Origin of the sequence: Fusicatenibacter sp. (genome assembly GCF_050872605.1) — a bacterium.
Taxonomy (GTDB): Bacteria; Bacillota; Clostridia; order Lachnospirales; family Lachnospiraceae; genus Fusicatenibacter.
Genome location: NZ_JBNMHD010000011.1, coordinates 1 through 57671, shown reverse-complemented (window position 1 = coordinate 57671; position 57671 = coordinate 1). Strand labels below are relative to the sequence as shown.

At 50.9% G+C, this 57671-nt stretch carries 54 protein-coding genes and 1 tRNA gene (1 of these 55 running past the window's edge); 52 read left to right on the top strand and 3 right to left on the bottom strand.

All coding sequences use genetic code 11. The features are described 5' to 3' along the window. The 10 genes from pcp to ACY2VT_RS05415 all read left to right on the top strand — a co-directional run. Window positions 1-340, top strand: partial view of a pyroglutamyl-peptidase I gene (gene pcp / locus ACY2VT_RS05460; RefSeq protein WP_349142161.1) — the 3' portion only. It extends 305 nt beyond the left edge of the window; the window shows 340 of its 645 coding nt (coding positions 306-645); its start codon lies off the left edge, out of view; it ends in the stop codon at window positions 338-340. Window positions 341-474: 134 nt separating this feature from the next. After that, window positions 475-957: a LeuD/DmdB family oxidoreductase small subunit gene (locus tag ACY2VT_RS05455; RefSeq protein ID WP_227093347.1), complete on the top strand. Its 483-nt coding sequence runs from the start codon at window positions 475-477 to the stop codon at window positions 955-957. A gap of 4 nt (window positions 958-961) precedes the next feature. Next, the gene (locus tag ACY2VT_RS05450; RefSeq protein ID WP_461879175.1) at window positions 962-2212 is read left to right on the top strand and encodes a 3-isopropylmalate dehydratase large subunit; all 1251 of its coding nucleotides are present in this window, start codon (window positions 962-964) and stop codon (window positions 2210-2212) included. Window positions 2213-2257: 45 nt separating this feature from the next. Then, on the top strand, window positions 2258-2749 hold the full coding sequence (locus ACY2VT_RS05445; RefSeq protein ID WP_022462500.1) for a LeuD/DmdB family oxidoreductase small subunit: 492 nt from the start codon (window positions 2258-2260) through the stop codon (window positions 2747-2749). An 18-nt stretch (window positions 2750-2767) separates the two neighbouring features. Further along, a complete protein-coding gene (locus ACY2VT_RS05440) occupies window positions 2768-4015 on the top strand; it encodes a 3-isopropylmalate dehydratase large subunit (RefSeq protein WP_461879174.1) in 1248 nt (415 codons plus the stop codon). Window positions 4016-4049: 34 nt separating this feature from the next. Continuing rightward, window positions 4050-5576, top strand: coding sequence for a Na+/H+ antiporter NhaC family protein (locus ACY2VT_RS05435; protein WP_461879173.1), 1527 nt, complete (start codon window positions 4050-4052; stop codon window positions 5574-5576). A gap of 328 nt (window positions 5577-5904) precedes the next feature. Continuing rightward, window positions 5905-7677: an ABC transporter ATP-binding protein gene (locus tag ACY2VT_RS05430; RefSeq protein ID WP_461879172.1), complete on the top strand. Its 1773-nt coding sequence runs from the start codon at window positions 5905-5907 to the stop codon at window positions 7675-7677. A gap of 2 nt (window positions 7678-7679) precedes the next feature. Beyond that, window positions 7680-9578 (top strand): ABC transporter ATP-binding protein, encoded by a 1899-nt coding sequence (locus tag ACY2VT_RS05425; RefSeq protein WP_461879171.1) that lies wholly within the window; start codon window positions 7680-7682, stop codon window positions 9576-9578. Window positions 9579-9827: 249 nt separating this feature from the next. Beyond that, window positions 9828-10520, top strand: a complete 693-nt coding sequence (locus ACY2VT_RS05420; protein ID WP_461877797.1) for a YoaK family protein — start codon at window positions 9828-9830, stop codon at window positions 10518-10520. Window positions 10521-10555: 35 nt separating this feature from the next. Continuing rightward, window positions 10556-10837, top strand: coding sequence for a hypothetical protein (locus tag ACY2VT_RS05415; RefSeq protein WP_022462506.1), 282 nt, complete (start codon window positions 10556-10558; stop codon window positions 10835-10837). Window positions 10838-10938: 101 nt separating this feature from the next. On the opposite strand, the gene ACY2VT_RS05410 is transcribed toward ACY2VT_RS05415, so the two are convergent. Further along, window positions 10939-11826: a LysR family transcriptional regulator gene (locus ACY2VT_RS05410; RefSeq protein ID WP_117509122.1), complete on the bottom strand. Its 888-nt coding sequence runs from the start codon at window positions 11824-11826 to the stop codon at window positions 10939-10941. Window positions 11827-12077: 251 nt separating this feature from the next. Between ACY2VT_RS05410 and ACY2VT_RS05405 the strand changes: the two genes are divergently transcribed. The 3 genes from ACY2VT_RS05405 to ACY2VT_RS05395 all read left to right on the top strand — a co-directional run bounded on the left by ACY2VT_RS05405 (window position 12078) and on the right by ACY2VT_RS05395 (window position 16312). Next, entirely contained in the window at window positions 12078-14618 is a 2541-nt protein-coding gene (locus ACY2VT_RS05405; RefSeq protein ID WP_461879170.1) for a heavy metal translocating P-type ATPase, read from the top strand. A 194-nt stretch (window positions 14619-14812) separates the two neighbouring features. Then, window positions 14813-15979, top strand: a complete 1167-nt coding sequence (locus ACY2VT_RS05400) for a GNAT family N-acetyltransferase (RefSeq protein ID WP_461879169.1) — start codon at window positions 14813-14815, stop codon at window positions 15977-15979. 27 nt (window positions 15980-16006) lie between these two features. Further along, window positions 16007-16312 carry an acylphosphatase gene (locus ACY2VT_RS05395; RefSeq protein ID WP_055218278.1) on the top strand — a complete coding sequence of 102 codons (306 nt, stop codon included), beginning with the start codon at window positions 16007-16009 and terminating at the stop codon, window positions 16310-16312. Here the strand turns inward: ACY2VT_RS05395 and ACY2VT_RS05390 are convergent, their stop codons facing one another. Beyond that, window positions 16313-16564 (bottom strand): YlmC/YmxH family sporulation protein, encoded by a 252-nt coding sequence (locus ACY2VT_RS05390; RefSeq protein ID WP_117760417.1) that lies wholly within the window; start codon window positions 16562-16564, stop codon window positions 16313-16315. Window positions 16565-16705: 141 nt separating this feature from the next. Between ACY2VT_RS05390 and nrdR the strand changes: the two genes are divergently transcribed. From nrdR to metA, 12 genes are all read left to right on the top strand, one after another. After that, complete coding sequence (nrdR, locus tag ACY2VT_RS05385) at window positions 16706-17158, top strand: transcriptional regulator NrdR (RefSeq protein ID WP_022462512.1); 453 nt, start codon at window positions 16706-16708, stop codon at window positions 17156-17158. Between the two features lie 14 nt (window positions 17159-17172). Then, the gene (locus ACY2VT_RS05380) at window positions 17173-17808 is read left to right on the top strand and encodes a DUF3786 domain-containing protein (protein ID WP_461879167.1); all 636 of its coding nucleotides are present in this window, start codon (window positions 17173-17175) and stop codon (window positions 17806-17808) included. Between the two features lie 129 nt (window positions 17809-17937). After that, a complete protein-coding gene (locus tag ACY2VT_RS05375) occupies window positions 17938-19296 on the top strand; it encodes a citrate/2-methylcitrate synthase (RefSeq protein WP_461878026.1) in 1359 nt (452 codons plus the stop codon). A gap of 104 nt (window positions 19297-19400) precedes the next feature. Further along, window positions 19401-20288 (top strand): patatin-like phospholipase family protein, encoded by an 888-nt coding sequence (locus ACY2VT_RS05370; RefSeq protein WP_461879166.1) that lies wholly within the window; start codon window positions 19401-19403, stop codon window positions 20286-20288. Between the two features lie 38 nt (window positions 20289-20326). Further along, window positions 20327-20887 (top strand): YqeG family HAD IIIA-type phosphatase, encoded by a 561-nt coding sequence (locus ACY2VT_RS05365; protein ID WP_461879165.1) that lies wholly within the window; start codon window positions 20327-20329, stop codon window positions 20885-20887. An 84-nt stretch (window positions 20888-20971) separates the two neighbouring features. Beyond that, window positions 20972-21529 (top strand): elongation factor P, encoded by a 558-nt coding sequence (efp, locus tag ACY2VT_RS05360; protein ID WP_022462517.1) that lies wholly within the window; start codon window positions 20972-20974, stop codon window positions 21527-21529. Between the two features lie 269 nt (window positions 21530-21798). Continuing rightward, the gene (locus ACY2VT_RS05355; protein ID WP_173827880.1) at window positions 21799-22710 is read left to right on the top strand and encodes a DUF5688 family protein; all 912 of its coding nucleotides are present in this window, start codon (window positions 21799-21801) and stop codon (window positions 22708-22710) included. 127 nt (window positions 22711-22837) lie between these two features. Continuing rightward, a tRNA-Arg gene (locus ACY2VT_RS05350) sits at window positions 22838-22910 on the top strand. Between the two features lie 144 nt (window positions 22911-23054). Further along, complete coding sequence (locus ACY2VT_RS05345; RefSeq protein WP_461879164.1) at window positions 23055-23906, top strand: hypothetical protein; 852 nt, start codon at window positions 23055-23057, stop codon at window positions 23904-23906. Window positions 23907-23951: 45 nt separating this feature from the next. Continuing rightward, a complete protein-coding gene (locus ACY2VT_RS05340) occupies window positions 23952-24683 on the top strand; it encodes a pseudouridine synthase (protein ID WP_461879163.1) in 732 nt (243 codons plus the stop codon). Continuing rightward, window positions 24680-26635, top strand: coding sequence for an NAD-dependent DNA ligase LigA (gene ligA / locus ACY2VT_RS05335; protein WP_461879162.1), 1956 nt, complete (start codon window positions 24680-24682; stop codon window positions 26633-26635). The genes ACY2VT_RS05340 and ligA overlap by 4 nt, the downstream gene beginning before the upstream one ends. Window positions 26636-26786: 151 nt before the next feature. Further along, complete coding sequence (metA, locus tag ACY2VT_RS05330; protein WP_461879161.1) at window positions 26787-27719, top strand: homoserine O-acetyltransferase MetA; 933 nt, start codon at window positions 26787-26789, stop codon at window positions 27717-27719. Between the two features lie 88 nt (window positions 27720-27807). Here the strand turns inward: metA and ACY2VT_RS05325 are convergent, their stop codons facing one another. After that, window positions 27808-28041, bottom strand: coding sequence for a helix-turn-helix domain-containing protein (locus ACY2VT_RS05325; protein WP_461879160.1), 234 nt, complete (start codon window positions 28039-28041; stop codon window positions 27808-27810). A gap of 237 nt (window positions 28042-28278) precedes the next feature. On the opposite strand from ACY2VT_RS05325, the gene ACY2VT_RS05320 reads away from it, so the two are divergent. The 27 genes from ACY2VT_RS05320 to ACY2VT_RS05190 all read left to right on the top strand — a co-directional run bounded on the left by ACY2VT_RS05320 (window position 28279) and on the right by ACY2VT_RS05190 (window position 57668). Next, complete coding sequence (locus ACY2VT_RS05320; protein ID WP_461873997.1) at window positions 28279-29052, top strand: DUF6062 family protein; 774 nt, start codon at window positions 28279-28281, stop codon at window positions 29050-29052. A gap of 31 nt (window positions 29053-29083) precedes the next feature. Then, on the top strand, window positions 29084-31153 hold the full coding sequence (locus ACY2VT_RS05315) for an LTA synthase family protein (RefSeq protein WP_461879159.1): 2070 nt from the start codon (window positions 29084-29086) through the stop codon (window positions 31151-31153). A 121-nt stretch (window positions 31154-31274) separates the two neighbouring features. Beyond that, the gene (locus ACY2VT_RS05310; protein WP_022462526.1) at window positions 31275-32906 is read left to right on the top strand and encodes an ABC-F family ATP-binding cassette domain-containing protein; all 1632 of its coding nucleotides are present in this window, start codon (window positions 31275-31277) and stop codon (window positions 32904-32906) included. Window positions 32907-32908: 2 nt separating this feature from the next. Continuing rightward, window positions 32909-35272 carry a DUF2298 domain-containing protein gene (locus ACY2VT_RS05305; RefSeq protein ID WP_461879158.1) on the top strand — a complete coding sequence of 788 codons (2364 nt, stop codon included), beginning with the start codon at window positions 32909-32911 and terminating at the stop codon, window positions 35270-35272. 98 nt (window positions 35273-35370) lie between these two features. Continuing rightward, the gene (locus ACY2VT_RS05300) at window positions 35371-36063 is read left to right on the top strand and encodes a polysaccharide deacetylase family protein (protein ID WP_461879157.1); all 693 of its coding nucleotides are present in this window, start codon (window positions 35371-35373) and stop codon (window positions 36061-36063) included. A 113-nt stretch (window positions 36064-36176) separates the two neighbouring features. Beyond that, window positions 36177-37499 carry a replication-associated recombination protein A gene (locus ACY2VT_RS05295; protein ID WP_195531220.1) on the top strand — a complete coding sequence of 441 codons (1323 nt, stop codon included), beginning with the start codon at window positions 36177-36179 and terminating at the stop codon, window positions 37497-37499. Next, window positions 37480-38460 carry a tRNA modification radical SAM protein MnmL/YtqA gene (mnmL, locus tag ACY2VT_RS05290; protein WP_461879156.1) on the top strand — a complete coding sequence of 327 codons (981 nt, stop codon included), beginning with the start codon at window positions 37480-37482 and terminating at the stop codon, window positions 38458-38460. The genes ACY2VT_RS05295 and mnmL overlap by 20 nt, the downstream gene beginning before the upstream one ends. Continuing rightward, window positions 38457-38975 carry a DUF4364 family protein gene (locus tag ACY2VT_RS05285; RefSeq protein WP_022462531.1) on the top strand — a complete coding sequence of 173 codons (519 nt, stop codon included), beginning with the start codon at window positions 38457-38459 and terminating at the stop codon, window positions 38973-38975. The genes mnmL and ACY2VT_RS05285 overlap by 4 nt, the downstream gene beginning before the upstream one ends. A gap of 116 nt (window positions 38976-39091) precedes the next feature. Then, window positions 39092-40684 (top strand): peptide chain release factor 3, encoded by a 1593-nt coding sequence (locus ACY2VT_RS05280; protein WP_195531222.1) that lies wholly within the window; start codon window positions 39092-39094, stop codon window positions 40682-40684. Window positions 40685-40722: 38 nt separating this feature from the next. Then, window positions 40723-41406 (top strand): L-serine ammonia-lyase, iron-sulfur-dependent subunit beta, encoded by a 684-nt coding sequence (gene sdaAB, locus ACY2VT_RS05275; protein ID WP_461874004.1) that lies wholly within the window; start codon window positions 40723-40725, stop codon window positions 41404-41406. Further along, window positions 41396-42268 (top strand): L-serine ammonia-lyase, iron-sulfur-dependent, subunit alpha, encoded by an 873-nt coding sequence (gene sdaAA, locus ACY2VT_RS05270; RefSeq protein ID WP_461874005.1) that lies wholly within the window; start codon window positions 41396-41398, stop codon window positions 42266-42268. Before sdaAB ends, sdaAA begins: the two co-directional genes overlap by 11 nt. A 70-nt stretch (window positions 42269-42338) precedes the next feature. Next, entirely contained in the window at window positions 42339-42731 is a 393-nt protein-coding gene (locus tag ACY2VT_RS05265) for an Asp23/Gls24 family envelope stress response protein (protein WP_022463352.1), read from the top strand. 84 nt (window positions 42732-42815) lie between these two features. Further along, window positions 42816-43253 carry a transcription antitermination factor NusB gene (gene nusB, locus ACY2VT_RS05260; RefSeq protein ID WP_022463351.1) on the top strand — a complete coding sequence of 146 codons (438 nt, stop codon included), beginning with the start codon at window positions 42816-42818 and terminating at the stop codon, window positions 43251-43253. Next, a complete protein-coding gene (gene xseA, locus ACY2VT_RS05255) occupies window positions 43243-44469 on the top strand; it encodes an exodeoxyribonuclease VII large subunit (protein WP_022463350.1) in 1227 nt (408 codons plus the stop codon). The genes nusB and xseA overlap by 11 nt, the downstream gene beginning before the upstream one ends. A gap of 24 nt (window positions 44470-44493) precedes the next feature. Continuing rightward, window positions 44494-44739: an exodeoxyribonuclease VII small subunit gene (gene xseB / locus ACY2VT_RS05250; protein ID WP_243277201.1), complete on the top strand. Its 246-nt coding sequence runs from the start codon at window positions 44494-44496 to the stop codon at window positions 44737-44739. Next, window positions 44717-45631 carry a polyprenyl synthetase family protein gene (locus ACY2VT_RS05245; RefSeq protein ID WP_330611354.1) on the top strand — a complete coding sequence of 305 codons (915 nt, stop codon included), beginning with the start codon at window positions 44717-44719 and terminating at the stop codon, window positions 45629-45631. The genes xseB and ACY2VT_RS05245 overlap by 23 nt, the downstream gene beginning before the upstream one ends. Window positions 45632-45642: 11 nt before the next feature. Then, window positions 45643-47520 (top strand): 1-deoxy-D-xylulose-5-phosphate synthase, encoded by a 1878-nt coding sequence (gene dxs / locus ACY2VT_RS05240; protein ID WP_461879155.1) that lies wholly within the window; start codon window positions 45643-45645, stop codon window positions 47518-47520. After that, window positions 47517-48326 carry a TlyA family RNA methyltransferase gene (locus ACY2VT_RS05235; protein WP_117804021.1) on the top strand — a complete coding sequence of 270 codons (810 nt, stop codon included), beginning with the start codon at window positions 47517-47519 and terminating at the stop codon, window positions 48324-48326. The genes dxs and ACY2VT_RS05235 overlap by 4 nt, the downstream gene beginning before the upstream one ends. Before the next feature lie 19 nt (window positions 48327-48345). Beyond that, window positions 48346-49203 (top strand): NAD(+)/NADH kinase, encoded by an 858-nt coding sequence (locus ACY2VT_RS05230; protein WP_022463345.1) that lies wholly within the window; start codon window positions 48346-48348, stop codon window positions 49201-49203. A gap of 29 nt (window positions 49204-49232) precedes the next feature. Beyond that, window positions 49233-49709: an arginine repressor gene (gene argR / locus ACY2VT_RS05225; protein ID WP_022463344.1), complete on the top strand. Its 477-nt coding sequence runs from the start codon at window positions 49233-49235 to the stop codon at window positions 49707-49709. A gap of 65 nt (window positions 49710-49774) precedes the next feature. Continuing rightward, window positions 49775-51466, top strand: a complete 1692-nt coding sequence (recN, locus tag ACY2VT_RS05220) for a DNA repair protein RecN (protein WP_461879154.1) — start codon at window positions 49775-49777, stop codon at window positions 51464-51466. A 166-nt stretch (window positions 51467-51632) separates the two neighbouring features. Next, on the top strand, window positions 51633-52853 hold the full coding sequence (gene spoIVB, locus ACY2VT_RS05215; RefSeq protein WP_461879153.1) for a SpoIVB peptidase: 1221 nt from the start codon (window positions 51633-51635) through the stop codon (window positions 52851-52853). 205 nt (window positions 52854-53058) lie between these two features. Then, window positions 53059-53859, top strand: coding sequence for a sporulation transcription factor Spo0A (gene spo0A, locus ACY2VT_RS05210; RefSeq protein WP_461874012.1), 801 nt, complete (start codon window positions 53059-53061; stop codon window positions 53857-53859). A 192-nt stretch (window positions 53860-54051) separates the two neighbouring features. After that, window positions 54052-55494: a glycogen synthase GlgA gene (glgA, locus tag ACY2VT_RS05205; protein WP_195531232.1), complete on the top strand. Its 1443-nt coding sequence runs from the start codon at window positions 54052-54054 to the stop codon at window positions 55492-55494. Window positions 55495-55775: 281 nt separating this feature from the next. Continuing rightward, window positions 55776-56843 (top strand): recombinase RecA, encoded by a 1068-nt coding sequence (gene recA / locus ACY2VT_RS05200; protein WP_022463338.1) that lies wholly within the window; start codon window positions 55776-55778, stop codon window positions 56841-56843. Next, window positions 56844-57470 carry a regulatory protein RecX gene (locus tag ACY2VT_RS05195; protein ID WP_461879152.1) on the top strand — a complete coding sequence of 209 codons (627 nt, stop codon included), beginning with the start codon at window positions 56844-56846 and terminating at the stop codon, window positions 57468-57470. Window positions 57471-57521: 51 nt separating this feature from the next. Continuing rightward, window positions 57522-57668 carry a hypothetical protein gene (locus ACY2VT_RS05190; RefSeq protein ID WP_461879151.1) on the top strand — a complete coding sequence of 49 codons (147 nt, stop codon included), beginning with the start codon at window positions 57522-57524 and terminating at the stop codon, window positions 57666-57668. Window positions 57669-57671 lie beyond the last annotated feature (3 nt).

Below are 57671 nucleotides of genomic sequence, written 5' to 3'. Positions count from 1 at the left end.
CCAGGCAGACGGACCGACGGCATACTTTGCAACCATTCCAGTCAATGCCATGGTTCAGAACGTCCGTGAACACGGTCTTCCGTGCCATGTATCCTTCACCGCAGGCACCTACGTATGCAACTGCGTAATGTACAACGTGCTTCACCTTTGCGCAACAAAATATCCGAATATCCGCGCAGGTTTTATCCATGTACCATTTGCATGTGAGCAGGTAGTGGGAAAAGCAAGTACGATGGCAAGCATGCCGCTGGAAACCATCGCAAAATCTCTGGAGTACTGCATTGAGGCGGTTGTAACCAACAAAGAAGAAGTAAAAGAGGCAATGGGAACGACCCACTAAAGAAGCATTTCAGGCCGTCTTACCGGAAAAAGGTGAGGCGGCCTATATTTTTTGCTTTTTTCCCTTTTGCAAACCATATCTTTTGTGTTACAATAGATTTTGTCAGAATTTTTATGCGAAAGGAACGAAAGAAAATGGAAGAGGGTAAAATTTTTAAATTTCATAATGACCTTGATACAGACCAGATCATCGCGTCCCAGTATCTGCTTCTGCCGAATCTGGATGAGATGAAAGGCCATGCGTTTGAATCGTTAGATCCGGACTTTGCAAAGAAAGTAAAACCGGGAGATTTTGTCGTAGGAGGAGAAAACTTTGGCTGTGGTTCCTCAAGAGAGCAGGCGCCGGGTGTTTTAAAAGCATTGGGTGTGCAGGCAGTTATCGCAAAATCCTTCGCCAGAATCTTTTTCCGCAACGCCATCAACATCGGTCTGCCGGCGATTGTCTGTAAAGACCTGCCGGATGCCGTAGAAGACGGGGACACCATGGTCCTCCATATGTCCGAGGGAACTGCAGAAGTGAACGGAAAAACGTACACCTGCACGAAGCTGCCGGAATATATGCAGAACATACTGAATCAGGGAGGCCTGATTGCCTCTTTGAACCGCGAGGAGGAGTAAGACCATGGGAATGACAATTGCAGAGAAAATTATCGCCGCTGCAGCCGGCGTTCCGGAAGTAAAACCGGGAGATATCCACACTGTAACACTGGATCGTCTGATGAGCAACGATGGAACCACCCATCTGACGGTTGATATGTACCGCAACAAATTAAATCACCCGCATATTGCGGACCCGAAAAAACTGGTTTTCATTGTAGACCACAACGTACCGTCCGACAGCCCGAAAACAGCGGCATCTCAGAAAAAGATGCGTGATTTCGCAAGAGAGAACAACATTGATTTCTGGGAAGGAAAAGGTGTATGCCACCAGGTGATGATCGAGAACTATGTCCGCCCGGGCGAGCTGATCTTCGGCGCTGACAGCCATACCTGCTCTTACGGAGCACTCGGCGCATTCGGCACCGGCGTCGGCTGTACCGATTTCCTGTACGGCATGGTAACGGGAACTTCCTGGGTACTCGTACCGGAGAGCGTAAAATTCAATCTTGTAGGAAAACTGCCGGAGGGCGTTTATGCGAGAGACCTGATCCTGACGATCATCGGTGAGGTCGGCGCAAACGGATGCAACTACCAGGTGATGGAGTTCACCGGTGAGGGAGCAAAGACGTTAAGCATCAGCGACCGTATGGCACTTTGCAACATGGCAGTTGAGGCCGGCGCCAAGACCGGTATCTTCGAGGCAGATGAGAAAGCCATCGAGTACCTGAAAGAGCACGGAAGAGAGCCAAAAGAAATCTTCCACAGCGATCCGGACGCAAAATACGTCAGAGAGTACACCTTTGACCTCTCCAAAGTCCGCCCGGTTGTTGCAAAACCGGATTTCGTAGACCGCGTTGTTCCGGCAGAAGAGACCTGCGGAATGCCGATCAATGAAGCATTCCTTGGATCCTGCAACAACGGAAGAATCGAAGATCTCCGCGTCGGCGCAGAGATCATCCGCGGAAAGAAAGTCGCAGAGGGCGTCCGTTTCCTCGTTGTTCCGGCAAGCCAGACGATCTACCGCCAGGCATTAAAAGAAGGCATCATTGACACCTTCATGGAGGCCGGAGCCATTGTGATGAACCCGAACTGCAGCGTCTGCTGGGGAAGCTGCCAGGGCGTCATCGGCGAGAATGAAGTGCTGATCAGCACCGGAACCCGTAACTTCAAGGGCCGTGCCGGTCATCCAAGCTCCAAAGTATACCTGGGATCCGCTGCTACGGTAACCGCATCCGCGATTGCCGGAAAGATTGCGACGGCAGATCAGATCTGACCATTTTCTTTGAGGGATACATAATATTTTTGGGAGAATAAACATATGGAAGCATTTACAGGAAAAGTATGGGTGCTTGGAGACGATATTGATACCGATATCATTATCCCGACCGAGTATCTTGCTTTAAAGACAATTGACGATATGAAACAGTACGGCTTTTCCCCGCTTCGCCCGGAACTGGCCGGACAGATTGAAAAAGGCGATATCATCGTGGCAGGAAAGAACTTCGGCTGCGGCTCCTCGAGAGAGCAGGCACCGGAGATCATCAAGGCGCTCGGCATTTCCTGCGTTATCGCGAAATCCTTTGCCCGGATCTTTTTCCGCAACTCCATCAATAACGGTCTTCTTCTGATCGAGCAGCCGGATCTGCACGACGATATCAAAGAGGGAGACACCATCACCGTCAAGATGAATGAGCATGTCGATTACAACGGAAAAACATACCCGATCGCAGCTCTGCCGGAGAACCTGATGGATATCATTCAGGCAGGCGGCCTGGTAAAGGCAATGCGCAAGCGCAACGGACTGGACTAAGAGCGGGAGGAAGAAACGATGGGCAATACAGTAATTGAAAAAATCATCCGCCACAACACCGGAAAAGACGTAAAGCCGGGCGACATTGTGACGGTTAACGTGGACAGAGTCATGATTCATGATATCTTCATCCCGTTTGTCGGCGATAAATTTGAGGAGATGGGCTTCACCAGACTGTGGGATCCGGATAAGGTTGTTCTGATCTACGACCACCTCGTTCCGGCAAGCCAGGTGGACGATACGAGACATTTCCACAAAGGCGATGAATTTGCAAAGAAATACGGCATGAAAAACGTACACAGAAGCGACGGAATCTGCCATCAGTTAATGACAGAGGCAGGTTACGTAAAACCGGGCGATGTTGTTTTCGGAACCGACAGCCACACGACGACATACGGCTGTGTCGGCGCATTCTCTTCCGGAATCGGCTACACCGAGATGGCGAGCATCCTCGGAACCGGTACGATGTGGATCAAAGTGCCAGAGACGATCAAAGTTGTCATCGAAGGCGAGCTGCCGAAAAATGTCATGTCAAAAGACATTATCCTGCGTCTGATCGGTGACCTCGGTGCAGACGGCGCAACATACCGCGCACTGGAGTTCTCAGGAAGCACCGTGGAAAATATGACTGTGGCAAGCCGTATGACGATTGCCAACATGGCGATCGAGGCAGGTGCCAAATGTGCACTCTTTACCCCGGATGAGAAGACTGCAGAATACTGTGAGATCGAACTCAACGACTATCAGAAGAGCTTAAAAGGCGATGAGGATGCGAAATATCTGCGCACCATCACCTACCGCGCTGAGGATTTTGTGCCGGTAATGGCATGCCCGTCCCAGGTAGACAAGATCCGGGATACCAGCGTTCTCGAGGGAACCCCGATTGATCAGGTCTTCATCGGTTCCTGTACGAACGGCCGTCTCGAGGATCTGCAGGCGGCAGCCGAGGTTTTAAAAGGCAAAAAAGTAGCCGACTACGTAAAACTGATCGTAACACCGGCAAGCCGCAAGATTTATCTGCAGGCAAGCAAAATGGGCATTCTCGATACACTGGCAGAGGCAGGCGCTATGATTACACATCCGGGCTGCGGTCTGTGCTGCGGAAGAGCGGGCGGAATCCTCTCTGACGGCGAGCGTGTCGTAGCAACAAACAACCGAAATTTCCTTGGAAGAATGGGTACTTCCAAAGTTGAGATTTATCTGGCATCTCCAAAGACAGCAGCAGCATGTGCAGTGGCTGGAAAAATTGTGACGCCGGAAGCGTAAACGAACTTAACAGCAGAAAGGGAAAACAGACGACATGAATGGTTCAATGTTTATCGGAACCTGGTGGGCACTCGTACCGCCGCTGCTTGCAATTCTGCTTGCATTTGTTACAAAAGAAGTTTACAGTTCCCTGTTCATCGGATCGGCGGTCGGTGTCCTTCTGTACACCGGCTTCCATCCGTGGGATGCGTTTACAAGCTTCTTTGAAATTCTACGGAACAGTATGAACATCAATATTCTGATCTTCGATATCCTGCTTGGCATGGTTGTCGTGCTGATGGCGAAATCCGGCGGCTCGGCGGCGTATGGAAAATGGGCGGGGACGAAGATCAAAACGAAGCGGAGCGCGCTTCTGGCGACGATGGGGCTCGGTGTTCTGATTTTTGTGGATGACTATTTCAACTGTCTGACGGTTGGCTCTGTCATGCGCCCGGTCACGGACAGCCACAAGGTTTCCCGCGCGAAACTCGCATATATCATCGACTCCACCGCAGCGCCGGTCTGCATTATCGCGCCGATCTCAAGCTGGGCGGCAGCCGTCAACTCGTATGTGCCGGCGGATGCGGGAATCAGTGGATTCCAGCTGTTTCTGCGGACAATTCCGTATAACCTGTATGCGATCCTTACAATTGTGATGGTCTTTTATATCTGCTACACCGGCTTTGATTTCGGCCAGATGAAGCTCCATGAAGACAACGCTGCCAAAGGTGATCTTTTCACGACCGGAGGCGAGGAGTTTGAGCAGGTTTCCGAGCAGGAGGTCAATCCGAACGGAAAAGTCATCGACCTGGTGCTCCCGGTTGCCGTGCTGATTGTATCAGCGATCGGAGCGATGGTGTACACTGGCTTCCTCGGCGGCGCGGACAATGTGATTTCCGCGTTCGCAGGATGTGATGCAGAGACGAGTCTGATTTTTGCCTCCGTCGTGACGATCCTGTTTATGATGGCGCTGTATCTGCCGCGGAAGGTCATCACCTTCAAGAGCTTTATGGACAGCCTGTCCGAGGGCTTCAAGCTGATGGTTCCGGCGGTTACGATTCTCGTCTTTGCGTGGACTTTAAAAGGCGTCGGTGATGCGATGGGCCTGGCCCAGTTTGTCGGAAGCGTCGTGGGAGACCATGCATCCGCAAGTATTTTTATCCCGGTGGTGCTGTTCGCCGTGGCGGTGTTCCTTTCCTTTTCGACGGGAACCTCCTGGGGAACGTTCGCGATTCTTGTGCCGATTGCAACGGGCATGTTCGCAGCCGGAACAAATCTGGAGATGATGATTATCTCGGTATCCGCCGTCCTGGCAGGGGCGGTCTGCGGTGACCATATTTCGCCGATCTCGGATACGACGGTTATGTCAAGTGCGGGTGCGCAGAGCAACCATCTGAACCACGTATCGACCCAGATGCAGTATGCGGCCGTTACGGCGTGCGTCTGCCTGGTGGGATATCTGATCGCAGCCGTGGCCAGAACGTGGTGGATCACGCTTGGCGTGAGCCTTCTTCTTCTTTTGGCTGTTTTAGCCGGAATGCGCAGATTTTGCGCAAAAAAAGCGGAAAACGGCAAAAAATAAAAAAGAAAACAGAAAAACGCGTGAAATGCTTGACGGGAGAGAAAAAGAACCGTATACTAAAAAATAGAACAAACATTCACAGGACAACGGTGTCCTGCAAAGAAGAAGCGGAACGCTTTTGGAGCAGGAATGTGAATTGGAACAGAAGGAATTGGATTTTTCAAAGTCCAGTTCCTTCTGTTTATCTCTGTTAAAATTGCATCGGAGCTGTGAAATGCAGGAGAAGAAAGGAGGCATTCCGGGGCGAAAACGCTTTGGAAAAGGGAAAGACTGTTATGGTCAGAAAGATCATAGCAGACAATGGCAAAAACAAAAAGGGAGAAAATATATGATATTTGGAAAGTACATTAACAAATACTACCTGAAGAATGCGCCCATTCTGATTCTCGGTCTTGCAGCGCTGATTCTCGTAGATTATTTCCAGCTTTTCATACCGGAACTGTACCGCATGGTCATCAACGGCATGAACGGCGATCCCGTTCTGGTCAACGGCCAGGCGGCGGTGTTTGATATGGAATTTCTGCTGGATCAGGTCTGCCGGCCCATGATTATTACCATTATCGTCATGGTAGTCGGCCGTTTCCTGTGGCGTGTCTGCTTTTTCGGCTCCGCGATCCGCGTGGTAACCGATCTTCGTACCCGCATGTTCGCGCACAGCAAGGAATTGTCCCAGGAATACTACCAGGTCAATAAAGTCGGAAACCTGATGAGTCTTTACACGAACGATCTCGATACCGTGCAGGAGTGCTTCGGCGACGGTATTCTGATGTTCTGCGATGCACTGTTCTTAGGCCTGCTTGCCGTGATCAAAATGTGGCGCATGAACCACTTCCTGACCGGTCTTTCGATGATCCCGATGGCATTTCTGATGGCCGCCGGCACAACGCTCGGCAAATACCTGATGAAAAAGTGGGAGGAGCGTCAGGCGGCCTTTTCCGAACTGTCCGATTTTGCGCAGGAAAACTATTCCGGTCTCGCCGTCATCAAAGCGTTCGTCAAAGAGACAAAAGAGCTGATGATGTTCCGAAAACTGAACCGCGAGAACGAGGACATCAACGTAGAGTACACAAAAATTTCCACACTGCTGAACATTATGGTAACGCTGTTCGTCGAGTCCGTCATCTGCGTAATCTTAGGCTACGGCGGCTATCTCGTTTACTGCGGAAGCTTCGATGCCGGCCAGCTTGTCGAGTATATCGGCTATTTCTCGGCTGTTGTATGGCCGATCATGGCGGTCTCCATGCTGATCGAGAAAACATCCCGTGGAAAAGCGTCCTTAAACCGTATCACCGAGCTGCTTGACGCAAAAGTCGATGTGCAGGACCGCGGCGGTGTGCAGGATCTGCCGTCCATTCACGGAAAAATCGAGTTCCGCAATCTGACCTTCCGCTATCCGGACGGGGAGTACGATGTGCTGAAAAACGTATCGTTTACCATTGAGCCGGGCGAGAGTGTCGGCATCGTCGGAAAAACCGGTTCCGGAAAGACGACCATTGTCGATCTGCTGCTCCGCACCTACAATGTGCCGGACGGAACGCTGTTCATCGATGACCACGATGTCAACACCGTTTCCATCCACTCCGTGCGTGAGGGCTGTGCCTACGTGCCGCAGGACAACTTCCTGTTCTCCGACACGATTTCCGGCAATATTTCCTTCGCCTTTGATGACGAAAACCAGGAGGCGGTCGAGGATGCGGCGATGATGTCCGATGTCCATGACAATATCGCAGAGTTCAAAGAGGGCTACCGCACCGTTCTTGGCGAGCGCGGTGTGACGGTTTCCGGCGGACAGAAGCAGCGAATCTCGATTGCGCGTGCGCTGATGAAACACGCACCGATTCTGATTCTCGACGATTCCGTCTCTGCGGTTGACACCAAAACGGAGCGCACGATTCTCGACAATCTGAAAAAACGTGAGGGACTGACCACGATTCTGATCGCACACCGGATTTCAACGGTGGAGCAGATGGACAAGATCGTGTTTGTCGAGGACGGAGAAGTCCATGCAGTCGGAAAACATGAGGATCTGTACCGGACCTGTGCGGCGTACCGCAAAATGGTCGATCTGCAGAAACTTGAAGAGGAAGCGGGGGAGGAGTAGAAATGCACAATTATTATCCGATTCTCTGGGTCGGCGCGATCATCGGCGTGATTTCCACCCTGCTGATTGTGGCCGCGTTTGTAGTGAAAGATGGAGAAAAAGAAACCGGCTTTGAGCGGAACATGAAAGACAGTGAAATCATGCAGCGTCTGATGGATTACGCAAAGCCGTTTTACCGCCAGTTTATCGTTGTTGGTTTTCTGATGCTGTTTTCGATCGCGTACGATATCATTTCGCCGCTGATCGTCGGCAAAATTGAGGAGCTCGTCGTTGGAAAATTCGCGCTGAATACCCTGTTTCTGTGGGTAGCGGGCTATGCGGCAATCCTTCTTGTCTCTATGGCGTGCACGTATTTCCAGGCCGTGATTCTGCAGAAGACGGGCCAGAAAATCATTTCCAATATGAGGGAGGATCTGTTCGTCCACATCGAGCGCCTTGCCCACGAGCAGTTAAATGAGATTCCGGTCGGAAAGCTTGTCACAAGAACGACAAACGATACGAACGCGATTTCGCTGATGTTTACCAACCTTCTGGTTAACCTTTTGAAGAACTTCTTTGTGATCATCGGTATTCTGATTGCGATGCTGTTTCTGAACTATGAGCTGACGCTGATGGTGCTCTGTTTCGTGCCGTTTATCGTGCTGTTCTCGATTATTTTCCGTAAGTTTTCGCGAAGAGCACACCGGAAAGTAAAAGACTGTACTACGGACATCAATACGTATCTGTCGGAGAACCTCTCCGGTATGAAAATTACACAGATCTTCAACCGCGAGGATGCCAAGATGCGCGAGTTTACCGACAAGAGCAACGCACTCGGCCGCGCACAGCAGGAGCAGATTTTCGTGTTCGGTATTTTCCGTCCGCTCGTCTACATGCTGTATATCAGCTCCGTGCTCTGCCTTTTGTATTTAGGCGGCAAGGGCTATCTGGAGGGAACGTCGTTCCTCGGCCAGACACTGACCAGTGGTATGATCGTCAGCTTTTACATGTATATCTCAAAATTCTTCAACCCGATCCAGAACCTGGCGGAGCAGTTCAACTGGCTGCAGTCCGCATTTGCATCCGCCGAGAAAGTTTTCTCGATTCTGGATCTCGAGCCGAAAATGCAGGATGCGCCGGATGCGATTGAGCTTACCGACATCAAGGGCGAGATCGAGTTCCGCGACGTATGGTTTTCCTATATCCCGGGCGAGTGGGTGTTAAAAGGCGTTTCGTTCCACGTCAATCCGAAAGAGACGATCGCGTTTGTGGGTTCCACCGGTTCCGGAAAATCGACGATTCTTTCCCTGATCTGCCGGAACTACGAGTTCCAGAAGGGTGAGATTCTGATCGACGGCATCGACATCCGAAAGATCAAGATCGATTCCCTGCGGAAGAAATTCGGCCAGATGCTGCAGGATGTCTTCCTGTTCTCGGGAACGATCCGAAGCAACATCATTCTCCGCGAGGAGGGGATTTCCGATGAGGAGATCATGGACGTCTGCCATTACGTGAATGCCGACCAGTTCATCAATAAGCTGGATCACGGCCTCGACGAGCCGGTGCGGGAGAGAGGAAACAACTTCTCTGCCGGACAGCGTCAGCTTCTCTCGTTTGCGCGTACCATCATCCATAAGCCTTCGGTCATGATTCTTGACGAGGCGACAGCGAACATCGACACCGAAACCGAGCTTCTGATCCAGGATTCCATGGAAAAGATGAAGAACATCGGAACGATGCTGATCGTAGCGCACCGTCTTTCGACGATTCAGCATGCGGATGAGATTATCGTGTTGTCCCATGGAAAAATCGTGGAGCATGGCACGCATCAGGAGCTTTTAGCAGCGCAGGGAAGATATTACCAGCTCTACACGCTGCAGTACCATCGCGAGCAGAGTGAGAAACAGAGCGGAAGAAAGTAAGAAAATTTTAGAACAATAAAGACAATTCACAAAAAAGGAGAAATTTTGTTTGTGCAAAGTGACAAAATTTCTCCTTTTTTTACAGTACATCATATCAAAATGATTTTATATTAATATAGTCATATGAAAAACATATGAGCATAATACGATATCCGTTTTTCCATCTCAAAAAGCGGGCGGTTATAATAAGGGAAGCAAAACGGCAGGCACCAAAAAGCCGGGCCGTCTGTTGAAAGAAAGGGAAAATGTATGGAAAAGAAAGCAAGCCTTGCAGGACACCTGCTCTCGGAAAACCAGATGTCGGAAGCATTTATCAACAGCATGTTTCTGGCGCTGTCCGGCGGTTTTCAGGATGCCTACACGTACAATTGCAGAGATGAAGTATTCTCAAATGCCCAGACGGGAAACGTTGTGCTGATGAGCCAGAATTTTCTGGAAGGAAACTTTACGGCAGGCCTTAGGTATCTCTTCCCGATCCTCTTTTTTGCGATGGGTGTATTTCTGGCAGAAAATTTCCAGGAGCATTACCGGTATGCAAAGAGGCTGCACTGGCGGCAGGTACTTCTCGCGGCGGAAATTGTGATCCTTGCGATCGTCGGATTTATTCCGTCCTCTTACAATATGCTCGCGGCGATGCTCGTATCGTTTGCGTGCGCGATTCAGGTACAGACCTTCCGCAAGGTCGGCGGTTATTCGTATGCAAGCACCATGTGCATCGGAAACTTGAGAAGCGGAACCGCAGCGCTGTCCATGTATCTGCGGGATAAGAAAAAAGAACAGCTCCGTCAGGCCGGATACTATTTCGGCGTGATTCTGGCATTCGCTATCGGCGCCGGAATCGGAGGCGTGTTCTCCATGCTGTATGGAATCCATGTAATCTGGATTTCCTGCGGACTTCTTCTGGTGAGCTTCCTTCTGATGTCACTGGAAAAGTACCGCTGAGAAATAAGAGAGAGTGAAGAAAGAAGGCTGAAAAAATGGAAGTATTTCTGGAGTGCTGTATGACATTATTCTTTTCAGCGGCCATGCTGCTGCTGATCGTCCGCCTGGCAAAGGGTGAGGAGAAAAACATGATGTTTGCGCGTGTGTTCTCCCTGGCATCCAACGTCGGTTTCTGGATCGGAATTGTCCGCATCGCTGTGCTGAACCGAAGCGGATTTCTGATGTTCTTCTACATCACAGGCGCAATGCTTTCCTACACGGCGATGGTATTTGCCATGCCGCATAAAAAAGAGCAGATTGCCGGACAGCAGGCATAAATAAAAAAAGAAGACCCTGTATACGGGAAGGATGGAGCAGCGATGTTCCGTCCGCCGGTACACAGGGTCTTTTTCTGTTTCAAACAAAAGTTCATAAAATCTTATACGCGTTCCAGAAGCTCCTCGATCAGCTCTTTTGCCGCCGCGTTCTGGTGCTGCCGCGGGTTGATGATCAGACAGATTTCACGTTTGGGGGCCTCCTCGATGAGCGGAATCCGACAGACGGTACGGCTCTTTAAGGCATCGCGTGCCAGCTCCTCCGGATAAAATCCGATGCCGAGGTTATACTCGACCATAGGAAGAATCTGATCCGTTGTCGCTGCCTCCATATCGGGATGGAAGGCGAGGTTGTGATTCAGAAAGTATTCGGCGTACAGCTCCCGCGTGCCGGTGTCTTTGGCAAGCGAGATAAAAGGATATTCTGACAATTCGCCGAGATGATGCGGCTCTGCGGAAAGGGATGCATATTTCGATCCGCCGATCAGAATTTCCTGGAATGGGAAAATCGGGATCTTGTGCAGCGGTTTGCGGATTTCCACCGGGCTTGTGACGACTGCGAAGTCGACCAGACCGTTTTCGAGCGCCTGGATGGCCTGCGGCGTCGAGTGGTTGGAGATGCGCAGGCGGACGTGCGGATAGCGGGTGTGGAAGTGCTCCAGGCGGGAGAGCAGCATCAGACGAAGTGCCGTCTCGCTCGCACCGATTGTGATAAGGCCGCTCTCAAGAGACCGCTCAAGAGCCAGCTCCTCCTCAACCGTGCGGAGCTGTTCGTAGGCAACGGCCACACGCTCATACACCTTTTCGCCCTCCGCTGTCAGTGTGACACCCTGGTGGGAGCGGATAAACAGTTTGCAGCCAAGCTCACTTTCCAGATTGTTCATGCACCGTGTGATGTTGGGCTGGTTGTTTTTCAGAATTTCCGCGGCTTTTGTAAAGCTGTGATATTGTGCTACGAAGTAAAAAATGCGATAATAATCATATGTAATCATAAAAACCTCCGAGGGATGAAGAAAGAAATTTCATCCATGATTGCTTCAATATAAAATACATGCGCCGGGTTGTCAAGGGATTTCTGAGGATGGCCGGCCGGATTGTGCGGGGATGGCAGAAGAGAAGTGGAAATTTTTTGAAAAAACACTTGCAAAATACCCGGACAGGGTATATAGTGTAGAAGAAGACAAGATACCCCATTGGGGTATATGAAAAAGAAAATCCAGAACTACAGAAAGGAAGACATACGATGGAACAGTACAATGTAACCGGCATGAGCTGCGCCGCCTGCCAGACCCGTGTCGAAAAAGCCGTGTCAAAGGTACCCGGTGTCACATCCTGTGCAGTCAGCCTTCTGACAAATTCCATGGGCGTGGAGGGAACGGCCTCCCCGGCAGAGATTATTGCCGCCGTGGAAAATGCAGGCTACGGTGCGTCGAAAAAAGGCGAGAAGGGAAGCACATCACAGCCGGCTTCCGCAGCAGAATACGAAGAGATGCTGAAAGACAAGGAAACACCGGTTATGAAACGCCGTCTGGTGAGTTCCGTTCTTCTTTTGATTCCGCTCATGTATTTCTCCATGGGCCATATGATGTGGGGATGGCCGCTGCCGAAATTCTTTGAAGGAAACCACATCGCAATGGGACTGGTACAGCTCCTGCTTACGATTGCGGTCATGATCATCAACCAGAAATTCTTTATCAGCGGTTTCAAGAGCCTCTGGCATAAAGCACCGAACATGGACACGCTGGTAGCGCTTGGTTCTACCGCATCGTTTGTATACAGCGTCTACGCCCTGTTTGCCATGACGGGAGCGCAGGTACAGGGGGACATGGATGCAGTCATGAGCTATATGCATGAATTTTACTTCGAGTCCGCAGCCATGATTCTGACCCTGATTACCGTCGGAAAAATGCTGGAGTCGATTTCCAAAGGAAAAACGACCGATGCGTTAAAGAGTCTGATGAAGCTGGCTCCGAAGACCGCCGTTCTCTTAAGAGACGGAAAAGAAGTGGAAGTCGGCATTGATCAGGTGAAAAAGGGCGATCATTTCATCGTCCGCCCGGGCGAAAATATTCCGGTGGACGGCGTTGTCCTGGAGGGAACGAGTGCCGTCAACGAATCCGCGCTGACTGGCGAGAGTATTCCGGTGGATAAAGAGGCCGGCGACCGCGTATCGGCGGCGACCTTAAACCAGTCCGGTTTCCTGACCTGTGAGGCGACGAGAGTCGGAGAAGACACAACGCTCTCCCAGATCATTCAGATGGTCAGCGATGCGGCAGCGACAAAAGCGCCGATCGCCAAGGTGGCCGATAAGGTTTCCGGTATTTTTGTGCCGGCCGTTATCTGCATTGCACTTGCTACGATTGTGATCTGGCTGCTCGCAGGAGAGAGCGTCGGCTTTGCGCTTGCAAGAGGTATTTCCGTTCTCGTTATCAGCTGCCCGTGTGCGCTCGGCCTTGCAACACCGGTTGCGATCATGGTCGGAAACGGAATGGGAGCAAAACACGGAACGATGTTCAAAACCGCAGTTTCTCTCGAGGAGACAGGAAAAACACAGATCGTTGCACTCGATAAGACCGGAACCATCACAAGCGGCGAGCCGCAGGTAACCGATCTTGTCCCGGCGGACGGTGTAAGTGAGGAGGAGCTTTTAAAAGGTGCCTTTGCACTGGAGCAGAAAAGTGAGCATCCGCTGGCCCGTGCGATTCTTGCACTTGCAGAGGAAAAAGGCCTGGTCCGCGAAGAAGTCAGTGATTTCTCTGCGCTTCCTGGAAACGGCCTTGTGGCAAAACGGAACGGAAAAGAGCTCTGCGGAGGCAACCGCGCACTGATTACGAAAAAAGCGGTTCTCTCGAAACAGATGGAAGAGCAGGCAGCAAAACTTTCCGAAGAAGGAAAGACACCTCTGTTCTTCCGTGAAGAAGGAAAGATGCTCGGTATGATTGCGGTTGCGGATGTCATCAAAGAGGACAGCCCGCGTGCGGTGAAAGAGCTGCAGAATATGGGAATCCGTGTCGTGATGCTGACCGGAGACAATGAGCGCACCGCGCGTGCCATCGGCGCACAGGCAGGTGTGGACGAAGTCATCGCAGGCGTTCTGCCGGATGGAAAAGAAGCGGTCATCAGCCGCCTGAAAGAAAAAGGAAAAGTAGCGATGGTCGGAGACGGCATCAACGATGCACCGGCTCTGACCAGTGCGGATATCGGTATTGCCATCGGAGCAGGAACCGATATCGCGATCGATGCGGCAGACGTTGTTCTGATGAAGAGCCGCCTCTCCGATGTACCGGCAGCGATCCGCTTAAGCCGTGCGACCCTCAGGAACATTCACGAGAATTTGTTCTGGGCCTTCATTTACAATATCATCGGTATTCCGCTGGCTGCGGGCGTATGGATCCCGCTGTTCGGCTGGAAGCTGAACCCGATGTTCGGTGCGGCGGCGATGAGCCTTTCGAGCTTCTGCGTTGTGACAAACGCCCTGCGTCTGAATCTGTTTCGGATGCACGACGCGTCAAAAGATAAAAGAATCAAAAACGAAATTCCAAAGGAGGATCTGAACATGACAACAGAACAGGGAATGGTAAAAACCATGACAATCGAGGGCATGATGTGCGGCCACTGCGAGGCGAGAGTGAAAAAGACACTCGAGGCAATCGAGGGTGTTGCATCCGCAGAAGTCAGCCATGAAAAAGGAACTGCCGTTGTAACACTGACAGCTCCGGTATCAGACGATGTGCTGAAAACAGCCGTAGAGGCACAGGATTATACCGTAAAAGGAATCCAGTAAAACAGGAAACATTGAGAAAAGGAAAACGCGTCTGGAATGAAAATTTCCGGGCGCGTTTCCTTTTTCTTACCAGATATAGCAAAAATATTGCAATTTGTTCGGAATTTTCGTGACAAAAGGACAAAAATCCGTTAGGATAGAGAAAAAGAAGAGCAAAAACAAAAAGGGTTTTTATTTTAGGAGGTTTTTACACCATGACAGAGTACAGACTTGCAAAGCCGGAGGAGTGGGAGGACTGTATTGAACTTGCCAATTATGTGTTCAGCACAGCACACCGTCCGCACGACTTTGAGCAGTTAATTCCGAGGGTTTATCAGGCAGGACCGGAAATGGCACGGATCCACCGCGTCGCCGTTGCGGAAAACGGCAGACTCCGGGCCGAGATTGCGGTGCTTCCGCAGCAAATGGCAGCAGGGGGTAAACTGCTCCGCGTAGGATATGTGGGAAGCGTTTCCGTGCATCCAAAGGCAAGGGGCGAAGGCCACATGAAGCGTCTTCTTGGCGAATGGATTACGGATCTGGAAGGAACGTGTGATCTTCTGGCACTGGACGGCCAGAGACAGCGGTATGCCTACTTTGGCTTTACGCCGGGAAGTGAAAAATACACGTTTTACCTGGATGTGGCAAATGTTCGCCATACCTGGAAAAACGGGGAACTCTCCGCTTACACCTTTGCGCCGCTGTTTCCGGAAAACGGCGAAGCGGACGAAGAGGCGGCAGCCTTTGCAAAGAAGCTGAATGAGGCAAAACCGCTTTACGTGGTAAGAGAGGATGTGAAAGCCTGCCTGAAAACGTTCGGCGAGCAGGCAATTGCAATCTGGAAAAACGGTGAGCGGATCGGATATCTGGCACTTTGCGGCGGAAACCAGGTTGTGGAAGCAGAAGTGTTGGAGGAACAGGATTTCGTTCCTGCACTTGCCGCTTATTTAAAAGAAAATGCGCTTGACTCTCTTTTCATTTCCATTCCGGTGTATGAGACCGGAAAAGCAGCAGCGTTATCGGAAGTCTGCGAGAATTTCACAAAAGAGCGCTGCGGTTCCGCGATGTACCGCATTTTTGAGTTTGCAGACGTTATCGAGGCAATGCTGACCATGAAAGCAGAGACGATGGGCATCAGCGATGGAACGTGGTCTGCTGTACTGGAGGGACAGCCGGTGACCGTGACGGTAAAAGATGGAACTGTGACCGTGACACGGGAAGCCCATCCGGGGGCAGATGTACTCAACCGGGAGCAGGCGCAGGAACTGCTTCTTTCACCGCTGGCAAGTAAGGGAAGCAAGGTTCCATCTGAAATCTGGAAGAACATTCCATCCGACTGGTTCCCGCTTCCGCTGTACTGTGCGACGGCAGACGAATTTTAGGCAATGACTGTTGGGAGGCAGAGAAATATGAACGAGACAGAGAAACGAGACAGAAGAGACGAAAAAGAAGAAATCCGGTACCATGTGATTTTCTACGGCCAGGTGCAGGGTGTGGGGTTCCGTTACCGGGCGTATTATGCTGCCTATCAGCTCGGACTGACCGGATGGGTGAGAAACTGCTGGGATGAGACGGTGGAGATGGAGGTGCAGGGTGATGAGGAGACGATCACGGAGATGATCAAAAGGATCCGCACCTCCAGCTACATCGAAATCACGGATGCAAAATGGACGAAGATTCCGCTGGAATCGGAATTCGGTTTCCATATCCGGTGATCAGGGCTGCCTTTTCTCTTTTTCCGGAATTTCTACGAGGATGATATCATTGCCGATCTGGCAGATGCGGTCCCATGGGATCACAAAATCCTCGCCGTGGCAGAAAAAGCCGCAGAATTTCACAGGCCCCGGAAGAACGAGTCCGGTAAGATGTCCCGTTTTTGGATTGAATTCCACATCAATCGGACAGCCGAGCGTTTTGCAGGTGCAGATATTGATAACTTCCTTCTGGCGGAGATCTACAACGCGCATACGGTGCTCCTTTTTACAGATTCCTATGGAAAAACATATGCGAAAATGTTGCTGCAGTTGACTTGAATTTCACGGAAAAATGCGTATACTGTAAAAGTAGAAAACTTTCCGAAATACTTATTAGAAACGAGGACGAAAGATATGAGATGTCCATTTTGTAATCAGGATAATACCCGGGTTGTGGATTCACGCCCGATTGAAGACAGCAATGCGATCCGCCGCCGCCGGATGTGCGATGTCTGCGGCAGACGCTTTACGACATACGAAAAAGTGGAGACGATCCCTTTGATCGTCATCAAAAAAGATATGAACCGCGAGCAGTATGACCGCTCAAAAATCGAGACCGGCATCCTGCGCGCCTGCCACAAACGGCCGGTGTCCGCCGAGAAGATCAACGAGATGGTCAACAAGGTGGAGACGGAGCTTTTCAACGGCGAGGAACGCGAGATTCCAAGCTCTGTGATCGGAGAGAAGGTCATGCATTACTTAAAAGACCTGGATCAGGTGGCGTATGTCCGTTTTGCGTCGATTTACCGCGAGTTCAAGGACGTCAACACGTTCATGGACGAGCTGAAAAAGATGCTCGACAAATAGCGGGGGACAGAAAAATGGAAGTATCGAACTATATTAAAATGCGCGATCAGATGCAGGAGCGCTTTCTGACGTACGATCAGAAGGAGATCGAAGGGAAGTATGGCTTTGCCTTTGATGACGATTATTTCTATGTGCCGTACCTTTTTGAGGAGTGGAGAGTGAACCGCCATACCGGCGTTGTGGAAGGATCCCGCGATCATTTCCTTCATGTCCATCAGGGCAGTTTCAACGAGACGCTGACGATTTTCGACCTGCTCTGCTGTGGAAAGAAGGAGATTGCGCTCGCCGGCACGTATGCGCGCACCAATTCCCTGAAAGGAACCATCAAAGGCCGCACGATTGCGTCCGGCATCCACGACAGCCGCGCGGCACGGTACGACGGCCGCGTGGACCAGCTGAAAAAAGCATGCGTTTCCCTTGGCGGAAAACCGTATTCCCCAGGAGACGCTGCTTTTGTTTTTGACGTTTTTCCGTTTGTGCCGCTCGTCTTTCAGTTCTGGGAATCCGATGAGGAATTCCCGCCGGTGCTGAAGTTCATGTGGGATGAAAATGTGCTCGATTACCTGCGGTTTGAGACACTGTATTACGTGATGGGCGACTTTCTGGACGCATTGGATAAAGCCTTCGATGCATGTAAAACGGAAGCCTGACATCGTATGGGAGACAAAATCTTACGAAAAATTTCCGAATGTTTATAAAAATTTCAGTATACGAATCCCCTGATTTAATGCTATAATGAGCGAAAGCGAAAAAAGAGAGAGAAAGAAAGGGGAATGCATATGGCTTTTAGCATGAAAGTAACACCGGAAATAGAGGATCTGACAAACATCTGTCTGGACAATTCCAAAATGGATGTTTCTCTGTATGGAAAATACGATGTAAAACGCGGACTGCGCGATGTCAACGGCGTTGGCGTCCTTGCGGGACTGACACAGATTTCAAACGTTGTGTCTTCTGACATCATCAACGGCGTCAAGACACCGTGTGACGGACGTCTGTACTACCGCGGCATCAACGTGGAAAAACTGACCCAGGGCTTTTTAAGTGAAAACCGTATGGGATTCGAAGAAGTTGCGTATCTGCTCTTATTTGGAAATCTGCCGAATGAAGAGCAGCTCAATCATTTTAAGACGATCTTAAAACAGCAGCAGTCCCTGCCGAAGAACTTTGTGCGTGACGTTGTTATGAAAGCGCCGACCAAGGACATGATGAACACCCTGTCCCGAAGCGTTCTGACCCTGTACGCGTACGACAACCACGCAGATGATACCTCCCTTCCGAATGTACTTCGCCAGTGCATTAACCTGATTTCTGTGTTCCCGATGCTGTCCGTCTATGGCTATCAGGCGTACAACCATTATATCAAGGGAAAAAGTTTATATATCCACAATCCGTCGAAGAAGCTTTCCACCGCAGAAAACATTCTGCTGATGCTCCGCCCGGATCAGAAATACACCCCGCTGGAGGCGAAGATCCTCGATCTTGCCCTCGTCCTCCACATGGAGCACGGCGGCGGTAACAACTCGACCTTTACAACACATGTTGTTTCTTCTTCCGGAACCGATACGTACTCCGCAATTGCAGCGGCGCTCGGCTCCTTAAAGGGACCGAAGCACGGCGGTGCAAACATCAAGGTTGTGCGGATGTTCGACGATATGAAGTCACACGTCAAAGACTGGACGGATGAGGAAGAAGTATCGAATTACTTAAGAAAGCTGCTGCACAAAGAGGCGTTCGACCAGAAAGGCCTGATTTACGGTATGGGCCATGCGGTTTACTCCATTTCCGACCCGCGTGCGCGCATCTTCAAGACCTTCGTTGAGCAGCTGGCAAAAGAAAAACACAGAGAGAAAGATTACCGGCTGTACGCTATGGTCGAGGAGCTGGCTCCGAAGATCATCGGCGAGGAGCGCCATATTTACAAAGGTGTATCCGCAAACGTCGACTTCTACAGCGGCTTCGTTTACAGCATGCTGGATCTTCCGCTGGAGCTCTACACCCCGATGTTCGCCTGCGCGCGTATCGTCGGCTGGAGTGCACACCGGATGGAGGAGCTGATCAACACCGACAAGATCATCCGCCCGGCGTACAAGAGTGTCAAAGATGAAGTGGACTATGTTCCGCTGGAAAACAGATAAAACAGGCAGAAGGGCCGGAGCGTGTCGGGATTTTCCGATCTGCTCCGGCATTGCTCTGTGCAGGAAGTAATGTGTCATTGTGAAAAATAGGAGAGTGCAGGAGAATGAATGAGACAAAAAATTACAGCATAACAAAATCCGGAGCAGTCATACTGGAAGGAGGGGCCAACCGCGGCGTCTTTACAGCAGGAGTGCTGGACTTTCTGATGGAGCAGGAGTATTATATCCCTCATGTGATCGGCGTTTCCGCCGGAGCCTGCAATGCGCTGGATTATGTATCGCGCCAGATTGGCAGAACGCGGGACTGTATGATTGTCACGGATGAGAAAAACCGCTATGTCAACAAGAATATCAAGACAATCGTTGAGAAAAAAGCACTGCTCGACATGGATATGGTGTTCGAACGGTATCCGTATGAGGTTTTCCCATTTGATTTTGATACGTATTTTGCATCGCCGCAGACGTGTGAGCTGGTTGTGACAAACTGTGAGACGGGACGCGCGGAATATCTGGATGACCGCGAAAATAAAGAACGTCTGCTTGCAATCGGCCGTGCATCATCGAGCATGCCGATCGCCTGCCCGATGGTGGAGATCGACGGAAACGAGTACGTCGACGGCGGTGTTGCCGATTCGATCCCGATTATCCGTTCCTTAAAGACGGGGCACCGAAAAAATGTCATTATTCTGACACGGAATTTCGGTTACCGCAAAAAAGAGGGAACGAGAGGCTGGGAGCTGTATGTGGCGGCATTCCGCAAATATCCGAATCTCGTGCGTGCGCTCGTAAACCGCGCGAAACATTATAACCAGGTGCTCGAATGCATCGAAAAATGGGAAGAAGAAGGCTCCGTCTTTGTGATCCGCCCGGAGATACCGGCGGTATCGCGTCTCGAAAAGGACGAGGAGAAGCTGCGGGAATTTTACCAGCACGGCTATGACCAGATGAAAGCAGATTTTGAGGCTCTGCAGGAGTTTCTGAAAGAAGAATAAAGTTACTGTATAAACGAAAAGAGGATTGGAGAAAGAAGATGAGTGGAAAAAACCAGAAGAACCGGGGAACTATACTAATGCGGATGTTTTACCCGGACCGGAGAGAAAAAAGTGCCTATACGATCGATTACGCGGATCTGTACCGGAAAGGATACCGGGGCGTGATTTTTGATATCGATAATACGCTTGTTCCGCACGGTGCGCCGGCGACGAAGGAGGCGGCTGCGTTCTTTGCGTCTCTTCGGGAGACTGGTTTTTCCACCTGTCTGCTTTCCAACAATCAGAAACCGCGTGTGGCTCCGTTTGCCGATGCGGTCGGTTCTATCTATATCGAAAATGCGCACAAGCCTTCGGTGAAAAACTACCAGGAGGCATGCCGGAGAATGGGGATCAAAGAGGAGCAGGCGGTCTTTGTCGGGGATCAGCTTTTCACCGATGTGTACGGTGCAAAACGGACCGGACTTTACAATATTCTGACCGAGCCGATCAATCCGAAAGAGGAAATTCAGATCGTTCTGAAACGGTATCTGGAGCACATGGTACTGTTCTTTTATGAGCGTGATCTGGCCCGCGGCAGGATTACGAAAAAAAACAGTTGAAAAATCGGGAAAAATATTATATTATAAGATAAGCCTATGGTGCGCATCTGGCGCATCGTACTATGTTAAGGAGGAAAAATCAGAATGATTTCAGCAGGAGATTTTAGAAACGGCGTTACCCTCGAGATCGATGGTCAGGTCGTTCAGATTCTTGAATTTCAGCATGTAAAACCTGGTAAAGGAGCTGCATTCGTAAGAACAAAATTAAAAAATGTCATCAACGGTGGTGTGGTAGAGCGTACCTTCCGTCCGACTGAGAAATTCCCGCAGGCTCGTATCGAGCGTGTAGACATGCAGTATCTGTACAGCGATGGTGATTTATTCTACTTCATGAACGTAGAAAACTATGAGCAGATCGCTCTGAACGAAGAGACCATCGGAGATGCTCTGAAATTCGTAAAAGAAAACGAAATGGTTAAAGTATGTTCCTACAACGGAAATGTATTCGCAATCGAACCGCCTCTGTTTGTAGAGCTTGAGATCACCGAGACTGAGCCAGGCTTCAAGGGAGATACCGCACAGGGTGCTTCCAAACCGGCTACCGTTGAGACTGGTGCTACCGTAAGCGTTCCGCTGTTCGTAAACCAGGGAGACAAAATCAAAATTGATACCAGAACAGGTGAATATCTGTCCCGTGTATAAGTAAGACTGTTCCCGCCGTTGTCCGTCACAACTTTCTTTGTGGCGGACACGGTTTTCTAAATAAATAGAATATTCGTCTGAAAAATGGCTGATAAAGGCTGTCGGAAGCAGCCCGGGCCCGTTTTTCTCATCGTTCGAAGTTCCGCGAACCAACGAATCTCTGGCATATACAGATCTGTACAGAGGTTTTTGAGTTGTGTTTTCCGGAGCTTTTTTTGTTCCGTAAAGCAAAAATACAAAAGGCAATCAATCAGGAAAGGTGGGAAAAAATGGACTATCAGATGTTCAAAGAGCAGCTTGCCGCGCTGCTGAAAAGAAAAGCCGGCGATGATTTTGAGGTGAAGGTAGAATCGGTGCAGAAGCTGAACGGTATCGAAAAAGAGGCGTTTGTCATCAGCAGAAAGAAGGACTGGATTGCACCGACGATCTACGTGGAGCTTCTGTATGAATGCTGTCTGCAGGGCGTGCCGCTTTCTCAGATTGCAGAAAAGGTACTGGAGCAGTACCGGAAAGTGGAAGCGGAGGCGAGAAGACCGGAGAAAGCTGCCTTTTTTACCAACTGGAAAAATGCTGCGCCGCAGATCTACTGCGAGCTCATTCATGCGGAGAAAAACCGTACGCTGCTCTCCGAAGTTCCGCACAGAAAATTTCTCGATCTCGCGGTCGTGTACTATTACCAGATGCGGGGAAACCGCGTGCCGGATGCGACAATTCTGATCCACGAGACGCACCGGGAGCTGTGGGGAATTTCGGCGGAGGAGCTGGATGCCCGTGCCTGGGAGAACACCCTGCGGGATCTGCCGGTGCGCACAGACAGCCTTATGGTGTATTTGAAAGAGGAGTACGGAGTAACGTTTCCCCTGTTCGAGCTTGGTCCGCTGGCGGAACAGTTTTACCTGGTCAGCAACCGCAGAGGAAAGCTGGGTGCAATCTGCATGTGCTATCCCGGCGTGCTGGAGAGTCTTTCGCAGCGCTTTGAGGCAAGTCTTTATGTGATTCCGAGCAGTATCCACGAGTGCATGGTGATTCCGGATTATGATGTGTTCCCGGAGGAGTGTCTTTCCGATATGGTACGGGACGTGAATGAAAAGACGGTCAAGCCGCAGGAGATTCTGTCGGATCACGTTTATTATTACCACCGGGAAAGCGGGGAACTGACGCTGTGTGAGGAAGAAACGTAAGCTGCGTGGCAGAATAGTCTGCGAATAATTTAAGAAAAAAATGGGCGGCTGGGTGGGAAAAACACTTTACAATTGCAGGAGTCTGTGGTAAACTGTCATAGTGTGGTTGAGAAAACAGATCACATCAGCGTCTGTAGCTCAGGGGATAGAGCAACGGTTTCCGGTACCGTGTGTCGGGGGTTCGAATCCCTCCAGACGCGTTTTTGCTACATGGCATGCTGCGGCGGACAGGACCGGCGCAAGACAAGGAAAGCCCCTGCTTCGGTGTGAAGTAGAGGTTTTTTTGCTTACTGAGCATATCAATAACTGATCCGGCGGATCAGTTTTGATGAAGGAGGAAAAATATGGCAAAACCAATGACAACAAAAGATAAAATCCGGGAATGGATTTCCGATAATCTGCGCTACATGCTTCTGATCGGAGCAATTCTCCTGATTGTGGCAGCGGTTCTTCTCATCGTTCATCTGGTATCACCAAAAAACGATGGAAAATCGAGCGGCGGAACCGTAACAAGCAGCAGCACCGGAAACAATGTGCCGGATAAAAAGACACAGGTAAAAGCAGATTCTGAGGACAGCACAGGCACTTCATCGGACGTTTCGGATTCTGCGAATGCTTCCAGTACCGATACCGCCAGCGCGCCGGATGCAGAGGCTGAGCCGACAAGTGCGCCGGAAGCGGCAGACGATACCAATAATACAGAGAATACCGATAATACGGCTGTCTCCTTTGCCGCGGACAATGTCCCGGAAGTAAGCACAGTGATGGAGCAGTATTACACCGCGCTCGGTGCAAGGGATATCAACGGTCTTTTTGCAGTAACAGACAATCTGACCGCGGAGGAGCAGGCGCAGATTGAGGCAGAAAGCGACGTGGAGTCATACGGAGATGTAAAGGCCTACACGATCAGCGGTCCAAGCGACGGAACGTACATCGCGTTTGTCAGCAGCAGATGCAAATATCTGGGAATCAACCAGACCCTGCCGATGCTTTCGGAGTATTATCTCTACACGACAGAAGACGGCATCCTGAAAATCATGGATGATACCGACAGCGATGCGGCCGTAACGGAGGCTATGAAAGCAGCGCTCGAAAAAGAAGAAGTCAAAAATCTGATCGAACAGGTTCAGAACGATTATCAGAATGCACTCGATGCAGATGCTTCCCTGAGAGCATATGTAGAAAGCATTCAGTAGGAACAATAGAATAATACAAAATGAAAAAAGCAGTTTCTGGTTTTTATGAAACTGCTTTTTTGGAAGGATAAAATCATGCGCTTAAACAAATACTTAAGTGATGCGGGCGTCTGCTCGCGGCGGGAGGCGGACCGTCTGACAGAAGCGGGCGAGATTACTGTAAACGGAAAATGCGCGGAAACCGGCATGCAGGTAGAGCCTGGCGACGTTGTTGTTGTGAAAGGCAAAACCGTTGTCCCGGAGGAGAAAAAAGTCTATCTCGCCTTCAACAAACCGCGCGGCATCGTCTGTACTGCGGAAAAACGGGAGAAAAACAACGTCATCGATTATCTGTCCTACCCGGTGCGGATTTACCCGGTGGGAAGACTCGATAAAGATTCTGAAGGCCTCCTTCTGATGACGAACGACGGTGCGATTGTAAATGGTATCATGCGTGCCAGAAACCGCCACGAAAAAGAATACCAGGTCGAGGTAAACAAAGAGATTACACCGGAATTTCTGAAAAAAATGGCATCCGGCGTGCCGATTCTCGATACCATGACGCGCCCGTGCCGGATCCAGAAAACGGGAGAGCGCAGCTTTACGATTATTCTGACACAAGGGCTGAACCGTCAGATCCGGCGGATGTGCGAAGCATTGGGATATCGTGTCACAAAGCTGAAACGTGTGCGGATCATGAATATTCACTTGAAAGACCTGAAAACAGGGGAGTACCGCCCTTTAACGGAAAAAGAATTAGCAGAACTGAAAAAGCAGATCGGGGAGGAAAAGCGATGAACGAAACAGAACGGATGAAGGAACTGGTCAAAAAGCTGAACGAAGCGGCAAAAGCCTATTACCAGGAAGACCGGGAGATCATGAGCAACCTGGAGTACGACACGCTGTATGACGAACTGCAGGCATTAGAGGAAAAAACAGGTGTAACACTCGCCGGAAGCCCGACCACAAAAGTCGGCTACGAGGCGATGGACGAACTGCCGAAAGAAGCGCACGAGTCGCCGATGCTTTCCCTTGATAAAACGAAAGATGTGGAAGTGCTCCGCAGCTTCATCGGGGATCACAAAACGCTGCTGTCCTGGAAGATGGACGGTCTGACCGTCGTTCTGACGTACCGCGGCGGTACCCTCGCAAAGGCCGTCACCCGTGGAAACGGCGTGATCGGAGAGGTTGTCACGAACAATGCAAAAGTGTTTGAAAATATTCCCTTAAAAATCCCGTACCAGGGAGAGCTGGTTCTGCGCGGCGAGGCGATCATCCGCTATTCCGATTTTGAGAAGATCAATGAGGAGATCGAGGATGTCGATGCGAAATACAAGAATCCGAGGAACCTCTGCAGCGGTTCTGTGCGCCAGCTGAACAATGAGATTACGGCAAAACGCCACGTTCATTTTATGGCATTTGCGCTTGTGAGCGCTCCGGAACAGGATTTCGAAAATTCCAGAATCCGTCAGATGGAGTGGCTGAAAGAGCAGGGCTTCGAGGTGGTGGAATACAAGGTTGTCACCAAAGATAACCTCGACGAGGCGATGCAATATTTCTCCACGAAAATAGAGACAAACGATTTCCCGTCCGATGGCCTTGTCGCGTTGTATGACGATATCGCCTACGGAGAATCACTCGGCACAACCGCGAAATTCCCGCGGAACGCTTTCGCCTTCAAATGGGCGGATGAACAGAAGGAGACCACTCTGCTTGAAATTGAGTGGAGCCCGTCGAGAACCGGTCTCATCAATCCGGTTGCGGTTTTTGAGCCGGTCGAGCTGGAAGGAACTTCGGTTTCCCGTGCAAGCGTCCACAACATCAGTATCATGCGTTCGCTGGATCTCGGTGTGGGTGATAAAATCCTTGTCTACAAAGCAAACATGATCATTCCACAGATCGCAGAGAATCTGACGAGAAGCGGCGTGCGCGATATTCCGGAAACGTGTCCTGCCTGCGGCGGTGCCACCCGGATTCAGATGATGAACGATGTCGAGACCCTCTACTGTACGAATCCGGAGTGCCCGGCAAAATTCATGAAGGCATTCACCCTGTTTGTAAGCCGCGACGCGATGAACATCGACGGCATGTCGGAGGCAACGCTCGAAAAATTCGTGGGCCACGGCTTCATCCGTGAGTTTGCCGATATTTTCCGTCTCGACCGCTACCGCGACGAGATTGTGGAGATGGACGGTTTCGGTGAAAAATCATACCAGAATCTGATTGACAGCATCGAGCGCGCGAAAAACACAACGCTGCCCCGCCTGATTTTCGGGCTTGGCATCTTAAATATCGGTCTTGCAAACGCGAGAATGATCTGCAAAGCCTTCGATTTCGATCTCGACCGGATCCGGAATGCATCGGCGGAGGAGTTCGCACAGATCGACGGTGTCGGAGAAGTGATTGCAAAAAGCATCGTGGATTACTTTGCGGATGAGGAAAACAAGGAACGCCTTGAGCGCCTTCTGTCGTATCTGACGATTGAGAAGCCGCAGGCAAGCCAGGAAGAGCAGAAATTAGCCGGTCTTACCTTCGTCATCACCGGAAGTGTGGAACATTTCCCGAACCGGAATGCATTAAAGGCAAGAATCGAGGAGCTCGGCGGAAAAGCCACCGGAAGTGTAACGGGAAAGACGAGCTATCTGATCAACAACGACACGACATCCAGTTCCTCCAAAAACCGCAAAGCGCGCGAACTCGGCGTGCCGGTGATCTCAGAAGAGGAATTTCTGAAGATGACAGAAGAATAACGAAATATCTGCAAAGGCGGTTTGCATCCCGCGCGGGAATCTGCTATAATCGGAAACAGACGGCAGAAATTCCTGCCGGAAAAAGCAAACCGCCTTTCTACGCAGAGAAAAGCGCGGCAGATCAAGAAGAATAGAAACGAGGAAAAAGAATATGCCGGTTAAAGTTCAGGCAGATTTACCTGTAAAAGAAATACTCGAAAGTGAAAATATATTTGTCATGGACGAGACAAGAGCGGTTCATCAGGACATCCGTCCGCTGAAGATTATGATCCTGAATCTGATGCCGCTGAAAGAGGATACCGAGCTGCAGCTTCTGCGCTCCCTTTCCAATACCTCCCTGCAGGTCGATGTCACCTTTCTGATGGTGGCAAGCCACGAGGCAAAAAATACATCGACCAGCCATCTGAACACGTTCTATGTGAAATTTGAGGATGTGCGGAAAAATTATTACGACGGTATGATCATCACCGGTGCACCGGTCGAGCAGATGGAATTTGAAGAAGTTGACTACTGGGATGAACTGACAAAGATCATGGACTGGACGAACACACACGTTACCTCCACGATATTCCTCTGCTGGGGAGCCCAGGCGAGTCTGTATCATTTCTACGGACTGAAGAAACGGATGCTTCCGGAGAAGAAATTCGGGCTGTTCTGGCACAAAGTCAACAACCGCAAGATCCCGCTTGTGCGCGGCTTCGATGACGAGTTTCTGGCACCGCATTCCCGCCACACAGAAGTACCGATCGACGATATCCGTGCCTGCAAAGATGTCACGATTCTCGCAGAGTCCGACGAAGCCGGATTCTATCTTGGCATGGCGGAAGAGGGAAGAAAGATTTTCGTGATGGGTCATCCGGAGTACGACCGTATGACGCTCGACGGCGAGTACCACCGCGATAAAGACAAAGGACTCCCGATTGAGATTCCGAAGAACTATTATAAAAACGACGATCCAAATACAAAACCAGTGCTTTTATGGCGGTCACATGCGAACAATCTGTACACGAACTGGCTGAACTACTATGTATACCAGGTGACCCCGTATAATCTTGACGGAACTCCGGATTTTTCGGGAAAATAAGAGAGAAAAAGACCCCCCGCACCGGGCGCACACCGGCTGTGGGGGTTTGCTGTAAAAATCTGCTATAAAAAACGGAAAGCTTTCCGGCTTACCGTTTGAAATCAAATAATGTTTTCAGCGGAATTTCGAGTGCTTCCGCAATATCCATCAGCTTGTTTAGAGACAGAGAGGTATGACTGTTTGGCGCTTCGATGTTGCTCATATGTGTACGGCTGATCTGGACAGCTTCGGCAAGCTCACTTTGCGTTAATCCGCGTGCTCTGCGATAAAAAGCGATGGTAAGACCGAGGAGGCGCATCTCCTCCGTATGATGTTCTCCCATTGCTACGGCTCCTTTCTGAACAGAGTGATACAAAGACTTATATAATATTTATCTTAAACGATTAAATACCAAAAAGAAACAACTTTAAATTTTTATAATGCACATGTAAATTGTGCAAGATATAGAAATTATCCATCAGAATAATAGGAAAACAGGAAAAAGAGTTCTTTTGACAAATGAGAGGTTTTTGTGTATGCTGTAGAAAGCACCAACAAATAAAATCGGAGGTTTTTGCATATGAAAGAGTCGATCCATACCATTCCGCTGATGGATGCATTCAAGGCGGAAGATGAGTGCCCGTTCTGCTATCTGGAGCGGGAAGCAGAGCAGCATGCGATTTCGTTTGCGCTCGGTTCCGGCGCATCCTACATGGAGGATGATGTGCGTGCGGAAACAGACGCGATGGGATTCTGCCGCCACCACTATAAAATGATGTACGATTACGGAAACCGTCTCGGAAGCGGTCTGATTTTATCCACCCATCTGAAAAAACTGAACCAGGAGCTTGCCGCACAGATGGATCAGTTTGCACCGGGAAAATCCTCGGTGTTCAAGCGGATGCAGAAGACATCCCTCGACAAACAGGGCCGTGAGACTGCGATCGGCCAGTGGATTGATGAGAAGACGCATTCGTGCTACGTCTGCGATCACTTCAAGGCAAACTATAACCGCTATCTTGATACGTTCTTTGATCTCTACAAAAAAGACGAGGAGTTTGCAAGACTGTTCCGCGAGGGAAAAGGCTTCTGTCTGCCGCACTTTGCGGATCTGGTGGAGACGGCGGAGAAAAAGCTGAATGATAAACAGAAAGCGGAATTTTACCCGATTCTGTTCAAAATCATGAAAGAAAATTACCAGCGGCTGCAGGAAGAGGTAACATGGTTTACTGACAAATTCGATTACCGCAACAAGGATAAGGACTGGGGAAATTCAAAAGATTCCATCCAGCGCTGTATGCAAAAATTAGGCGGCGGCTATCCGGCGGATGAGCCGTTTACGGAAGGATTATAATTCTTGTTTATAAAAGGAGCATAAAGTTTCGATGCAGAAGTTTTATCAGAGATTAAAAGAGAATCAAAAGGAGCGCGCCCGGTGCGCGTTTCTTGTTTTGTATTTCGGCGTGCTGGCGGTGCTGCTGTTTCTGGCGCGCCCGCTGCTGGATACAACGGCGGCAGACCGGGAGTGGAGCATTCACTTTCTGTTCCCGTGCCTGCTGGCGTGTATCATACTGACGACAGTCGTCAGTTTCTGCCGGTTTGCTGCAAAGCCGGACCAGAAACCAAAACCGCGCTATGTGGGATGGAAACAGCCGATTCTGATGCTGGCAAACGCAGCATACCTGTTTGCCACGCTGGAATTTGTCACAAACAGCCAGTTCCGGGAGATGAAATGGTATTATGCGCTGTTGAATATCGGTGTCATTTTCGTACTTTCCATTCTCATTTCCCTCTTTCTGAACTCCATCCGCCGCGCGATGATTTTCATGAACATCTTTTATTTCTGCATGAGTCTGGTATTCTACTATGTTTATCTGTTCCGCGGAGAAGCGTTCCAGCTCATCGACCTGTACAGCATTGCGACGGCGGCGGACGTAGTCGGCGGCTACAAATTCGAGATCACAGGTGAAATCGTGACTTCGTTTATCACGATGATGCTCGTTGTGCGTCTCTGGCTGCAGAGCCGGGAATACCGTTTTGCACGGAAAACGAGGAATAAAATTCTGCTCCGCGTGGCTGCTGCTGCGCTGACGCTCGGAACATACCTGGCGTACATGAATCTGAACTGGAACGCCGAGTTCGGTGTCATCAGCGATCTCTGGAATCCGGCGAAGACGTACCGTCAGTACGGAACGACGGTCGGTTTTACCGCGGTCGCCAAATATATGCGCCTGACACCGCCGGACGGCTATTCGAAAGACGAAGTGACAGTGATTGCCGATACGAGCGAGAAAGAGACAAAAACAGAAGATCTTCGAAAAGATAATGCCGACGGCGTGACACCGGTCAATATCATTGCGATCATGAACGAGTCGTGGTTTGACTACCGTTCCGTCGGCGATCCGCAGACGAGCGGGAGCTACATGCCGTTCCTCGACTCGCTGACCGAAAATATCATCAAAGGGCACACGCTGACGTGTACCAAGGGCGGCGGAACAGCAAAAACGGAGTATGAGTTCCTGACCGGAAACTCCTGCAAGCGGTTCCCGGGTATGGTGCCGTACGTCAGCTACTTTACACACAGCCAGTATTCCCTCGTCACGACATTAAAAGACCAGGGCTATCAGGCGATCGCGATGCATCCAAACAAGGCGACGAACTGGAAGCGGAGCACCGCGTACCGTTTCCTTGATTTTGATGATTTTATCTCGATTGATCAGTTCTCCGACACGGCCAAGCGGTACCGCGGTATGATCAGCGATCAGGCGAACTATGAGAAGATCGTGGAAACCTACGAGAACAAGGAGCCGGGCAGCCCGTTCTTCCTCTTTGATGTGACGATGCAGAACCACAGCGGCTACACGAACCGTTATTTCCAGGCAGATATCAACTGCAACGGCTACGACAGTGATGAGGCCGATCAGTATTTCTCCCTGTTAAAGCTTTCCGATGAGGCAATTTCCTATCTGATCCGGTATTTCCAGCAGGTGGACGAGCCGACGATGATCATTATGTTCGGCGATCATTCCCCGAAGCTGCCGGATGCGTTTGAAACATGGATTGCCGGAGACGCCTATCAGAATCTTTCGGTCGAGGATCAGGAGAAGTTCTATGGAACGCCGTTCTTCATCTGGACCAACTACAGCATGAAATCCGAGAGCAATGTCTGGATCAGCACAAACTATCTCTCAAGCTATGCATTAAGCCTTACCGGCCTGGAACTGACACCGTACAACGAGTATCTGCTCGACCTGCGCGGGAAGATGCCGGCGCTCAACCACCTCGGCTTTTTAGCAAGTGACGGAACGTGGTACCGCTGGAACGACAGCGATGCGCCGGAGGAGGATCTCGAGTACGAACGGCAGTATGAATGCCTGCAGTACAATGAACTGATCGACAAAAAAGACCGGGATGACAGCTTTTTTACAATTTCCGGTGAAAAAGACGAAGAATAAGGGCTTTCCCTACTTGCCAGAAAACGGAAACCTATGGTAGACTATACTCCGTATGACCGGGAAACCCCGGCGGTAACTTCACGTTTACAATTAAGAATAAGAAAATGAGGTTTTAAAAAGTATGATTGCAGCAAATAATGTGACACTTCGTGTCGGAAAAAAAGCGTTGTTTGAAGATGTCAATATCAAATTCACCGAGGGAAACTGCTACGGCATGATCGGTGCCAACGGAGCGGGAAAATCAACCTTCCTGAAAATCCTGTCCGGCCAGCTTGAGCCGACAAACGGAGACGTAACCATCACACCGGGCCAGCGTCTTTCCTTCCTCGAGCAGGACCACTTCAAATACGACAGCTATCCGGTACTCGACACCGTTATCATGGGAAATGCCCGTCTCTATGAGATCATGAAAGAGAAAGAGGCGCTGTACGCAAAAGAAGACTTCACCGATGAGGACGGTATCAAAGCGAGCGAGCTCGAGGGCGAGTTTGCAGAGATGAACGGCTGGGAGGCCGAGACCGATGCAGAGCAGCTCTTAAACGGCCTTGGCATTGAGCCGGAACTGCATTACGCACAGATGGCAGACCTGACCGGCAGCCAGAAGGTCAAAGTTCTTCTTGCAAGAGCCCTGTTCGGAAACCCGGACATCCTTCTTCTCGACGAGCCGACCAACCACCTGGACCTCGATGCGATCGAGTGGCTTGAGGAGTTCCTGATCAACTTCGAGAATACCGTTATCGTCGTATCCCACGACCGTTACTTCCTGAATAAAGTCTGCACCCAGATCGCCGATATCGACTACGGAAAAATCCAGCTCTATGCCGGAAACTACGACTTCTGGTTTGAGTCCAGCCAGCTGCTGGTAAAACAGATGAAAGAGGCGAACAAGAAGAAAGAGGAGAAGATCAAAGAGTTACAGGACTTTATCTCCCGGTTCAGCGCCAACGCATCGAAGAGTAAACAGGCTACTTCCCGTAAGAAAGCCCTGGAGAAAATCCAGCTCGACGATATCAAACCGTCCAGCCGGAAATATCCTTACATCGATTTCCGTCCGAACCGTGAGATCGGAAACGACGTTCTGCAGGTAGAGGGCTTGACCAAAACCGTAGACGGCGTGAAAATTCTGGATAACTTAAGCTTCACCCTCGGAAGAGAAGATAAAGTTGCTTTCGTCGGAAGCAACGAGCAGGCGATCACTATGCTGTTCAAGATTCTGACCGGAGAAGAAGAGCCGGATTCCGGTTACTACAAATGGGGCGTAACCACCACACAGGCTTACTTCCCGAAGGACAACACCGCAGAATTCGACTGCGACCTGACCATCGCAGACTGGCTGACCCAGTATTCCGAGATCAAGGACGTAACGTATGTCCGCGGATTCCTCGGAAGAATGCTTTTTGCCGGTGAGGACGGCGTGAAACGTGTCAGAGTCCTTTCCGGAGGAGAGAAAGTGCGCTGCCTGCTCTCCAAAATGATGATTTCCGGTGCAAACGTTCTCGTTCTTGACGAGCCGACCAACCATCTGGATATGGAGTCCATCACTGCACTGAACAACGGTCTGATCAAATTCCCGGGCGTGCTGCTGTTCACCTGCCACGACCATCAGTTTGTACAGACCACAGCAAACCGTATCATGGAGATCCTTCCGAACGGCGCGCTGATCGATAAGATGACCACCTACGACGAGTATCTTGCAAGCGATGAGATGGCAAGAAAACGTCATGTCTACACAATGACAGAGGAAGATAATTAAAGATGAGCAAAAAGACGACAGTTTCCGGCATTCTGCTGGTGTTGCTTGTGCTGGCCACAACGCCGCTTCTTGGAACGGACAACGTTTCGTTCCTGAAGTGGTGGCTTATGACCCTGGTGCTCGGTATCGGATTTTATCCGGCTGCCGCAGCGCTGTTTCCGCGGTTTCATGACCGGGGATGGATGTTTTCCAAAGTGCTTGGCATCGTTGTTTCCGGTTTTGCTGTATTTGCTCTTGGAAGCTTCGGACTGGTTCCGTTTACCGCACCGGTCTGCCTGATCACGGTCGGTGTACTGATTCTGGCTTCCTGGATTTTCGGCTGTTTTAAGGTACGCGTCCATGCGCCGGAAATCGATTTCCTGATGATGGAAGAAGTGTTGTTTTTCGCCTTTTTCCTTCTCTGGACCTACCTTGCGGGCTTTCACCCGGAAGCACACGGAACCGAAAAATTCATGGATTATGGTTTTATGAAGGCCATGATGCGCAGCACCGCCGTTCCGGCAGAGGATCTCTGGTACAGCGGAAGCGGTCTTAACTACTATTACGGCGGCCAGTTCTATGCCGTATTTCTGACGAAGATTACCTTCACGGATGTAAAGCAGACGTACCATCTGATGCGTACGATGGTGGCATCGTTCGCGTTTGTTCTGCCGTTTTCGATCACCTACCATCTGGCAGAGTCGCGTGCGTGCCACCGCATCCGGAAAGAGGGCGGCAATAAAAGCCAGATTGCACCGGTGCTTGGCGGTCTTCTTTCGGGAGGCGCCGTTTCCCTTGCCGGAAATATGCACTATGTGATTTACGGCTGTATCCGCCAGTGGCTGGGGCTGAACGAATCGGCCTACTGGTTCCCGAGTTCGACCCGCTATATCGGGTATGACCCGTTCGTGGAAAATGACCGCACGATCCATGAGTTTCCGTCGTATTCCTTTGTGCTCGGCGACCTGCATGCCCATGTGGTGAATGTCATGTTCGTCCTGCTGGTGCTGTGCCTTTTGTATTCCTACGTGAAAAATACCTGCCGTGATCCGGAAAAAGAGTGGAAATGGTCGTTAAAAGACGTTCTGCTCCAGCCGCAGATCATCGCGGCGGGCTTTCTGACCGGTGTGTTCCACTGGTCCAACTACTGGGATTTTGTTATCTATTTCGTCGTGATTACAGGCTTCTCTCTGTACGGTGCGCTGTACCGGTATCATGCGCGGGCGAAAGAGACGATCGGAACGGTTCTCCTGCAGGCTGCAGAAGTTTTTGCAATTGGAACGATTGTCGCCCTTCCGTTTACAATGAAGTTTGAGACGATGGTTTCCGGTGTCGGCATTGCCAAGCACCATTCGATGCTGTATCAGCTGGCGATTCTCTGGGGCCTTCCGACGGTGCTCGTTGTGCTGTTTATCGCAGCCGTCCTGCTGGCATGGCGGAAAAACCGTCATCTTCCGGGCATGGAGCGGCAGGGACAGATTGTACTTGCCGATGGAAAGACGCAGGAAGAGGTGGAAGAGCAGGCCGTTGCCCTGATTCTGGGAGAGAAAAAACCGGAGCCGGGCGAAAAAGAAACGGCAGAAAAGCCAAAAAAAGTTTCTGCCTTCTGTGATTTCTGGAGAGAGATTGCGGTGAGCGATATGGTGATCGGTATTTTAGGCCTCTGTGCCATCGGCCTTATCATCATTCCGGAGCTCGTCTATGTGCGCGATATCTACGAAGAATCGTATGCGCGCTCCAACACGATGTTCAAGCTGACGTATCAGGCATTTATCCTGTTCGGTATCTGCATGAGCTACATCATCACGCGGTTCCTGCTCTGGAAAAAAGAGCGGATTCTGCAGGTGTTCGGCGGAATCGGGCTGGTACTGCTTTTATGGACCTTCGGCTATTTTGGAACGAGCGTGTACTCCTGGTTCGGAAATGTTTTCGATCTGTCCGAGTACCGCGGACTCGATGCGACAGCGTATCTGGAAAATGTCTTTTCCGAGGACGCAGGTGCCATCCGCTGGCTGGATGAAACAATAGAAGGACAGCCGGTTGTGCTTGAGGCGAACGGCGACAGCTACAGCGATTACGAGCGCGTTTCCGCAATGACCGGTCTTCCGACCGTGCTTGGATGGTATGTCCATGAATGGCTCTGGAGAGGGGATCCCGCATACTTAAATGTCCGCGCTGGGGACGTGAAACAGATGTACACCTCGACCGATACGAATGAGGTGCTGCGCCTGCTGGAGCAGTATCATGTGACCTACATTTTTGTGGGAAGCAAAGAAAAGGAGAAATACGGCGATGCGCTGAACGAATCGCTGCTGCAGTCCATCGGAGATATCGTTTACCAGGATACTGCGTCCGGTACGTATATTCTTCAGGTGCAGGATACATAAAGAACAAAAACAGGAGAAAAGAACCGCCTGGTGCGGCATCTTTTCTCCTGTTTTTCATATAATACAGGGAATGCAGAAGAAAGTGCGAAGGGCAGACCATGCGGAGATTCCGAAAAGTGCGGTACGTTCCTCTGCCGCTTCTGGCTGTGATAATGGCGGCTATTCTGTTTGCAGAGCTGGCACGGTGTGAAAGAGAAGGCGCGAAAGAGACAGCGGCGGAAGCAGAAAAAAGTGTGCCCCGCCGTGCGGCGCTGACATTTGATGATGGGCCGAATGCGTGCTATACGCCGGAGGTGCTTGAAATTTTAAAAGAAAATGAAATTCCGGCAACGTTTTTTCTGCAGGGGCAGTGTCTTGCCGGAAACGAAGAAATCGTCCGCCGGATGCATGCGGAAGGCCATCTGATCGGAAATCATACGTTTCATCATGTTCAGCTTACGAAAGTATCAGAAGAGGAAGCGAGGGAGGAGGTCGTGAAAACAAGCAATGCAATCTACGAGATCACAGGGGAATATCCCGTCTATATCCGTCCGCCGTTCGGGGAATGGAGAGAGGGGCTGGACCTTGCAGTGACGATGATCCCGGTACTCTGGGATGTGGATTCCCGCGACTGGGAGAGCCAGAACACCGAGGCGGTCTGCAGCGCGGTGCTTCCGAATGTGAAGGATGGCAGTATTATTCTCATGCATGACGGCTACCGCGCGACGGTAGAAGCGCTGCGGCGGATCGTAAAAGAATTAAAAGAAGAGGGATACACGTTTGTGACGGTGCGTGAGCTGATTGAAGAATAGCTTCCGCGGATTCCATCGAACATAGTTGCGGAGAATCCGAGATTAAGGGGTTGAGGATACCCGCCAAAATGTGATAAGATAAAAGGCAGGAAGAAAAATGGGGTGAAAAATACATGGATTTGTTTGATTATATGAAAGAAACCACAATGGAAAAAGAGTCCCCCCTCGCATCGCGCATGCGCCCGGCAACGCTGGACGAGGTGGTTGGACAGGAGCATATCATCGGCCCTGGAAAGCTGTTGTACCGTGCGATCAAGGCGGATAAACTCGGCTCCGTCATTTTCTACGGCCCTCCGGGAACGGGAAAAACGACGCTTGCCCGCGTCATCGCCAACACGACAAGCGCAGAGTTTACCCAGCTGAATGCCACGACAGCCGGCAAAAAGGATATGGAAGAAGTCGTAAAAGAAGCGCAGCAGCGGATCGGCATGTACGGCAAAAAGACGATTCTCTTTGTCGACGAGATCCACCGCTTCAACAAGGGCCAGCAGGACTATCTGCTTCCGTTTGTGGAGGACGGCACACTCGTTCTGATCGGTGCGACGACGGAAAATCCGTATTTCGAGGTCAACGGGGCGCTGATTTCGCGTTCCATTATCTTTGAATTAAAGCCGCTCGAAAAAGAGGACATCGAAAAACTGCTGGAGCGCGCGGTGACGGACCCGGTAAAGGGGCTCGGGACGTACAACGTTGTGCTCGATGCGGATGCAAAAGAGTTCCTCGCCGACATCGCAGGCGGTGACGCGAGAGCGGCCTTAAATGCAATCGAGCTGGGCGTCCTCTCGACGGAACGTCAGGCGGACGGAAAAATCCATATCGATCTCGAAACGGCATCGGAGTGCATCCAGAAGCGCGTCGTGCGGTACGACAAGACGGGCGATCAGCATTACGATACGATCTCTGCATTTATCAAGAGCATGCGCGGTTCTGACCCGGATGCGGCGGTCTTTTATCTGGCCAAAATGCTGTATGCCGGGGAGGATATCAAGTTTATCGCCCGCCGCATCATGATCTGCGCGGCGGAGGATGTCGGCCTTGCCGATCCGAATGCCTTAAATGTAGCAGTTTCCGCGTCCCTTGCCGTGGAACGCGTCGGCATGCCGGAGGCGCAGATTATTCTGGCGGAGGCAGCCACGTACGTTGCCTGTGCACCGAAGAGTAATTCTTCGTGCGAGGCAGTCTTTGCGGCGATGAAGACGGTCGGAAGTGTGCGGACGTCGGTTCCGCCGCATCTGCAGGACGCCCATTACAAAGGTTCTGCCAAACTTGGCCACGGTGAAGGCTATCAGTATGCACATGATTACCCGAATCACTACGTCGAGCAGCAGTATCTGCCGGACGAGATCTTAGGAAGCCGTTTCCTTCATCTTGGAACGAACGGCTATGAGCAGAAGATCCGGGAAAACTTCAAAAAAATTGGAAAAGACATCGAATAAAAGGGGAAGAAACCATGACAGACTGGCTTGGAAGCCGTATTATTCGCTGGACGCCTATCTGAAAAAGACGTTCGGGGAAAAAGTGTACAAGCTCTCGCTCGACGGCGGGATGACGTGTCCGAACCGGGACGGCACCTGCGGGGAACGGGGCTGCATTTTCTGCAGTGCGGGCGGCTCCGGTGATTTTGCCGGAGACAGAAACAAATCCATCCCGGAACAGATCCGGGAGCAGAAATCCCTCCTGCAGCAAAAGCGGCCGGTGCATAAGTTCATCGCCTATTTCCAGGCGTATACGAACACGTATGCGCCGGTGGAATATCTGGAAAAAATTTTCCGGGAGGCAATTTCGGACGAGGAGGTCGTGGTCCTTTCGATCGGAACGAGACCGGACTGCTTAGGGGAAGAGGTTCTTTCTCTGTTAGAAGAGCTGAACCGGATCAAACCGGTCTGGGTGGAGCTGGGACTGCAGACGATGCATGAAAAAACGGCACAGTATATCCGAAGAGGATATCCGCTTTCCTGTTTTGAACAGGCAGTAAACGAGCTGCACAGGCGGGGGATTCCCGTGATTGTCCACACGATCCTCGGTCTGCCGGGGGAGGGACAGGAGGAAGTCTTTGCAACAATGGATTACCTGAATGGACTTTCCATTTCCGGCATCAAGCTTCAGCTGCTTCATGTGCTGAAAAACACGGATCTTGCGGCGGACTACGCGGCCGGAAAATTTGAGGTGTTGGAGCAGGATGCGTATCTTACCCTTGTCATCGACTGCCTGCGGCGCCTCCGTCCCGATCTTGTGATCCACCGTATGACGGGAGACGGCCCCGGGGATCTTCTGATTGCACCAACATGGAGCCAGGCAAAACGCACCGTCTTAAATGAGCTGCATCACCGCATGAAAGAAGAACATGCGTATCAGGGACAGCTTCTGGACGAAGAAAAAGGAGGAAACACACCGTGATTGAATCATCCTTTACGTTATACAAACTGATTATTCTCTACATGCTGCAGAATGTGAATTTTCCGCTGTCAAATACACAGATTTCGGATTTTATCCTGGAAAAAGAGTACACGAACTACTTTCATCTCCAGGAGGCGTTAAGCGAGCTGCAGGATACAAAGCTGATCGAGATCGAGAAGGTGCGCAACACCTCGTACTACCACATGACTGAGGAGGGCAGCAAGACGCTTTCCTTCTTCGAAAACGAGATCTCTCCGGAAATCCGGGAGGAAATCGACCGCTATATGAAGGAACACTCCTATGAACTGCGGAAAAAAGCGTCCGTTGTGGCCGATTACTACAAGACCGCGGGAGATGACTACGAGGTCCGCTGTCAGGCAAGAGAGCGGAAGACGACTATTTTTGAGATTGTCGTGACGGTTCCGTCCGAGGAGGCGGCCAAAAAGATCTGCAGCAACTGGGAAAACCGGAGTCAGAAGATTTATGCTTCGATTATGAATGAACTGTCAAGATAACGATTGACAGGAATGGTGGCATATAATAGAATAAATTAGTATGTCTAAAAAGCATAAACATGAAAAACATGGAAAACATAGTAAATAAGATTTTAGATTCCAAAGGAGATAAAACCGTGCCTGATTATACAAAAGAAATTGAAAGACGGCGTACCTTCGCCATCATTTCCCACCCGGATGCCGGTAAAACCACACTGACCGAGAAATTCCTGCTGTACGGAGGAGCCATCAACCTCGCCGGTTCCGTAAAAGGAAAAGCGACTGCGCGCCATGCCGTATCCGACTGGATGGAGATCGAGAAAGAGCGTGGTATTTCCGTTACCTCTTCCGTTCTGCAGTTCAATTACGACGGCTACTGCATCAACATTCTGGATACCCCGGGACACCAGGACTTCTCGGAGGATACGTACCGTACCCTGATGGCAGCCGATTCCGCCGTCATGGTTATCGATGCATCGAAGGGTGTCGAAGCACAGACCAGAAAGCTGTTTAAAGTCTGTGTCATGCGCCACATCCCGATCTTTACCTTCATCAACAAGATGGACCGCGATGCGAACGATACCTTCGAGCTGCTCGACGAGATCGAAAAAGAGCTCGGCATTGCAACCTGCCCGATCAACTGGCCGATCGGTTCCGGAAAAAAATTCCGCGGTGTTTACGACCGTGACAAAAAGAAAGTCCTCACCTTCTCCGATACAATGAAGGGAACGAAGGAAGGTATCGAGGAAGAAATCGATATCGACGATCCGCATCTTCTCGATGTGGTCGATGAGGACCAGAAAGAACAGCTCATGGATGAGATCGAGCTGCTCGACGGCGCAAGTGCAGAGTTTGACCAGGAGCTTGTCAGCAAGGGAGAGCTCTCCCCGGTATTCTTCGGATCTGCGCTCACCAACTTTGGTGTGGAGACTTTCCTGCAGCACTTCCTCACGATGACGATGCCGCCGCTTCCGCGTACGGCAGACTGCGGCGTGATCGATCCGGTCAAAGAGGATTTCTCTGCATTTGTCTTTAAAATCCAGGCAAACATGAACAAAGCACACCGTGACCGTATCGCATTCATGCGCATCTGCTCCGGCAAATTCGACGCCGGAATGGAAGTCTTCCATGTGCAGGGAGAAAAGAAAATGCGTCTTTCCCAGCCGCAGCAGATGATGGCGAGTGACCGTCATATTGTTGATGAAGCATACGCCGGCGATATCATCGGTGTATTTGACCCGGGCATCTTCTCCATCGGAGATACGATCTGTATGCCGGGCAAAAAATTCGCATATGAGGGAATCCCGACCTTCGCGCCGGAGCATTTTGCAAGAGTGCGCCAGCTCGATACGATGAAGAGAAAACAGTTCGTCAAGGGAATTTCCCAGATTGCACAGGAAGGTGCGATCCAGATTTTCCAGGAGTACAAAGGCGGCATGGAGGAGATCATCGTCGGCGTTGTCGGCGTCCTGCAGTTTGACGTTTTAAAATACCGTCTGGAGAACGAGTACAACGTGGATATCCGTCTGGAGAACCTGCCGTATGAGCACATCCGCTGGATCGCAAACAAAGAGGAGATCAACCTGGACCGTATTCAGGGTACATCCGATATGAAGAAGGTCATGGACCTCAAGGGAAATCCGCTGCTTCTCTTTGTCAATCCGTGGAGTGTCGGCATGGTACAGGATCGAAACAAAGACCTTGTGCTGACCGAATTCAGCAAAAACTAAGAACAAAAGAGCGGGATGCCGCTTAAAAAGGAGAAGGAATGAACTTATTCGATATTCTGGGCCCTGTGATGGTCGGTCCGTCGAGTTCGCATACAGCGGGTGCAGTGCGGATTGGATGGATGACACAGAAGCTTCTCGGAGAACAGCCGGTGGAAGCAAAAATCCTGATGTACGGTTCCTTTGCCGCAACGGGAAAGGGCCATGGAACGGACCGCGGTCTCGTCGCGGGTCTTCTCGGCATGCGTGCAGACGACGAGCGGATTCCGCACAGCTTTGAGATTGCCGATGCGGCGGGCCTTTCCTATTCGTTCGGCATTGCCAATCTGACGAGTGCCCATCCGAACAGCGTTGTTCTGGAGGTGAAGGGAAAGAGCGGCAGGACACTTGAAGTGCAGGCGTGCTCCCTTGGCGGCGGCCGCATCATGATCAACCGTCTCGACGGGCTGGATGTCAACTGTACCTGCGAGATCCCGACGCTCATTGTCCACAATCTCGACCAGCCGGGCCATGTAGCGGAGGTTACGTCGATGCTGGCACACAAATCGGTCAACATCGCCAACATGTCCCTCTACCGCGACAAAAGAGGCGGGTCGGCTGTCATGGTTGTGGAGATGGATCAGCCGCTCACGAAAGAGTCCCTGCAGTGGCTGGAACATCTCGAGGGCATCGTAAAGGTAACCTACATTAACGTGACGGAAGGAGAAGAGGACAATGTCTTATAATTCACTGGAAGAAATTGTCCGGGAGTGCGAAGAAAAAGCTCTGCCGTTTGATGAGGTCATCCTTCTGGACGATATGAATGAGAGAAATGTAAAACGGGAGGATTCCCTTGCCGCCATGTACGGCATGTGGGAGGCCATGAAACGCGCGGATGCAGGCTACGACGGAAATTTAAAATCAAGAAGCGGCCTGGTCGGCGGCGCCGGTGCGGCGATGAAAGCGTATGTGGAGAGCGGAGAAGCACTCTGCGGTTCCTTTGTCGGCGATGTGATGGCATCCGCCCTTGCAATGGGGGAGTCGAATGCCTGCATGAAGCGGATCGTTGCGGCTCCGACCGCGGGAGCCTGCGGTGTTCTTCCGGCGGTGCTGGTCAATTACCAGAAACGGAACGGAACACCGGATGAGGAAATCGTGCGCGCGCTCTACACGGCAGCCGGTATCGGCCAGGTCGTCGCGGCACGGGCCTACATTGCGGGCGCTTCCGGCGGCTGTCAGGCCGAAATCGGAACCGCAAGTGCAATGGCGGCCGGAGCACTGACCGCACTTCGAGGCGGATCTCCGTCCCAGATTACACATGCGGCGGCGATGGCGTTAAAAAATCTGCTCGGCCTCGTGTGCGACCCGGTCGGCGGTCTTGTCGAGGTTCCGTGCGTCAAGCGGAATGTCATTGGCTCTGTGAATGCACTTTCTGCGGCAGATATGGCACTTGCCGGAATTTCAAGCCGCATCCCGCCGGATCAGGTGATTGATGCAATGCGCGAAGTCGGCGATCAGATGCATCCGACCCTTCGCGAAACCGGCCAGGGCGGCCTTGCCAACACGCCGGCGGCACGCGAGTGGTGCGCGGCACAGGAAGAAGAATAAAAAATCCTTTTATTTTCGGATTATTTTTGGTATAATGAAAGAAAGTCAGCCAAGGAGGAGGTCTTTTAAGATGGCAGAGGCAAAAATTCAGAAAAGAAACACTTATACGATATATGATGACGAAGGAATCGGAACCGTGCAGATTGCAGACGAGGTGGTAGCTATTATCGCAGGACTTGCGGCAACGGAAGTGGACGGGGTAGCCTCCATGGCCGGAAATATTACCAACGAATTAGTCAGCAAGCTTGGCATGAAAAATCTTTCCAAGGGTGTCAAAGTTGATGTACTTGACGGCGTTGTCTGCGTGGATCTTGCCCTCAATCTCAAATATGGATACGAGATTCCGGCAACCTGCAAAAACGTACAGGAAAAAGTAAAAACAGCGATCGAGAATATGACAGGCCTGGAAGTTTCCGATGTCAATGTAGCCATTGCAGGCGTGAATATGGAACAGACGAAATAAAAAACAACGAACCGCGAGGGAATAAGGCGACCCCTTACACCCCGCGGTTTTTGTCAACTATACAGGAAGGAATTAAAACAAACGATGAACAGAAGCAAACTTCGCGAAAATATTTTTAAACTTCTCTATACCGCAGAGTTCCAGGAGAAAGAGGAGATGCCGCAGCAGATGTCCCTTTACTTTACGTACTCTGACGACAACGACGAGGATGAAGAAGTAACCGTAAGCGAAAAAGATCAGACCTATATGGAAGAGAAATACCATCATGTGACCGAGCACATCCCGGAAATCGACGAGATGCTGAACCGTACTTCCGAGGGCTGGAAAACGACCCGTATGGGAAAAGTAGACCTGGCGATCCTGCGTCTTGCTGTTTACGAGATGAAATTCGACGAGGACGTTCCGGTCGGTGTAGCCATCAACGAGGCCGTTGAGCTGGCAAAACGCTTCGGCAGAGACCAGTCCCCGTCCTTTATCAACGGTATTCTTGGAAAACTGGCAAGAGAAGAAGATGAGAAATAAAAACCAGAATGTTTACACCGTAGGCCAGGTCAATTCATACATCAAAAATATCTTTGACCAGGACTATATGCTCCGCCGGATCTACGTCAGCGGAGAAGTAAGCAACTGTAAATACCATCCGTCCGGCCACATCTATTTTTCGTTAAAAGACGCCGAAGGAACGATTTCCTGTGTCATGTTCGCCGGTTCGCGGCGCGGCCTTGCCTTCCCGATGCGGGACGGCGACAACGTGATTGTCGGCGGCAGCATCAGCGTCTATGAGCGGGACGGAAAGTATCAGATCTATGCAAAAGAGATCACAAAAGAGGGCGCCGGCCTTTTATACGAAAAGTATCTGGCCCTAAAAGCAGAACTGGAAGAGATGGGCATGTTTGCCCCGGAGTACAAGCAGCCGATTCCTGCGTATGTAAAGAAAATCGGCGTTGTCACAGCACCGACGGGAGCTGCTGTGCAGGATATCAAAAACATTGCACTCCGTCGGAATCCCTTTGTCCAGATTATCCTCTACCCGGCCCTGGTGCAGGGCGAGGGAGCGGCGGACAGCATCGTGGAGGGCATCCGCCGTCTGGACGCACTGAATCTGGATGTGCTGATCGTGGGCCGCGGAGGCGGTTCGATCGAGGATCTTTGGGCGTTCAACGAGGAAAAAGTAGCGCGCGCCGTTTTTTCCTGCCATACCCCGGTGATCTCCGCCGTCGGCCATGAGACCGACACAACGATCATCGATTTCGTGGCAGATCTGCGCGCCCCGACCCCGTCCGCAGCGGCGGAGCTGGCGGTCGCTGATGTCCGCGCGGTACTCAACACACTGGAAAATTATAAAAGCCGCATGAACCATGCGATGGCAAACCAGACGCAGAGAGCGAGAAGCCGCCTTCTGCAGTACGAGACAAAGTGGAAGTATCTCGGACCGGAAAATAAGATCCGTGACCAGAGAGCACGCCACGCCGAGCTGGAGCGTCGGTATACAGATGCGATGGAAGAAAAGCTCAAAGAAGCGCGCCACCGCCTTGCCCTTTACATTCAGGCGATGAAGGGTCTGTCCCCGCTGGACAAGCTGAACCAGGGCTATTCCTACGTGGAAAAAGAAGGAAAGGCCATCACTTCGGTGCAGGATGTCAAAGAAGGCGATCTGCTCGAAATCTGTGTATCGGACGGAAAGATCACAGCGCGCGCAGAGAAGACATCGGCCGTATCCTGGATGGAACAATCGTGAAAAAAAGCAGAGAATCGAGAAAACATGGGAAATATGGAAACAGAAGAGAGAAAAGAAGAAGGAACTCCTTCCGGTGAGACACTGGAAGCAGCATTTGGAAAACTGGATCAGATGCTCGAAACGCTGGAAAGCAGCGATGTCAGCCTGGAAGACTCCTTTCGTTTATACAAGGAGGGAATGGAGCTTTTAAACGAATGCAGTCAGAAAATTGACCGCGTTGAGAAAAAAATGCTCCAGATGAATGAGGATGGAACATTCAGAGAATTTTAAAGCAGTACTCGAAGAAAAAACGCGGGAAGCGGAAAGTATCATTACTGCTTACCTGCCGAAAGAGGAAGGCTTTGCAAAGGAACTGGCAAAAGCCATGAATTACAGTATGACAGCGGGCGGAAAGAGGCTTCGTCCGCTGCTTTTGCAGGAGAGTTTCCGTCTGTTCGGCGGAACCGGGGAGGCTGTAAAACCATTTATGGCAGCCATGGAGATGATTCACACCCATTCCCTGATCCACGATGATCTCCCTGCGATCGACAACGACGATTACCGCCGCGGCAGAAAAACGACCCATGTCGTCTTCGGGGAGGCCGTCGGCGTGCTGGCAGGAGACGCTCTTTTAAACTATGCATACGAGACAGCCTGGAAAGCCTTTCCACTGGAGGAGCACACCGACCGCGTAGTGCGTGCTTTTGGCATTCTCTGTCAGAAAACCGGAATTTCCGGCATGCTGGGCGGTCAGAGTGTTGACGTGATGAATGAAAAAGCCGGCCATTTCGCCATCGACCGTGAGATGCTGGACTACATTTACGAGAACAAGACTTCGGCGCTTTTAGAGGCTGCCATGATGGCAGGTGCGGCACTTGCAGGAGCAAACGACGATGATCTTGACGCGCTCTGCCGGATTGCCTCCAAAGTCGGAATCGCGTTCCAGATCCGGGACGACATCCTGGATGTCACATCCACGATGGAGGAGCTTGGAAAGCCGGTTTTCAGCGATGAAAAGAATGAAAAAACAACGTATGTGACGCTGTTTGGCACAGACGGGGCGGAGCAGGAGGTAAAACGGCTCACGAAAGAGGCCGTGGACGAACTGAAAAATCTGTCCTGTCCGGGAGATAAAATATTTCTGGAAGAGCTGTTTGAATCTCTGACTTCCAGAAAAAAGTAAGGGATGATTTCATGTTAGAAAAAATACAGAAACCAAACGATATCAAGAAGATTCCGGCGGACCAGCTTCCGGCGCTTGCAGAGGAAATCCGGGAATTTATTATCGAGTCTTTGAGTAAAACCGGCGGCCATCTGGCGTCCAATCTTGGTGTCGTGGAACTGACGATTGCGATGCACCGCGTCTTCGATCTTCCAAAAGACAAGCTGATCTGGGATGTGGGACACCAGTCCTACACGCACAAGATTCTGACCGGGCGGAAAGACGGGTTTGAAACGCTGCGCCGGGAAGGCGGCATCAGCGGATTCCCGAAGCGGAGCGAGAGTGACTGCGATGTATTCGACACCGGCCACAGCTCGACTTCGATTTCCGCAGGCGTCGGCTATGTGCGTGCACGGGAACTGAAAAAAGAAAATTATTCCGTTGTTTCGATCATCGGAGATGGTGCGCTGACCGGCGGCATGGCGTACGAGGCGCTGAACAATGCGGCCAGCCTGAAATCGAATTTTATTATCGTTTTAAATGACAACGAAATGTCGATCACCGAGAATGTCGGCGGTATGTCATCGTACCTGTCCGGCCTTCGGACGGCATCGGCGTACACGGATTTCAAGATGGATGTCACAAAGGCATTGAACCGCATTCCGGGCATCGGACCTGGCATGGTGGATGCGATGCGGAAGACGAAAAGCAGCATCAAACAGATCATCATTCCGGGCATGCTGTTTGAGAATATGGGACTTACGTATTTAGGTCCTGTGGACGGCCACAACATTCCGCAGCTGATCAAGACCTTCCAGGAAGCAAAACGGTTTGAAGGACCGATCCTGGTGCATGTCCTGACACAGAAGGGCCGCGGCTATGAGCCGGCGATGCGCCACCCGGCAAGATTCCACGGTGCGGGTCCGTTCGATGTGAAAACAGGATTGCCGGTTGGAAAATCCAATCCGACGTACACGGATGTCTTTTCCACGGTCATGCGGAAAATGGGAGATCGAAGAAAGGATGTTGCGGCAGTCACGGCGGCGATGATGACCGGTGTCGGACTGAAACGCTTCTTCAACATGTTCCCGGACCGCTGTTTCGATGTGGGAATCGCAGAAGAGCATGCGGTGACATTTGCAGCGGCACTGTCACTCGGCGGCATTACGCCTGTCGTTGCGATTTATTCTTCATTCCTGCAGCGGGCGTACGATCAGATCATGCATGACGTCTGTATGCAGAATCTCCATGTCGTCTTTGCGATTGACCGCGCCGGTCTTGTGGGCTACGACGGGGAGACACACCACGGCATTTTCGACCTTTCCTATCTGGGTTCGATGCCGAATATGACAATTCTTGCACCGAAGAACCTCTGGGAGCTTTCGGATATGATCAAATTTGCGGTCGATTACGACGGCCCGATCGCGGTGCGCTACCCGAGAGGGGAAGCGTATACGGGATTAAAAGAGTTCCGTGCGCCCATCTGCCTCGGAAAATCAGAAGTGATCCATGAGGGAAGCCGTGTTGCACTTCTTGCCGTCGGCAGTATGGTAAAAATGGCAGAAGAAGTGCAGAAACAGTTAAAAGAGCGGATGGATATGGATGCGGCGCTTGTGAATGCGCGGTTCGTCAAACCAATCGATGAAGAACTTCTTCGAAGCTTTGCCGATACGTATGAGCTTGTCGTAACACTCGAGGAAAATGTAAAAGACGGCGGCTTTGGAGAGCGCGTCCTTGCTTTTGCCGAGGAAGAAGACCTTCCGTTCGGCGTGGAGATCATTGCACTGCCGGACCGCTTTATTCCGCACGGAAGTGTATCATACCAGATGAAACAGGTCGGCTTTACGCCGGAAGATATCTGCGGCAGAATTGAGGAATACTACAGAAAACGGGAGCAGGAAGAAAGATGAAAAAACGATTAGATGTATTACTGGTAGAACGGGGCCTTGCCACATCGCGGGAAAAAGCGAAAGCCATGATTATGGCAGGAGAAGTTCTGGTGGACAATGAGCGGGAGGACAAAGCCGGTTCCATGTTCCCGGAAGAAGTGGAGATTGTCTTAAAAGGAAAACCACTGCCGTATGTGAGCCGCGGCGGCTTAAAATTAGAGAAAGCAATGAAAAACTTTGACCTTACCCTGGATGGAAAGGTCTGCATGGATGTCGGAGCATCCACCGGCGGCTTTACCGACTGTATGCTGCAGAACGGCGCCGTCAAGGTATATTCCGTGGATGTCGGCCACGGCCAGCTCGACTGGAAGCTGCGGAACGATCCGCGCGTTGTCTGCATGGAGCGCACGAACATCCGTTACGTCGTGCCGGAGGATATCGAGGAGAGACCGTCCTTCGTATCGATCGACGTATCGTTTATCTCCCTGACCAAGGTGCTGCTTCCGGTCCGGAATCTGATGGAAGAGAACGGCGAAATTGCAGCTCTGATCAAGCCGCAGTTTGAGGCAGGACGCGAAAAAGTCGGCAAAAAAGGTGTTGTCCGTGATCCGGCTGTACACAAAGAAGTCATTGAGATGGTCATTTCCTATGCGAAAAGCATTTCCTTCGGCGTGCGCCATCTGGAATTTTCACCGATCAAAGGACCGGAGGGAAATATCGAGTATCTCGTTCACCTTGTCCGGCTGCCGGACGGCGTGACAGAGGAAGAGACCAATGTCGATGTAGACGCCGTTGTAAAGAGCGCGCACGATACACTGGATAAATAAAAGGGTTAAGGAGCATGATATGGAGCGATTTTACCTGATCACAAACAGAGCAAAAGACCCGGACCTTACCGTGACAGACCAGATCAGGCAATATCTGGAGGAGCGCGGAAAAACGTGTCTTCTCTGCGATAACAGCGAAAAAGGGGAAAAATACCATTATACGGATCCGGCGAAGGTTCCGTCAGATATCGACGGCATTCTGGTGCTCGGTGGTGACGGCACGCTTCTGCAGGCAGCAGGCGACGTGGTGGATTTACAGATTCCGCTGCTCGGCATCAATCTGGGAACGCTCGGCTATCTTGCGGAAATCGACCGTGACACGCTTTATCCGGCGCTGGATCATCTGATGGCGGATGAGTATACGATTGAGCACCGCATGATGCTCTGCGGATCGATTTACCGGGACGGAAAGCTGATTGCGGAGGACGCGGCACTCAATGACATTACGATCACCCGTGAGGGAAACCTGCGTGTCGTCCGGTTCGACAATTACGTCAACGGGGAGTTTTTAAATTCCTACAGCGCCGATGGCATCATCATCGCAACGCCGACCGGTTCGACCGGCTACAGCCTCTCCGCGGGCGGCCCGATCATCTCACCGTCAGCCAGCCTGATGCTGATGACGCCGCTTGCCCCGCACACCCTGAATACGAGAAGCATTGTCTTTCCGGCAGAGGATGTGATCGAGGTGGAGCTCGGGCCTTCGAGAGACGGCGGCATTGAACAGGGCATGGCATATTTTGACGGCGATACCCGCGTTCCGATGAAAACCGGCGACCGGATCGTGATCAAAAAGGCCAGACGGGATACTCTGATTGTGAAGATCAGCAACATCAGTTTTCTGGAGACATTAAGAAAGAAAATGGCAAACATTTAAGATATAGTTACTGGGGAAGGATGCTTGAAATGAAAATCGCGAGACATGCACAGATTATCAAATTAATTAACCAATATGACATTGAAACACAGGAGGAGCTGGCAAAGAAGCTGGAGGAGAGCGGCTTTGCCGTAACGCAGGCGACGATTTCGAGGGATATCCGCCAGCTGAAGCTCACAAAAGTACCAAAAGAGAACGGCGGAAGCCGCTATGCGGTTCTGCAGAACGCACCGTCCGAGGTTGGGAGCCGCTATGCGCGCGTGTTAAAAGACGCGTATATTTCCGTTGATCTTGCCAAGAATATTCTGGTCATCAAAACCGTGTCTGGAATGGCGATGGCGGCGGCAGCGGCTTTCGATGAGATGAACTGGAATGAAATTGTCGGCTGCATCGGCGGAGACGATACGATTCTCTGCGTGGCAAGAGACGATGATGCGGCGCTTGTGGCAGCAGAACGACTGAAAAAAATGGTGGACGGCATGGAGGAGACGGGCGAAGAGTTCTAAAGAACGCCCGTTTCTGCAAAAAAGAGACAAAAAGATGACAGCAGGTGTGACACCGGAGGGAAAGAATGCTCACAAACTTACACGTAAAAAATCTGGCCCTGATCGACGAAGCGGAAGTGGAGTTCGGTCCGGGCCTGAATATACTGACCGGAGAAACCGGAGCCGGAAAATCCATCCTGATCGGTTCGATCAATGCGGCGCTTGGAAAGAAGATATCCCGCGAGATGATTCGGACGGGAGAGACAAGCGCGCTGGTGGAACTGGTCTTTGAAACCGAAAATCCGCATGTGCTGGAGCTGTTAAAAGAGATGGATCTCGAGGCGGAGGAGGGACAGGTGATTATCTCCAGAAAGATCACCGGATCCCGCAGTGTCTGCCGCATCAACGGCGAGGCATGCAATATTTCGCAGGTAAAAGCCCTTGCGTCCCTGCTGCTCGACATCCACGGCCAGCATGAGCACCAGTCGCTGCTCTATCCGGACCGGCAGATCGCGATTCTTGACGCGTTTGCGGGAACCGAGGCGGCCACGGCAAAAGGAGAGGTCCGGGCGCTGTACCAGGAGTGGAAGAATGTCCGAAAGGAGCTCTCGGCGTACGAACTCGACGAGGAGGCAAGAAAGCGGGAGGCAGCATTTCTTACGTTTGAAATCAACGAGATTGATCAGGCAGAGCTAAAAGAGGGCGAGGACGAAGCGTTGGAAACTGCGTATCGGAAGATGGGCCATGCGAAAAAGATCGCAGAATCTCTGCAGACGGTATATGCGATCACCGGCTACGGTGCAGAGAACAGCGCCGGGGAGCAGGTCGGCCGTGCAATCCGGGAGCTGCAGCAGGCCGCGGTGTACGACGATGCACTTTCCGGTCCGTCGCAGACCCTTTCCGATATTGACGGACTGCTGAACGATTTCAACCGCGAGATTTCCGCGTATCTTTCCGAACTGACCTTTTCCGAGGAAGAGTATTACGAGACGGAAAAGCGGCTCGATGAGATCAACCGCCTGAAAGCAAAGTATGGAAAGACGATGGCAGAGATCGCCGCATACCGCGAAGAACAGCAGAAAAAACTGGAAAAACTGGAAAACTTTGAGAGCTGCCGCGCGGCACTGCAGGAGCAGTTACAGAAAACGGAGCAGAAACTGGATGCGGCCGCACATAATCTGTCCAAAATCCGCAGAAACTATGCAAAACGGCTCGAAACACAGATTATCGAAGGTCTGCGCGACCTGAATTTCCTGCATGTCGCATTTAAAATTTCATTTGAAAAGACAAAAAGCTACACCGAAAACGGAACCGATGCTGTGGAGTTCTTAATCTCCACAAACCCGGGCGAAGCGGTCCGTCCGCTGGCGAAAGTTGTTTCCGGCGGTGAACTGTCGCGAATCATGCTTGCAATCAAGACGATTCTTGCCGACCGCGACGAGACAGAAACCCTGATTTTCGATGAAATCGACACCGGAATCAGCGGAAGGACGGCGCAGAAAGTTTCCGAAAAAATGGCACAGATCGGGCAGCGCCATCAGGTCATCTGCATCACCCATCTGCCGCAGATCGCAGCGATGGCAGATTCTCATTTTGAAATCGAAAAAAACGTCGAAGAAAACGAGACCGTCACATCGATCCATCCATTATCCGAGGAAGATTCTGTCAGAGAACTGGCAAGAATGCTCGGCGGCGCGAAAATTACGGATTCTGTTCTGGCAAATGCCAGCGAGATGAAGGAATTGGCACAGGTACAAAAATCTGCAAGACTCAAATAAAGAGAAGTCCGCATACTAAGAGGGAAATCACGAAACAAAGCGTGGTTTCCCTCTTTTTTCGCTGGCGGCGAGTCAAAGTCCGTGCCTGCACGAGAACTTGACGACCGCCGCGAAAACAAAAGAAATGCCGCAGTTCTGCCCTGCGGCGGAAAGGATGGGAATGCAAATGACGAGAAAACAAAAATACCGAAGAGTCCTGCTTGCGCTGGCGGCGCTGTTTCTGATCCTTGCCGTTCTTCTTGGCTACGATGCCATGCGCGAATCCCTGCCGGATACGATGTATGTGGATGAGAACAGCGAAAGCCCGTTTCAGCCGCTCACGAAACATCCTCTGCTGACAATTTCGGAAGGAACTGAGGAAGCAGAAAAGAGCGATCCCGGGGAAACGGGAGATACCGTGGTGGAATGTTCCGCGGCCGGAATTCCGCTGAAAAAGATCCGTGTCATCCAGGAAGAACGGCCGAAAGTTGCCGTCTGCGGCGCGCCGGTCGGTATCTATATGGAGACCGACGGCGTGATGGTCATCCGCACAGCCGAAATCCATTCGTCCGACGGAACCGTCAGCCGGCCGTCGGAAAATATTCTGCGGGAAGGTGACTATATCACGAAAGTAAACGGACAGGACATCCGCAGCAAACAGGAGCTGATTGATGCAGTAAAAGTATCAAACGGTTCCCCGGTGTGCCTTTCCCTGCTCCGGGACGGGGAAACGATCGAAGTGCAGGTGACACCGCAGAAAAGCCAGGACGGCACCTGCCGCCTTGGAGCCTGGGTCCGTGATAATATGCAGGGAATCGGAACACTGACCTTCGTGGAAGCAGACGGAACCTTTGCGGCGCTCGGCCACGGAATCAGTGATGTTGATACCGGAAAAATGCTGCAGTTAAACGGCGGAGAGCTGTATCTGACACAGATTCTGTCCGTGATTCCGGGAAAAGCGGGTGTACCGGGTGAACTTCAGGGCGTGATCCATTACGAAGAAAAGAACCGTATCGGGTCAGTGGCGGAGAATACCATCTACGGTATCCACGGCGTTCTGGACAGGGAAAAAAGCAGTGCACTGCCGCTTACCGTGACGGAAATTGCCTACCGGCAGGAGATCGAGACGGGCCCGGCCACCGTGCGGATGTGCGTGGACAATACGGTAGAAGAGTATGAGGCGGAGATTACGGAAATCGATCTTGGAAGCGAGAATACGAACAAAAATTTTGTGCTCGAAATTACCGATCAACGGCTGCTGCAGAAAACCGGCGGCATCGTACAGGGAAATTCCGGCTCGCCGGTGCTCCAGAACGGAAGGCTGATCGGCGCCATTACCCATGTTTTCGTAAACCATCCGGAAAAAGGCTACGGTGTCTTTGCGGAAAATATGCTTGCACGGAACTGAAAAATATACGTTAATTTGGTTGAAATTGTTACAAACTTCCGAATTTTTACGGAAAATGTCGATCGAATTTTCAAAAAATTACGGGAAATATATTGAAAATGCGAAAAAATAAAATTATAATGTCTGTGTGATTGGAAAAAGTTCAGAAGAAAACGGATGCAGCGAAATTCCGGAAAGACCATGAGTTTTTGCAAAGGAGAGCTTTATGGAAAAGATCAACATTGCCATCGCGGATGATAACGAACGCATGCAGGAAATGCTTGGGAACGTCATAAAACAGGATGACACGCTTGCACTGATCGGGCAGACCGGAAACGGAAATGATATCTACAGTATCATCCGCGACAAAGAACCGGACGTCGTACTGCTTGACATTTTCATGCCGAAGATGGATGGTCTGACTGTAATGGAGAAAGTCAATGAGGATAAAAATCTGAAAAAAAGACCTGCCTTTATCGTTGTCTCCGCCGTAGGAGAGGAGCGGATCACCGAAGATGCGTTCCGGCTCGGCGCTTACTATTACGTCTTAAAACCGTTCGACAACGAAACTCTTCTGAACCGGATCAAAGCAACAAAAGGAATGACAGCAGTAAGAAGATACCATCCAAGAAATTTTACAAACCCTGGAAAAGAGCCGGTCTGTCCGCCGGAAAACAGTCTGGAAATCGATGTGACAAATATGATCCACGAGATCGGCGTTCCTGCCCATATCAAAGGATACCAGTACCTGCGCGATGCGATTCTGCTTTCCGTAGAGGACACGGAAATGCTCAATTCCATTACCAAGATTCTCTATCCGACCATCGCGAAACGCCACCAGACAACGTCAAGCCGTGTCGAGCGTGCCATCCGCCATGCGATTGAAGTGGCCTGGAGCCGCGGCAAAATGGACACAATCGACGAGCTGTTCGGCTATACCGTGAACAACCGTAAGGGTAAACCGACAAATTCTGAATTTATTGCATTAATTGCAGATAAAATACGTCTCGAACTGAAAAATCAGTAAAAAGTAACAAAAAAATCCGAACAAACGGAGAAATTACAGAAGTTTAGACTTTTTTTTCTGGACAAAGTACGGTATAATACAGACAGGACGTTGATTATCCTTTCGCGTTTCATAGGATCGTGACAAAAAGGAAGGAATTACAGAAAAACAAAGATGCGATAATCAGCATGAAATTACAGGAGGATTCTTTTCATGAAAAATATTTTGTTCGTGGCTTCAGAATGTGTACCGTTCATCAAAACAGGCGGTCTGGCGGATGTAGCAGGTTCTCTGCCGAAATACTTCCCGAAAGAGTATTTTGATGTGCGCGTGGTGATTCCAAAATACGCAGGAATCAAAGAACAGTTTAAAAATCAGATGCAGTATGTGACAAACTTCTACATGGATCTGAACTGGAGACAGCAGTATGTCGGCATTTTCGAGATGGAATATGAAGGCATCAAATTCTACTTTATCGACAATGAGGAGCATTTCGGAGGAAGCACTCCATATGCGGGCATGCCATGGGATCTGGAAAAATTTGCTTACTTCAGCAAAGCAGCGCTTTCCATTTTACCGACCATCGGCTTCCGCCCGGACCTCATCCACTGCCACGACTGGCAGACCGGTCTCGTTCCGGTTTACCTGCACGAGCGTTTCCAGGCAGATGAATTCTATCGGGGAATCAAAACCGTCATGACGATCCACAACCTGAAATTCCAGGGCATCTGGGACCGCAAGACGATTCAGAGCATTACCGGCCTTTCCGACTACTACTTCACACCGGATAAGCTGGAGTTCAAACACGATGCAAGCTACTTGAAGGGCGGTCTGGTTTACGCAGATGCGATCACCACCGTCAGCAATACATACGCGCAGGAGATTCAGACCCCGTTCTATGGCGAAGGACTCGACGGTCTGATGTGTGCAAGAGCAAACGATCTGCGCGGTATTGTAAACGGACTCGACTACAATGAGTGGAACCCGGAGACAGACGCTCAGATTGCAAAGAATTTCAATGCAAAGAACTTCCGTAAAGAGAAAGTGAAAAATAAACTGGCACTGCAGGAGGAGTTAGGACTCGAGGTCAATCCGAAGACGATGATGATCGGTATCGTATCCCGTCTGACCGATCAGAAGGGCTTCGACCTCATCAGCTATATGATGGATGAGATGTGCCAGGATGCCGTACAGTTTGTGATCCTTGGAACCGGCGAGGAGCGCTACGAGAACATGTTCCGCCACTTCGCATGGAAATACGACAAGAAGGTTTCTGCAAACATCTACTATTCCGATGCAATGTCACACAAGATCTATGCATCCTGCGATGCCTTCCTGATGCCGTCCCTGTTTGAGCCATGCGGACTCTCCCAGCTCATGAGCCTCCGCTACGGAACCCTTCCGATCGTCCGCGAGACCGGCGGCCTCAAAGACACCGTAGAGCCGTACAATGAGTACGAGGGAACAGGAACTGGATTCAGCTTCACAAACTACAATGCGCATGAGATGATGGGTACCGTGCGGTACGCAGAGCGCATCTATTACGACAAAAAACGCGAGTGGAACAAGATGATCGACCGCGCAATGGCACAGGATTTCTCCTGGGCGAATTCCGCAAAACAGTACGAGGAAATGTACAACTGGCTGATCGGATAAGCTGGTCTGCATTCTGAAAAATAAGAAAAAAATCCCGAAATGGCAGAAGAGGAAAGAAAAGCCGTTTCGGGATTTTTTTGCAGTATTTTTGGGTTGCGGCAGGAGAGTGGAATATGCTACACTTGTGCATAAGGATATATTCGAAGCAGCTCCGGTGCAGAGGATTTGGGGGCTGAAAAAAGACACAGGAAAAAAAGAAAAACAGTTGACAACAAAGCAGATTTGTAATAGTATGAATACAGAAGCGAACGGACGTTCGCATAGTAAGGAGAAAATTCAGTATGGGAAATAATAACGAAGATAAACTGCGCGCACTCGATGCCGCACTTGGACAGATTGAAAAACAGTACGGAAAAGGAGCTGTCATGAAGCTCGGGGATTCCGCAGCCAACATGAACGTGGAAACCATCCCGACCGGTTCATTAAGCCTGGATATCGCACTCGGTCTTGGCGGTGTGCCGAAGGGACGAATCATCGAGGTATATGGACCGGAGTCTTCCGGTAAAACAACCGTAGCGCTCCACATGGTAGCCGAAGTACAGAAACGCGGCGGAATCGCCGGCTTCATCGATGCAGAGCATGCGCTCGATCCGGCCTATGCCAAAAACATCGGTGTTGATATTGAAAACCTCTACATCTCACAGCCGGACAACGGCGAGCAGGCACTTGAGATCACCGAGACGATGGTTCGTTCCGGTGCGGTAGACATCATCATCGTGGACTCTGTTGCAGCCCTCGTTCCAAAAGCCGAGATCGACGGCGACATGGGAGATTCCCACGTCGGACTGCAGGCGCGTCTGATGTCTCAGGCACTCCGGAAACTGACTGCAGCGATCAGCAAATCCAATTGTATTGTTATCTTTATCAACCAGCTGCGTGAAAAAGTCGGTGTCATGTTCGGAAATCCGGAGACCACAACCGGCGGCCGTGCACTGAAATTCTATTCTTCCATCCGTCTCGATGTCAGAAGAATCGAAGCCTTAAAGCAGGGCGGAGAGATGGTCGGAAACCGTACCAGAATCAAAGTCGTGAAAAACAAAGTAGCTCCGCCGTTCCGCGAGGCAGAATTTGATATCATGTTCGGAAAAGGAATCTCCAAAGAAGGAGACGTTCTGGATCTGGCAGCTTCCGTCGGCATCGTACAGAAGAGCGGCGCATGGTTCGCATACGGCGGCGACAAGATCGGCCAGGGACGCGAAAATGCGAAAGCATACCTGCGCGAGCATCCGGAAATCATGGATGAGATCGAGCACAAAGTGCGCGTGGCTTACGGCCTGATCAAGGAAGAAGCGCCGGAAGGCACAGAAGAAACAGCAGCAGTTCCGGAAACCGAAGGAGACGACGAATAAATGTTTGTGACAGAGATTCGTCCTCTGAATAAAAAGAAATCACGGATCCTCTTCGATGACGGAGAGGATCTGGTTCTTTATAACGGGGAAATCCGCGCTTCCCGCATCAGAGAGCAGGAGGAGCTGTCCGACGAGGTTTACGAAAAGCTCGCGGGGGAAGTGCTGACGAAACGGGCGAAGCACCGCGCGATGTACCTGCTGCTCGGGCAGATGCGGACGAAAAAAGAGCTGGAAGATAAATTACGAAAAGACGGCTATCCCGAGAGAGCCATTGAGGAGGCTGTCTCGTACGTGGAGAGCTTTCACTATATCGACGACCGCGCATACGTGGAGCAGTATCTTGCGGGCAGCGGTGCGAAAAAAGGGAAAAAGGCAGTCCTCTATGCGCTGGCACAGAAAGGAGTGGACCGGGAACTGGTGGAATCTGTCCTGGAAGAGCAGGAGGATGCCCGCGATGAGTATGAACTTGCAAAAAGTGCCGCCTTCGCAAAGCTCGGCACGCCGCACCGGCTGGATGAAAAAGAGTACCGCCGTGCCGCCGGTTTTCTGATGCGGAAGGGATTCGGCAGTTCCGAAATCCGTCGGGCACTGGAAGAATACCAGGATTCCGCTGACGAAGAATTCTGAATATTCCCGGCGATTCCGCCACGTGCCGCGAAATTATGTGCAATAAAATACATGAATATTTCAGAGATTTCGCTTTTAGAAAATAATATCCCCGTTTTGCCGAGAGCGCATCCAGCAGAATGGGGAATTCCCTTATTGAAAGAAAAATCACTGTTTTTTCTGGATAAACAACCAAAAAGGACACCTTTTATTGTATAATTA

Coding starts and splice junctions, on each gene's coding strand:
- ACY2VT_RS05295 (WP_195531220.1), top strand. CDS start 36,177: ATGGATTTGTTTGATTATATGAAAGAAACCACAATGGAAAAAGAGTCC.
- ACY2VT_RS05365 (WP_461879165.1), top strand. CDS start 20,327: ATGAGTGGAAAAAACCAGAAGAACCGGGGAACTATACTAATGCGGATG.
- ACY2VT_RS05305 (WP_461879158.1), top strand. CDS start 32,909: ATGAGCAAAAAGACGACAGTTTCCGGCATTCTGCTGGTGTTGCTTGTG.
- ACY2VT_RS05410 (WP_117509122.1), bottom strand. CDS start 11,826: ATGATTACATATGATTATTATCGCATTTTTTACTTCGTAGCACAATAT.
- ACY2VT_RS05455 (WP_227093347.1), top strand. CDS start 475: ATGGAAGAGGGTAAAATTTTTAAATTTCATAATGACCTTGATACAGAC.
- ACY2VT_RS05320 (WP_461873997.1), top strand. CDS start 28,279: ATGAAAGAGTCGATCCATACCATTCCGCTGATGGATGCATTCAAGGCG.
- ACY2VT_RS05445 (WP_022462500.1), top strand. CDS start 2,258: ATGGAAGCATTTACAGGAAAAGTATGGGTGCTTGGAGACGATATTGAT.
- sdaAB (WP_461874004.1), top strand. CDS start 40,723: ATGAACTTATTCGATATTCTGGGCCCTGTGATGGTCGGTCCGTCGAGT.
- recN (WP_461879154.1), top strand. CDS start 49,775: ATGCTCACAAACTTACACGTAAAAAATCTGGCCCTGATCGACGAAGCG.
- ACY2VT_RS05265 (WP_022463352.1), top strand. CDS start 42,339: ATGGCAGAGGCAAAAATTCAGAAAAGAAACACTTATACGATATATGAT.
- glgA (WP_195531232.1), top strand. CDS start 54,052: ATGAAAAATATTTTGTTCGTGGCTTCAGAATGTGTACCGTTCATCAAA.
- ACY2VT_RS05245 (WP_330611354.1), top strand. CDS start 44,717: ATGGAACATTCAGAGAATTTTAAAGCAGTACTCGAAGAAAAAACGCGG.
- ACY2VT_RS05300 (WP_461879157.1), top strand. CDS start 35,371: ATGCGGAGATTCCGAAAAGTGCGGTACGTTCCTCTGCCGCTTCTGGCT.
- ACY2VT_RS05440 (WP_461879174.1), top strand. CDS start 2,768: ATGGGCAATACAGTAATTGAAAAAATCATCCGCCACAACACCGGAAAA.
- ACY2VT_RS05375 (WP_461878026.1), top strand. CDS start 17,938: ATGGCTTTTAGCATGAAAGTAACACCGGAAATAGAGGATCTGACAAAC.
- ACY2VT_RS05355 (WP_173827880.1), top strand. CDS start 21,799: ATGGACTATCAGATGTTCAAAGAGCAGCTTGCCGCGCTGCTGAAAAGA.
- ACY2VT_RS05390 (WP_117760417.1), bottom strand. CDS start 16,564: ATGCGCGTTGTAGATCTCCGCCAGAAGGAAGTTATCAATATCTGCACC.
- ACY2VT_RS05435 (WP_461879173.1), top strand. CDS start 4,050: ATGAATGGTTCAATGTTTATCGGAACCTGGTGGGCACTCGTACCGCCG.
- ACY2VT_RS05235 (WP_117804021.1), top strand. CDS start 47,517: ATGAAAAAACGATTAGATGTATTACTGGTAGAACGGGGCCTTGCCACA.
- nusB (WP_022463351.1), top strand. CDS start 42,816: ATGAACAGAAGCAAACTTCGCGAAAATATTTTTAAACTTCTCTATACC.
- ACY2VT_RS05190 (WP_461879151.1), top strand. CDS start 57,522: ATGAATATTTCAGAGATTTCGCTTTTAGAAAATAATATCCCCGTTTTG.
- recA (WP_022463338.1), top strand. CDS start 55,776: ATGGGAAATAATAACGAAGATAAACTGCGCGCACTCGATGCCGCACTT.
- ACY2VT_RS05415 (WP_022462506.1), top strand. CDS start 10,556: ATGGAAGTATTTCTGGAGTGCTGTATGACATTATTCTTTTCAGCGGCC.
- ACY2VT_RS05450 (WP_461879175.1), top strand. CDS start 962: ATGGGAATGACAATTGCAGAGAAAATTATCGCCGCTGCAGCCGGCGTT.
- spoIVB (WP_461879153.1), top strand. CDS start 51,633: ATGACGAGAAAACAAAAATACCGAAGAGTCCTGCTTGCGCTGGCGGCG.
- ACY2VT_RS05405 (WP_461879170.1), top strand. CDS start 12,078: ATGGAACAGTACAATGTAACCGGCATGAGCTGCGCCGCCTGCCAGACC.
- xseA (WP_022463350.1), top strand. CDS start 43,243: ATGAGAAATAAAAACCAGAATGTTTACACCGTAGGCCAGGTCAATTCA.
- ACY2VT_RS05380 (WP_461879167.1), top strand. CDS start 17,173: ATGGAAGTATCGAACTATATTAAAATGCGCGATCAGATGCAGGAGCGC.
- ACY2VT_RS05345 (WP_461879164.1), top strand. CDS start 23,055: ATGGCAAAACCAATGACAACAAAAGATAAAATCCGGGAATGGATTTCC.
- dxs (WP_461879155.1), top strand. CDS start 45,643: ATGTTAGAAAAAATACAGAAACCAAACGATATCAAGAAGATTCCGGCG.
- xseB (WP_243277201.1), top strand. CDS start 44,494: ATGGGAAATATGGAAACAGAAGAGAGAAAAGAAGAAGGAACTCCTTCC.
- nrdR (WP_022462512.1), top strand. CDS start 16,706: ATGAGATGTCCATTTTGTAATCAGGATAATACCCGGGTTGTGGATTCA.
- ACY2VT_RS05310 (WP_022462526.1), top strand. CDS start 31,275: ATGATTGCAGCAAATAATGTGACACTTCGTGTCGGAAAAAAAGCGTTG.
- ACY2VT_RS05430 (WP_461879172.1), top strand. CDS start 5,905: ATGATATTTGGAAAGTACATTAACAAATACTACCTGAAGAATGCGCCC.
- ACY2VT_RS05420 (WP_461877797.1), top strand. CDS start 9,828: ATGGAAAAGAAAGCAAGCCTTGCAGGACACCTGCTCTCGGAAAACCAG.
- ACY2VT_RS05400 (WP_461879169.1), top strand. CDS start 14,813: ATGACAGAGTACAGACTTGCAAAGCCGGAGGAGTGGGAGGACTGTATT.
- ACY2VT_RS05370 (WP_461879166.1), top strand. CDS start 19,401: ATGAATGAGACAAAAAATTACAGCATAACAAAATCCGGAGCAGTCATA.
- metA (WP_461879161.1), top strand. CDS start 26,787: ATGCCGGTTAAAGTTCAGGCAGATTTACCTGTAAAAGAAATACTCGAA.
- efp (WP_022462517.1), top strand. CDS start 20,972: ATGATTTCAGCAGGAGATTTTAGAAACGGCGTTACCCTCGAGATCGAT.
- spo0A (WP_461874012.1), top strand. CDS start 53,059: ATGGAAAAGATCAACATTGCCATCGCGGATGATAACGAACGCATGCAG.
- ACY2VT_RS05325 (WP_461879160.1), bottom strand. CDS start 28,041: ATGGGAGAACATCATACGGAGGAGATGCGCCTCCTCGGTCTTACCATC.
- ACY2VT_RS05195 (WP_461879152.1), top strand. CDS start 56,844: ATGTTTGTGACAGAGATTCGTCCTCTGAATAAAAAGAAATCACGGATC.
- sdaAA (WP_461874005.1), top strand. CDS start 41,396: ATGTCTTATAATTCACTGGAAGAAATTGTCCGGGAGTGCGAAGAAAAA.
- ACY2VT_RS05340 (WP_461879163.1), top strand. CDS start 23,952: ATGAAACTGCTTTTTTGGAAGGATAAAATCATGCGCTTAAACAAATAC.
- ACY2VT_RS05395 (WP_055218278.1), top strand. CDS start 16,007: ATGAACGAGACAGAGAAACGAGACAGAAGAGACGAAAAAGAAGAAATC.
- ligA (WP_461879162.1), top strand. CDS start 24,680: ATGAACGAAACAGAACGGATGAAGGAACTGGTCAAAAAGCTGAACGAA.
- ACY2VT_RS05425 (WP_461879171.1), top strand. CDS start 7,680: ATGCACAATTATTATCCGATTCTCTGGGTCGGCGCGATCATCGGCGTG.
- argR (WP_022463344.1), top strand. CDS start 49,233: ATGAAAATCGCGAGACATGCACAGATTATCAAATTAATTAACCAATAT.
- ACY2VT_RS05230 (WP_022463345.1), top strand. CDS start 48,346: ATGGAGCGATTTTACCTGATCACAAACAGAGCAAAAGACCCGGACCTT.
- ACY2VT_RS05315 (WP_461879159.1), top strand. CDS start 29,084: ATGCAGAAGTTTTATCAGAGATTAAAAGAGAATCAAAAGGAGCGCGCC.